General features: G+C 73.9%; 48 protein-coding genes and 1 pseudogene. 20 read left to right on the top strand and 29 right to left on the bottom strand.

What is annotated here, in order from left to right:
* Positions 1-138: 138 nt before the first annotated feature.
* Positions 139-882 (bottom strand): ANTAR domain-containing response regulator, encoded by a 744-nt coding sequence (locus tag ACZ63H_RS01880; RefSeq protein WP_469861151.1) that lies wholly within the window; start codon positions 880-882, stop codon positions 139-141.
* Positions 883-1,065: 183 nt separating this feature from the next.
* On the opposite strand from ACZ63H_RS01880, the gene ACZ63H_RS01875 reads away from it, so the two are divergent.
* Positions 1,066-1,449, top strand: a complete 384-nt coding sequence (locus ACZ63H_RS01875) for an STAS domain-containing protein (RefSeq protein ID WP_469861149.1) — start codon at positions 1,066-1,068, stop codon at positions 1,447-1,449.
* A complete protein-coding gene (locus ACZ63H_RS01870) occupies positions 1,446-2,399 on the top strand; it encodes an anti-sigma factor RsbA family regulatory protein (RefSeq protein WP_469861147.1) in 954 nt (317 codons plus the stop codon). The genes ACZ63H_RS01875 and ACZ63H_RS01870 overlap by 4 nt, the downstream gene beginning before the upstream one ends.
* Before the next feature lie 100 nt (positions 2,400-2,499).
* Here ACZ63H_RS01870 and ACZ63H_RS01865 read toward each other — a convergent pair whose 3' ends face one another.
* The 5 genes from ACZ63H_RS01865 to ACZ63H_RS01845 form a co-directional block, all read right to left on the bottom strand.
* Positions 2,500-3,537 carry a rod shape-determining protein gene (locus ACZ63H_RS01865; protein WP_469861145.1) on the bottom strand — a complete coding sequence of 346 codons (1,038 nt, stop codon included), beginning with the start codon at positions 3,535-3,537 and terminating at the stop codon, positions 2,500-2,502.
* Between the two features lie 158 nt (positions 3,538-3,695).
* Positions 3,696-8,108 (bottom strand): SAV_2336 N-terminal domain-related protein, encoded by a 4,413-nt coding sequence (locus tag ACZ63H_RS01860; protein ID WP_469861143.1) that lies wholly within the window; start codon positions 8,106-8,108, stop codon positions 3,696-3,698.
* Positions 8,098-9,132, bottom strand: coding sequence for an AAA family ATPase (locus tag ACZ63H_RS01855; protein ID WP_469861141.1), 1,035 nt, complete (start codon positions 9,130-9,132; stop codon positions 8,098-8,100). Before ACZ63H_RS01855 ends, ACZ63H_RS01860 begins: the two co-directional genes overlap by 11 nt.
* 29 nt (positions 9,133-9,161) lie before the next feature.
* Entirely contained in the window at positions 9,162-10,946 is a 1,785-nt protein-coding gene (locus ACZ63H_RS01850; protein ID WP_469861376.1) for a VMAP-C domain-containing protein, read from the bottom strand.
* The gene (locus ACZ63H_RS01845; protein ID WP_469861139.1) at positions 10,946-11,326 is read right to left on the bottom strand and encodes a CU044_2847 family protein; all 381 of its coding nucleotides are present in this window, start codon (positions 11,324-11,326) and stop codon (positions 10,946-10,948) included. Before ACZ63H_RS01845 ends, ACZ63H_RS01850 begins: the two co-directional genes overlap by 1 nt.
* A gap of 228 nt (positions 11,327-11,554) precedes the next feature.
* On the opposite strand from ACZ63H_RS01845, the gene ACZ63H_RS01840 reads away from it, so the two are divergent.
* Complete coding sequence (locus tag ACZ63H_RS01840) at positions 11,555-15,169, top strand: S8 family serine peptidase (RefSeq protein WP_469861137.1); 3,615 nt, start codon at positions 11,555-11,557, stop codon at positions 15,167-15,169.
* On the opposite strand, the gene ACZ63H_RS01835 is transcribed toward ACZ63H_RS01840, so the two are convergent.
* Complete coding sequence (locus tag ACZ63H_RS01835; RefSeq protein WP_469861374.1) at positions 15,144-16,493, bottom strand: carboxyl transferase domain-containing protein; 1,350 nt, start codon at positions 16,491-16,493, stop codon at positions 15,144-15,146. The two genes, ACZ63H_RS01840 and ACZ63H_RS01835, sit on opposite strands and share 26 nt — an antisense overlap.
* A 21-nt stretch (positions 16,494-16,514) precedes the next feature.
* The gene (locus ACZ63H_RS01830) at positions 16,515-17,984 is read right to left on the bottom strand and encodes an acyl-CoA synthetase (RefSeq protein ID WP_469861135.1); all 1,470 of its coding nucleotides are present in this window, start codon (positions 17,982-17,984) and stop codon (positions 16,515-16,517) included.
* 141 nt (positions 17,985-18,125) lie between these two features.
* On the opposite strand from ACZ63H_RS01830, the gene ACZ63H_RS01825 reads away from it, so the two are divergent.
* Together ACZ63H_RS01825 and ACZ63H_RS01820 are read left to right on the top strand one after the other, a co-directional pair.
* Positions 18,126-19,001 (top strand): ATP-grasp domain-containing protein, encoded by an 876-nt coding sequence (locus tag ACZ63H_RS01825; RefSeq protein ID WP_469861133.1) that lies wholly within the window; start codon positions 18,126-18,128, stop codon positions 18,999-19,001.
* Positions 19,002-19,104: 103 nt separating this feature from the next.
* Positions 19,105-19,935, top strand: coding sequence for an oxidoreductase (locus ACZ63H_RS01820; RefSeq protein WP_469861131.1), 831 nt, complete (start codon positions 19,105-19,107; stop codon positions 19,933-19,935).
* 97 nt (positions 19,936-20,032) lie between these two features.
* Here the strand turns inward: ACZ63H_RS01820 and ACZ63H_RS01815 are convergent, their stop codons facing one another.
* Positions 20,033-20,590: a hypothetical protein gene (locus ACZ63H_RS01815; RefSeq protein WP_469861129.1), complete on the bottom strand. Its 558-nt coding sequence runs from the start codon at positions 20,588-20,590 to the stop codon at positions 20,033-20,035.
* Between the two features lie 153 nt (positions 20,591-20,743).
* On the opposite strand from ACZ63H_RS01815, the gene ACZ63H_RS01810 reads away from it, so the two are divergent.
* Together ACZ63H_RS01810 and ACZ63H_RS01805 are read left to right on the top strand one after the other, a co-directional pair.
* The gene (locus ACZ63H_RS01810) at positions 20,744-21,517 is read left to right on the top strand and encodes an IclR family transcriptional regulator (RefSeq protein WP_469861127.1); all 774 of its coding nucleotides are present in this window, start codon (positions 20,744-20,746) and stop codon (positions 21,515-21,517) included.
* On the top strand, positions 21,514-22,359 hold the full coding sequence (locus ACZ63H_RS01805) for an SMP-30/gluconolactonase/LRE family protein (RefSeq protein WP_469861126.1): 846 nt from the start codon (positions 21,514-21,516) through the stop codon (positions 22,357-22,359). The genes ACZ63H_RS01810 and ACZ63H_RS01805 overlap by 4 nt, the downstream gene beginning before the upstream one ends.
* 67 nt (positions 22,360-22,426) lie before the next feature.
* Here the strand turns inward: ACZ63H_RS01805 and ACZ63H_RS01800 are convergent, their stop codons facing one another.
* On the bottom strand, positions 22,427-23,629 hold the full coding sequence (locus tag ACZ63H_RS01800) for an MAB_1171c family putative transporter (RefSeq protein WP_469861125.1): 1,203 nt from the start codon (positions 23,627-23,629) through the stop codon (positions 22,427-22,429).
* Complete coding sequence (locus ACZ63H_RS01795) at positions 23,626-24,288, bottom strand: toxin-antitoxin system, toxin component family protein (protein ID WP_469861123.1); 663 nt, start codon at positions 24,286-24,288, stop codon at positions 23,626-23,628. The genes ACZ63H_RS01800 and ACZ63H_RS01795 overlap by 4 nt, the downstream gene beginning before the upstream one ends.
* Positions 24,289-24,499: 211 nt before the next feature.
* On the opposite strand from ACZ63H_RS01795, the gene ACZ63H_RS01790 reads away from it, so the two are divergent.
* From ACZ63H_RS01790 to arfA, 5 genes are read left to right on the top strand one after another with little or no spacing between them, the layout of a single operon-like run.
* Positions 24,500-25,858 carry an extracellular solute-binding protein gene (locus ACZ63H_RS01790; protein ID WP_469861121.1) on the top strand — a complete coding sequence of 453 codons (1,359 nt, stop codon included), beginning with the start codon at positions 24,500-24,502 and terminating at the stop codon, positions 25,856-25,858.
* On the top strand, positions 25,855-26,802 hold the full coding sequence (locus tag ACZ63H_RS01785) for a carbohydrate ABC transporter permease (RefSeq protein ID WP_469861119.1): 948 nt from the start codon (positions 25,855-25,857) through the stop codon (positions 26,800-26,802). The genes ACZ63H_RS01790 and ACZ63H_RS01785 overlap by 4 nt, the downstream gene beginning before the upstream one ends.
* On the top strand, positions 26,799-27,638 hold the full coding sequence (locus ACZ63H_RS01780; protein ID WP_469861117.1) for a carbohydrate ABC transporter permease: 840 nt from the start codon (positions 26,799-26,801) through the stop codon (positions 27,636-27,638). Before ACZ63H_RS01785 ends, ACZ63H_RS01780 begins: the two co-directional genes overlap by 4 nt.
* A 17-nt stretch (positions 27,639-27,655) precedes the next feature.
* The gene (locus ACZ63H_RS01775; RefSeq protein ID WP_469861115.1) at positions 27,656-27,841 is read left to right on the top strand and encodes a hypothetical protein; all 186 of its coding nucleotides are present in this window, start codon (positions 27,656-27,658) and stop codon (positions 27,839-27,841) included.
* Positions 27,838-29,358, top strand: coding sequence for an arabinosylfuranosidase ArfA (gene arfA, locus ACZ63H_RS01770; protein WP_469861113.1), 1,521 nt, complete (start codon positions 27,838-27,840; stop codon positions 29,356-29,358). The genes ACZ63H_RS01775 and arfA overlap by 4 nt, the downstream gene beginning before the upstream one ends.
* On the opposite strand, the gene ACZ63H_RS01765 is transcribed toward arfA, so the two are convergent.
* Positions 29,359-32,310 (bottom strand): glycoside hydrolase family 35 protein, encoded by a 2,952-nt coding sequence (locus ACZ63H_RS01765; protein ID WP_469861111.1) that lies wholly within the window; start codon positions 32,308-32,310, stop codon positions 29,359-29,361. It abuts the gene before it with no gap.
* Positions 32,311-32,385: 75 nt separating this feature from the next.
* Here ACZ63H_RS01765 and ACZ63H_RS01760 point away from each other — a divergent pair, with 75 nt between their 5' ends.
* Together ACZ63H_RS01760 and ACZ63H_RS01755 are read left to right on the top strand one after the other, a co-directional pair.
* Complete coding sequence (locus ACZ63H_RS01760; RefSeq protein WP_469861109.1) at positions 32,386-32,844, top strand: RrF2 family transcriptional regulator; 459 nt, start codon at positions 32,386-32,388, stop codon at positions 32,842-32,844.
* 81 nt (positions 32,845-32,925) lie between these two features.
* Entirely contained in the window at positions 32,926-33,153 is a 228-nt protein-coding gene (locus ACZ63H_RS01755; protein ID WP_469861107.1) for a hypothetical protein, read from the top strand.
* A 61-nt stretch (positions 33,154-33,214) separates the two neighbouring features.
* Here ACZ63H_RS01755 and ACZ63H_RS01750 read toward each other — a convergent pair whose 3' ends face one another.
* The 11 genes from ACZ63H_RS01750 to ACZ63H_RS01700 all read right to left on the bottom strand — a co-directional run bounded on the left by ACZ63H_RS01750 (position 33,215) and on the right by ACZ63H_RS01700 (position 47,519).
* Positions 33,215-33,958 (bottom strand): intradiol ring-cleavage dioxygenase, encoded by a 744-nt coding sequence (locus ACZ63H_RS01750; protein WP_469861105.1) that lies wholly within the window; start codon positions 33,956-33,958, stop codon positions 33,215-33,217.
* A 136-nt stretch (positions 33,959-34,094) separates the two neighbouring features.
* The gene (locus ACZ63H_RS01745) at positions 34,095-37,352 is read right to left on the bottom strand and encodes an NACHT and WD40 repeat domain-containing protein (protein WP_469861103.1); all 3,258 of its coding nucleotides are present in this window, start codon (positions 37,350-37,352) and stop codon (positions 34,095-34,097) included.
* A 183-nt stretch (positions 37,353-37,535) separates the two neighbouring features.
* Positions 37,536-38,492, bottom strand: a complete 957-nt coding sequence (locus ACZ63H_RS01740) for an arabinan endo-1,5-alpha-L-arabinosidase (RefSeq protein WP_469861101.1) — start codon at positions 38,490-38,492, stop codon at positions 37,536-37,538.
* Between the two features lie 142 nt (positions 38,493-38,634).
* Positions 38,635-38,967, bottom strand: a complete 333-nt coding sequence (gene cutA / locus ACZ63H_RS01735) for a divalent-cation tolerance protein CutA (RefSeq protein WP_469861099.1) — start codon at positions 38,965-38,967, stop codon at positions 38,635-38,637.
* A 169-nt stretch (positions 38,968-39,136) separates the two neighbouring features.
* Positions 39,137-40,285, bottom strand: coding sequence for an aldose epimerase family protein (locus tag ACZ63H_RS01730; RefSeq protein WP_469861097.1), 1,149 nt, complete (start codon positions 40,283-40,285; stop codon positions 39,137-39,139).
* Positions 40,286-40,309: 24 nt separating this feature from the next.
* On the bottom strand, positions 40,310-41,551 hold the full coding sequence (gene mmsB, locus ACZ63H_RS01725) for a multiple monosaccharide ABC transporter permease (RefSeq protein ID WP_469861095.1): 1,242 nt from the start codon (positions 41,549-41,551) through the stop codon (positions 40,310-40,312).
* Positions 41,548-43,098 (bottom strand): multiple monosaccharide ABC transporter ATP-binding protein, encoded by a 1,551-nt coding sequence (mmsA, locus tag ACZ63H_RS01720; protein ID WP_469861093.1) that lies wholly within the window; start codon positions 43,096-43,098, stop codon positions 41,548-41,550. Before mmsA ends, mmsB begins: the two co-directional genes overlap by 4 nt.
* A 34-nt stretch (positions 43,099-43,132) precedes the next feature.
* Entirely contained in the window at positions 43,133-44,242 is a 1,110-nt protein-coding gene (chvE, locus tag ACZ63H_RS01715; protein WP_469861091.1) for a multiple monosaccharide ABC transporter substrate-binding protein, read from the bottom strand.
* A 5-nt stretch (positions 44,243-44,247) separates the two neighbouring features.
* Complete coding sequence (locus tag ACZ63H_RS01710; RefSeq protein ID WP_469861089.1) at positions 44,248-45,249, bottom strand: hypothetical protein; 1,002 nt, start codon at positions 45,247-45,249, stop codon at positions 44,248-44,250.
* 111 nt (positions 45,250-45,360) lie between these two features.
* On the bottom strand, positions 45,361-46,365 hold the full coding sequence (locus ACZ63H_RS01705) for a zinc-dependent alcohol dehydrogenase (protein WP_469861087.1): 1,005 nt from the start codon (positions 46,363-46,365) through the stop codon (positions 45,361-45,363).
* On the bottom strand, positions 46,362-47,519 hold the full coding sequence (locus ACZ63H_RS01700; protein WP_469861085.1) for a mandelate racemase/muconate lactonizing enzyme family protein: 1,158 nt from the start codon (positions 47,517-47,519) through the stop codon (positions 46,362-46,364). Before ACZ63H_RS01700 ends, ACZ63H_RS01705 begins: the two co-directional genes overlap by 4 nt.
* Before the next feature lie 201 nt (positions 47,520-47,720).
* On the opposite strand from ACZ63H_RS01700, the pseudogene ACZ63H_RS01695 reads away from it, so the two are divergent.
* Together ACZ63H_RS01695 and ACZ63H_RS01690 are read left to right on the top strand one after the other, a co-directional pair.
* Positions 47,721-47,909: pseudogene (locus tag ACZ63H_RS01695) on the top strand (SCO2400 family protein); the annotation flags it as partial.
* Between the two features lie 480 nt (positions 47,910-48,389).
* A complete protein-coding gene (locus ACZ63H_RS01690; protein WP_469861388.1) occupies positions 48,390-48,923 on the top strand; it encodes a hypothetical protein in 534 nt (177 codons plus the stop codon).
* A gap of 78 nt (positions 48,924-49,001) precedes the next feature.
* On the opposite strand, the gene ACZ63H_RS01685 is transcribed toward ACZ63H_RS01690, so the two are convergent.
* A complete protein-coding gene (locus tag ACZ63H_RS01685; RefSeq protein WP_030776901.1) occupies positions 49,002-49,421 on the bottom strand; it encodes an organic hydroperoxide resistance protein in 420 nt (139 codons plus the stop codon).
* 95 nt (positions 49,422-49,516) lie between these two features.
* The gene (locus tag ACZ63H_RS01680; protein ID WP_469861083.1) at positions 49,517-50,551 is read right to left on the bottom strand and encodes an NADP-dependent oxidoreductase; all 1,035 of its coding nucleotides are present in this window, start codon (positions 50,549-50,551) and stop codon (positions 49,517-49,519) included.
* A gap of 91 nt (positions 50,552-50,642) precedes the next feature.
* Between ACZ63H_RS01680 and ACZ63H_RS01675 the strand changes: the two genes are divergently transcribed.
* The 3 genes from ACZ63H_RS01675 to ACZ63H_RS01665 are packed head-to-tail and all read left to right on the top strand — an operon-like array spanning position 50,643 to position 52,536.
* On the top strand, positions 50,643-51,080 hold the full coding sequence (locus ACZ63H_RS01675) for a MarR family winged helix-turn-helix transcriptional regulator (protein WP_469861081.1): 438 nt from the start codon (positions 50,643-50,645) through the stop codon (positions 51,078-51,080).
* Positions 51,081-51,118: 38 nt separating this feature from the next.
* A complete protein-coding gene (locus ACZ63H_RS01670) occupies positions 51,119-51,925 on the top strand; it encodes an EI24 domain-containing protein (protein ID WP_469861079.1) in 807 nt (268 codons plus the stop codon).
* Entirely contained in the window at positions 51,922-52,536 is a 615-nt protein-coding gene (locus ACZ63H_RS01665; protein ID WP_469861077.1) for a LysE family translocator, read from the top strand. Before ACZ63H_RS01670 ends, ACZ63H_RS01665 begins: the two co-directional genes overlap by 4 nt.
* Positions 52,537-52,731: 195 nt before the next feature.
* On the opposite strand, the gene ACZ63H_RS01660 is transcribed toward ACZ63H_RS01665, so the two are convergent.
* Together ACZ63H_RS01660 and ACZ63H_RS01655 are read right to left on the bottom strand one after the other, a co-directional pair.
* Positions 52,732-53,712: an aldose epimerase family protein gene (locus ACZ63H_RS01660; protein ID WP_469861075.1), complete on the bottom strand. Its 981-nt coding sequence runs from the start codon at positions 53,710-53,712 to the stop codon at positions 52,732-52,734.
* A 15-nt stretch (positions 53,713-53,727) separates the two neighbouring features.
* A complete protein-coding gene (locus ACZ63H_RS01655) occupies positions 53,728-54,606 on the bottom strand; it encodes an SGNH/GDSL hydrolase family protein (protein ID WP_469861073.1) in 879 nt (292 codons plus the stop codon).
* Positions 54,607-54,860: 254 nt separating this feature from the next.
* Between ACZ63H_RS01655 and ACZ63H_RS01650 the strand changes: the two genes are divergently transcribed.
* Positions 54,861-55,355 carry a DUF3145 domain-containing protein gene (locus ACZ63H_RS01650; RefSeq protein WP_467939544.1) on the top strand — a complete coding sequence of 165 codons (495 nt, stop codon included), beginning with the start codon at positions 54,861-54,863 and terminating at the stop codon, positions 55,353-55,355.
* A gap of 80 nt (positions 55,356-55,435) precedes the next feature.
* Here the strand turns inward: ACZ63H_RS01650 and fabF are convergent, their stop codons facing one another.
* Entirely contained in the window at positions 55,436-56,698 is a 1,263-nt protein-coding gene (fabF, locus tag ACZ63H_RS01645) for a beta-ketoacyl-ACP synthase II (protein ID WP_469861071.1), read from the bottom strand.
* A gap of 107 nt (positions 56,699-56,805) precedes the next feature.
* On the bottom strand, positions 56,806-57,054 hold the full coding sequence (locus ACZ63H_RS01640; RefSeq protein WP_030808133.1) for an acyl carrier protein: 249 nt from the start codon (positions 57,052-57,054) through the stop codon (positions 56,806-56,808).
* Positions 57,055-57,091 lie beyond the last annotated feature (37 nt).

Here is a 57,091-nt window from a genome sequence, read left to right as displayed (position 1 = left end):
CGCTCGTAACGATGCCATGAAGTGTGCCCGTCCAGGCGTGAACAGGTCAGGTCCTGGGCACGGACCCTCTACCGGTGTGCCGGACCGGTCGATGCCGGCAGGAGGAGGGCGTCATGGACCGTCGCATCCGGGTACGCGTCAGCCGGCGGCCCGCCGCTCCGCGCGGGCAGGAGATCGACCGGAGGACTCCCTCGGGGCGCGTGCTGCCGTACTGAACCGGCGTACGGCGGCGGCCAGCGCGGACCCCAGCGGCTCCGGCGGCGGCGTGCCGTCCGGCGCCGCGCTCGCCGTGACCGCCGCCGCGACCTGCCGCAGCTTGGTGTTGGTCCGCTGGGACGCCTCCCGCAGGATCTCCCACGCCTGCTCCGCGGTGCAGGCGTGGGCCGCCATCAGGACGCCCCGGGCCTGGTCGATGAGCGGACGGGAGTCGATCGCGTGCCGCAGCTGCGCTATCTCCAGGCGCAGCACGTCCAGTTGCTCGGCGCGCTCCCGGGCCACCGCCGAGGCCGCGGTGCCGGGGCGGGCGGCGGGCGGGCCGCCGCTGAGCGGGTCCACGGGGTCCAGGCCCATCAGCTCCAGCACCCGGCGCGGCTGCCCGCGCCAGCCGGTGGCGGCGACCGGCACGTGGTGCCGGCGGCCGTACTCGCCCAGGGCGCGCAGGGCCGTGAGCCCCGCCGTGTCCAGGAAGACCACCTCGCCGGCGTCCAGCTCGACGCGCGAGATTCCCGGCGGCAACGAGGCCAGGGCCTCGGCGAAGGCGTCGGCGCAGCCCTGGACCAGCTCGCCGCGGGCCCGGAGCAGGGCCCGCCCGCCCTCCGCGCGGACGCCGACGGTCAGGGGTGCCGGCCGCCCGCCGTGCGGTGCGCGTGCCGCTGTGGTCATGTCTCCCCTCCCGGGCCGCGGTCCTCCGTGCTTCCCCGCCTGCCCCCCGCGCCGCGCCCTACACCCGCCGCGCGGGCCCGGCCCCGGCCCCGCGCGCGCCCGTGCGGCACGGACGGCGTGCGCCGGGCGGGGAGCGGAGGGCGCATACTGGGCAGCTGTGTATCTGTGCGACTGGGAGACGGCATGAGCGCGGCCGAGTCGGCCCGACTGCCGCAGGCCGCCGCCGTTCCCGAACAGGCGGCGCCGCGGCTCGACGTGTACCCGCTGACCGGGCGGAGCGGATTCCGTGCGGTGGGTGAGGTGATCCTGCCCACGCGTGACATATGGGAGCGCGCGCTGAAGCGGGTCGCGCGCGAGGCCGAGGACGTCGGGGGCGAGGACGTGTATTACTTGGAGCTATCCGCGGTGACCTTCGTCGACGTGGCGGGCGCCGGCGCGCTGGCGGACACCGCCCGGAGCCTGGACGGGCGGCGCCGGCTGGTGCTGGACCGGCCGCCGCACACGCTGCCGCGGATGCTGGGGCTGCTGTGGCCCGGCCTCCCCGGGATCGAGGTGTCGGCGTCATGACCACGGTGAGCGAGTCCGCGGAGCCGTTCGCGCACCCGGCGCTGTTCTACGGCGACACGGACCAGTACCTGGCCGGCACCGTCTCCTTCGTCCGCGAGGGCCTCACGTCGGGCGAGCCGGTCGCGGTCGCCGTACCGGCGGAGAACCTGCGGCTGATCCGGGACGCGCTGGGCGCCGACGGCGACGGCGTGCTGTTCCTGGACATGCGCGAGGCCGGACGCAACCCCGGCCGGATCATCCCCGGCGTGCTGCGCGCCTTCGCCGACCGGCAGCTCCCCGGCCGGCGGGTCCGGATCATCGGCGAGCCGATCTGGGCGGGCCGCAGCGCCGAGGAGTACCCGGCCTGCGCCCAGCACGAGGCGCTGATCAACGCGGCGTTCCGGGGCCGCGAGGTCACCATCCTGTGCCCGTACGACGCCTCCCGGCTGGACGAGCGGGTGCTCGCCGACGCCCACGCCACCCACCCGGTGGTCATCCCCGGCGGCTCGGCCGACGGGCTGACCAGCCCGGAGTACGACCCCGACGGCGTCGTCGCCCGCTACAACCTGCCGCTGCCGCCCGCCCCCGGCGCCGGCCCCGGGGTGCTCGCCACCGCCTTCACCGAGGACTCCCTCTCCGCGGTCCGGCACCTGGCCACCGGCCACGGCGCCCGGCTCGGCCTGGCGGGGACGGCGCTGGAGAACCTGGCGCTGATCACCGCCGAGCTGACCACGAACAGCGTGGTGCACGGCGGCGGCACGGGCACGCTGACGGTGTGGGCACAGCACGGGCACGTGCTGTGCGAGGTCCGCGACAAGGGCCGTCTCGCCGACCCGCTGGCCGGCCGCCGTCCCGCCGCCCGCGACCAGCGCGGCGGACGCGGACTGCTCCTGGTCAACCTGCTGTCCGACCTCGTTCGCGTCCACACCGGGCCGGAGGGCACCACCATCCGCTGCTACCTGGGCCGCTGAGCCCGGAAACCCGGCGCCGGCCTCAGGGGCGGCCCCGCGCGGGAGCGCGGGGCCGAGCCCGTCCCGCCGGGCCGGCGGCCGGGCGGCGGCGTGCCGTCCGTCAGGCGGCCAGCGGGTTCAGCTGGAGCGGCTCGATCCGCCCCTCCAGCATCGCGCCGAGCCCTTCGGCCACGCACACGTCCGGGCGTTCGGCGATGTGCACCGGCATCCTCGTGGCCCGGCGCAGCATCTGGTCGAAGCCGGGCAGCAGGGCCGAGCCGCCGACCATCACGATCCCGCGGTCGGCGAGGTCGGCCACCAGGTCGGGCGGGCAGTCGCGCAGCACCTTCCCGATGCCGTCCAGGACGGCCGTCAGCGGGGTCTGGATCGCGTCGCGCACGGCCGCCGTGTCCACCCGTACGCTGCGGGCGAGCCCCGTGGCCACGTCCCGGCCGTGGATCTCGGCCGACTCCGGGCCCCCGGGGGTGAGGCCGTTGCCCGACAGGGCCAGGTGCAGCGGCCGTACCGACTGGGTGGGCAGCATCAGCTCGTGCCGGTGCCGCAGGTGCTGCACGATCGCGTGGTCCACGGCCTCGCCGCCCACCGGGATCCGCTCGGCGGCGACGATGGAGCCCAGCGAGAGCACCGCCACCTGGGTCGCCGCCGCCCCGCACACCATCACCATGGCGGCCTCCGGCCGCTCCACCGGCAGCCCGCACCCCACCGCGGCGGCGATCAGCGTGTCCACCAGCTCCACCCGGCGCGCCCCCAGCCCGACCAGCGTCTCGACGGTCGCCCGCTGCGCCAGCGGGTCGGCGTCGTGCGGGGCGCAGGCCGCCGCCCGCAGCCGGGGCTTGCGGCGCAGCATGCGGCGCATCTTGTCGCCCAGCAGGTGCCGCAGCATGCGCTGGGCCATCTCGATGTCCACCACCGTGCCGCCGGAGACGGGCCGCACGACCTTGATGTAGTCGGGGGTGCGGCCCGTCATCCGCTCCGCGAACTCGCCCACGGCGATGAGCGCGCCGCTGCGGGTGTTCACGGCGGCGGCCGAGGGCTGGTCCACGACCAGACCGGCGCCCTTCACGTACACCCGGGTACGCGCCGCGCCCAGGTCGACGGCGAAGTGGCAGCGGCGCAACTGCTCCAGGCTGACGGTCACGGCGGATCCTCCCGAGTGCACGGACCTTGGGGCGCCCGGCCGACCGCCGGGTCCACTGGCATCCTGACGCGCCGCGGGGAGCGGACGCCCGCTGGGCGCCGCCGGGCGGGGCGCCGCCGAACGGGCGTAATTCCCGGCCGCACCGGTGTGTCGCCGGGTCACAGGGCGCGCGCGGCCTCCAGCAGCGGTTCCAGGGAGGAGACGGTGACCTCGCTGCCCTCCCCGCGCAGCCGCCGCCGCCCGGCCGCGGTGGGCGCGTAGCCGATGAAGCGGACGCCGAGCTGCTGGGCGGCGGTGAGTTCGGCGACCGAAGAGCTGATCAGGACCCCGCTGCGGGCGGGCGTGGAGCGGGCGTCCAGGGCGCGCAGCAGGCAGTCGGGGTGCGGGGTCAGCAGGCCGAGGTCGTCGCGGCGGCCGTGGACGCCCGCCAGCGGCAGCCGGTGGGGCCGCAGACAGCGGTGGACGGCCGCGGTCGACACGTCCGTCACCACGCTGACCCGGCGCCCGGAGCGGTACAGGGCGCGCACCAGCGACAGGGAGCGGTGCGTCAGGGGCGCGTCCGGGACGGCGGCCAGCTCCAGGTCGTCGAGGCGGGCCCGCAGCAGGGGCCCGAGCCGGTCGTGCGCGAAGGCCCGCAGCAGGTCCAGCGGATGGGTGAACGCCTCCCTCCCGGCGGCGCTCGCGACCGGCAGCGACCGGCCGGACAGCGCGTCCTGGGGATCGCGGTGGTCGGCCACCACCGACAGCAGGTCGAGCACCGCCTCCCGCGCCGAGTGCGCCGTGAACAGCCGGGCGAGCGGCCCCTCGAAGCCGATCAGCACCGTCTCGGCGTCGTCGAGCAGGGCGGCCAGCCGCCGCCGGGACGGCACGGGCGGCTCCGCCGCCGGGACCGGTGCCCACTCGGGGACCAGCTGCACGGTGTACGTCACCGCGAGCCCCGGCACCGGCCAGTCGGCCACCCCCGCGTTCACCGCCCGCTGGGCCGCGCCCGCCCGGCGCAGCGGGTGCCGGCGGGTGAGGGGGGCCGCCGCGGCGCACAGGTGGCGCAGCAGCCGCCCGGGGACGCCGGTGGCCTCCGCGCGGACGAAGGCGACCGGGTCGGCGACCCGCCAGGACAGCATCACGGCGGCCTGGAACGCGCCCTTGCCGGAGCTGGGCAGGGACACGATCCGGCGCGTCTCGTGCGGGGTGAGGTCGACCGAGTAGTACGTCTCCGGGCGCGGCGGGCGCGTGCCGTAGGGCTGGATCGGGTCGAGCAGTTGCAGCGGGCCGTCGGGGCGGGTGTGCACGACGGCCGTGCGGCCCGGGGTGGGGACGCCCAGTTCGCGCAGGTCGGGCGTGATGAACGGGCCCTGCACCAGGTCGCGTTCGCCGGGGGCGGCGGCCTTCGGCCCGAGCAGGCAGTACCAGGCGGCCGGCGGGCTGTCCGGGGCGCTGTCGGCGAACAGCGGCCTGAAGCGCTGGGCGCGCTGGGCCGCGGAGCTGGCGGCGAACTCGTCGTACAGCGCGGGCGGCACGACGACCGTGACGTCCGCGGCCGTCTTCGGCGGGGCGGCGGACGGCCGTCCGAACGTCACCGTGAGCCGTGGCGGATCGCTCAGCCGGCCGAGCGCGTGGGGGAGTTCGCGCAGGGCGGCGGCGAGGACGGGCAGCAGGTAGGCGGTGGGCCCGGTCCGCACCAGGTAGCCGTCCGGGCGGACGGTCACCTCGTACTGGCGGGGACTGACGAAGCCGCGCGCGAGGATCTCGTGCACCGCGGCCTCCAGGGCGACCCGGGCCTCCGGGCGCCCGGTCAGCTCGTCGGCCGCGAAATGGATCCCGGGGCGGTCCTCGGCCGCCTCGCCGGCCAGGACCGTGAGCGTACGGCGCAGCGCCTCCAGGTCGGCCCGGGCCGCCGCGGCGGCCGGTCCCGGGATCCCCGGCAGCGGCTCGCCCCGCCACAGTGCCAGTGCCCGCCGGGCCGCCTGCCGGCCGCGGTCCGGGTCCCCGGCGGCCCGGGCCCGTTCGGCCTCGGCGGCCAGCCGGCGGGCGCGGAGGACGTCGACGCCGTCGTCGCCGAAGCCGCCGCCCGCGCGCAGGGCGTGGCCATGGGGGGTGGCGGACAGGGCCGGGCCGAGGAGCCGGCCGAGGCGGTCGAGAGCGCGCCGCAGGAGCGCACGGCCGGACGCGGGGTCGTCGGCGAGCCCGGCGGCCAGTTCCTCCTCGGTGGCGGGCGCGCCCCCGCGCAGCGCCAGCATGCACAGCACGGCCCGGTCGTTGCGGTCCTCGATGTCGAGGGGCCGGCCGTCGCGGGTGACCCGGAACGGGCCGAGGAGGGAGAGACGGAGCGGGCCGTGGCGTTCGGCCAGGCCGAGGAGCCGCTCGACGCCGTCGCGCCGGCCCTCCGGGGTGCCGGAGCGCAGACCGACGGCGGCGGCGTCCAGCTCCGCCCGCAGCGCGTCCGAGCCGGCGTACAGGGAGCGCGCGATGTCGCCGAGCGCCCGCAGCGACCGCTCGCGGTCCCCGGGGACCAGGGGTGCGGCGTCCAGACAGGTCAGGACCGGCCCGTCCGGGCCGAGGACGACGGCCCCGGCGTCCGGCACCCCGCGGGGCCCCTCCTGCGCGTGCAGGGCGAGGACCGCCTCCGTCAGCCTCGGCAGCAGGGCGACGACCTCGTCGGCGGGCAGCCCGTCCGGAGCGTCCTCCAGGCGCCGGCGCAGCGTGGGGCCTATGACGAACTCCCGTACCAGGTAGGGGGTCCCGTCGGCGTGGCCGTGGTCGAGGACGCGCGCGATCCCCGGGTGGAGCGGTTCGCGCAGCCGTCGGCACAGGTCCGCGAACGCGGCGGGGGACGGCCCCGGCGGATACCGGTGCAGCACGACCAGGGCGTTCCCCTCCCGCGTGTCCTCGGCCAGCCAGCCCGTGCCCCTGCCCGGCCCGACCAGCCGGTACCGCCCCGCGAACGGCCCCTCGGCGCCGTCCGCCGTCAGCCGCCGCACGCTGTCCTCGCGCACCGTGGCGAACGGATCGTCCTCGACGGCCGTCCCCGCGCCCCGCGCGGACGGCACCGACGCCCGGAACTCGCCCGGCGCCCGGCCCGCCCTGCGGTCGATCAGCCCGCCGATCCGGCCGAGGAGTTCGGTGGTGCGGTGGCGCTCGGTGCGGGGCAGGCCGAGCAGCAGCAGCTCGCGGACGCCGTCCCGGAACGCGTAGGCGCCGGGCGGGGCGCCGGGCACGGCGGCGAGCATGCCGCTGAGGACGACCTCGGCCAGGTGCCGCGGCCGCGGCTCCGGCTCGACCGCGGCCTGCACCAGGCGCATGACCGGCAGATCCGGACGCCCCAGCGCGAGGTGCCCGGCCAGCCGGACCGCCTCGGGCGAGGCGGTCGCCCGGAACCGCAGCACCAGTTCCTCGGCGGTGAGCCGCCCGACGTCGGTGCGGTCCTCGGCGTCGGCCGGCAGCGGACGGCCCAGCTCGGCGACCGCGGCGGGGAACTCGGCGCCGCCCGGCGTCGCCAGCAGGGCGGCCCAGTGCGCCAGCCACCGCGGTTCCGGCTCCAGCACGGGCAGCGGCACGGCCCCGGGCGCGCGGGCCCCCTCGTCCGGCCCGGGCCCGGGGCGGCACTCGTACGGCGTGAACGTGAGCGCCGCCGAGGGCGCCGCGGGGTGCGGGGCCGACAGGGTGCCGGGGCCGGCGGGCAGGGCCGTGTCCCGCCACAGGTGCTCCGGCAGCGGCTGTACGACGGCCAGCGGCATCCGGCGCGCCCAGCGGTGCAGGGTGGCGTACCAGCGCTCCCCGGCGGGGCCCTGCCGCCACTGCGGGCCCATGCAGTCGCTGATCAGCAGCGTGACGGTGCGGCCGTCGGCGGGGGCGGGCACACCGGGGCCGCGCACCCGGCCGTCGGCGTCCGCGCGGTAGAGGCCGATCGTGCGGAACGCGCCCGACTCGCCCAGCACCGTGTGCAGTTCACGCACCAGCGGGCGCCACAGGGGCATGGTCGGCCCGGCGTCGTACACCAGGTTCAGCCGCAGCCAGCGCTCCCGGGCGGGCCGCAGCACCGGCAGCCACCACGCGGGGTCGGCGCCCAGCCGGGCGATGCGGTCGGCGGTGGCCCGCTCGTCCAGCTCCCGGCCCACGGGCGCGTCGGTCCGGCGGGTCAGCGGACGCAGCGCGCGGTGCAGGGCGAGCCGGTGGCGCAGCATCGGGGGCGCCGGGGCGAGGAGCGTGGCGTGCGGCCGGGCATCCGCCGGGGCGGGCCGCCGGGCGGGCAGGTGCAGGGGCACCCGGGCGGGCGGCGCGGGCGGCCGGGCGGGTTCCGGCGGCGGCCCGGGCGGGGGCGCCGACGGCCGGCGCGGGGACGGCGGTTGCGCGGACGGCGCGGGGGAGGGGGCCGGTGGGGTGCGCTCCCCGGCCTCCGGCCCGGCGGTGCCCGTCTCCGGCCCGGCGGTGCCGCGCGCCGGTCCCGTGTGCCGGGCCAGCCACAGCACTTCGGCCAGTTCCAGCGGCGTGGGGCGCACCCCGTGGGCCGCCCGGGCCAGCACGTCGGCCAGGCGGACCACGGGGTCCGGGGCACCGGACGGCTCAGAAGACATCGGACTGCGCGCTCTGTCCCAGATACGGCATCAGCTGTTCGGCCAGCCGGTCCAGCGACTCGGCGTCCAGGTCGGCGGAGCGGGCCAGGTAGATCGCGTTCAGCAACTGGTCGGTGGCCAGCTCGCCGGCGCCCGAGCGGGTCAGGAAGCGGTCGATCAGGGTCCGCGCGTAGGCGTCGGGCTCGCCCAGGTGGGCGCGGACGATCCCGGCGAGGTGCCGGTCGTCCGGCTGCCTGAGGTGCAGCGTGACACAGCGGCGCAGGAAGGCGGGCGGGAACTCGCGCTCGCCGTTGCTGGTGAGGACGACGAACGGGAAGGCCCGGCAGCGCACCCGGCCGCGGACCACCGGGACCCGCTCCTCGGTGCCGTCGGCCAGCACCTCGGCGACACCGTCCGGGGTCAGCCGGGAGGCGCGCACCAGCTCGGGGATCTCGTACTGGCCCTCCTCCAGCACGTTCAGCAGGTCGTTGGGCAGGTCGAGGTCGCTCTTGTCGATCTCGTCGATGAGCAGCGCGCGGGGCCGGGCGTACGGCAGCAGCGCGGTGCCCAGCGGGCCGAGCCGCAGGTGGTCCTCGATGCCCGACCCGTCGGCCGTGCCGTCCGTCCGGCCCTCCTTGGCCGCCTCCTGCCGGGCCGCGTAGAGCCGGGAGAGCGGGTCGTACTGGTAGAGGCCGTCGTGCAGGGTGCTGCGGCTGGTGATGTTCCAGCGCAGCACCGGGCCGAGCCGCAGCTCCCGGGCGACCGCGTACGCCAGCGAGGACTTGCCGGTGCCGGGCGGGCCGGTGACCAGCAGCGGGCGGCGCAGGTACAGGGCCGCGTTGACCAGCTCGACCGTCTCCTCGGTGGCCTGGTAGGTCTCGGCGCGGTGGGCGCGGTCGGGGGAGACCGCGGCGGTGTCCGCGGCGGCGTCCGGGGACGGCAGCACCGGTCCGCCGTCGAAGGCCCGCCAGGGCGGCGGCGCGGGCAGCTCGGTGATGCCGTCGTGCGGCGCGTTCGTACCGGTGTAGACGGGCCACAGGGGCATGGGTCTTCTTCTCCGTGGGGCTCGGGCGGTCAGGCGACGGGCGAGTGCAGGCTCGCGCCGGTCCCGGGGAAGCAGCGCGGGTCGTCCCAGAGCAGCTGGAGGTCTCTCGCCCAGTGCCGCTCGGGGTCGTCGGCGGCCTCCGCGGTCATCCGCAACTCCATGACGTGCCGGGGCAGTTCGGCGGGCGGGACATCGGCGACGGAGGCGGTGAGCTGGTCCAGGAACGCGGTGCCGGGGCAGGACGCGTCCGGGCCCCCGCCGCCGGGGCAGGACGCGGGCCGGCCCTCGGCGCCGGGAGGCTCCCGCCGTGCGGCCCCGGCGCGGGGCGCGTCCCCGTGCACCGCGCACGCGGCGCCGCTGCGGGGCCACAGCAGGACCGGCACGGGCACGGTGAGCCCGACCTCGAAGTGCGTCCGGGCCACCGTGGGCGGGGCGGCGAAGCCCGCCAGCCGGGCGTCGCCGTCCCACAGCCTCTTGCGCAGGCTCGGCGGGCGCTCCCGGGTGCCGCACTCCACGCGGTGCACCTCGGTCCCGCCCCCGGTGTCCAGCTTCTGCCACTTCTTGCGCAACTGGTGGCGCAGCCGTCCGCTGTGGTGCCGGGCCCGGTCGGTCACCACCAGGGGGTAGGCGCAGCCCAGGGGCGTGCTGTCGTCCGCGCCGCACTCCCAGTGCGCCACCGCCTCGTTGAGCCACTCGCGCGGCAGCACGAACGTCACCAGCTCCTCGGCGTCGGGGGCGAGATGGGCCACGGCCTCGTCGATGCGGCTCTGGACGTAGGCCCGCACTCCGGTGCGGGGCAGCCGGCGGGCGCCCACCGGCCGGCGCCGGCCGTCGCGGTACGCGGACACCTCCACGGTCACCTGGTCGGGGCCGGCGCCGCTGTGGTCGATCTCCACGACCACCGGCGACCAGGCGGGCCCGGCCGGGGCGTCCGGCGCCACCGGCGGCGGTGACACCCGCCCGCCGTCCAGCAGTTCGCCGAGCCGGTCGGTGAACCGGCGCACCGCGTCCGCGTCCGGGACCTCCCAGCGCACGTAGTCCGCCGCCGCCCGCAGGGACGCGAATCCGCCCGGGGGCAGGGGCGGGCCGAAGGGGCCCACCGCGTCCAGGTACAGCCGGTCGGGGTCGCACACCCCGCCGGGACCGGCCGCGGCCCGGCGCAGCAGGTCGTACAGGCGCGGGCGGCCGTCGTCCCCGGCTCCCGGACCGGGCACCAGCTCTCCCAGGTCGGGCCAGTACCGGGCCAGCACGTCCAGCGGCAGCATCCGGCCCTTGTGCACGTGCGGCGACGTGCCGAGGGCCGCGGTGACCATGCCGGCCACCCTGCCGTCCGGGAGCGTCGCGGCCGCCCCGCTGAACCCGTCCGCGATCGGCTGCCCGTGCCCGTGCCAGGCCACCAGCTCCAGCCACTCGCCCGCGATCAACTGCGGGGAGACGGCCCGGTATTCGGCGAGCGTTCCCTCGTCGTAGCCCTCGGGGAAGCCGTAGGCGACCAGTTTCGGGTACGGCTCGGCGCACGCGGCGTCGGGCGGGGCGAAACGGGCCGGGGCGAGCGGGATGTCGTGGTCCACCGCGAGTTCGAGCACGGCCACGTCGCCGGGGTCGGTGACCCCGCCCGCCCAGCCGCCGTGGGCGACGACCGTCGCGGGCACCTCGCCCAGCTCCCTGGCGTGCGGGAAACCGACCGTGACCGCGGCCCGGCCGCTGTCCCGGACCACATGGGCGCAGGTGAGCACCCGGCGGCCGGTCACCAGGAAGCCGGCCCCCACCGCGTTGCCGCAGGCGATCCGGGCGTGCCAGGCGGCCCCGCCCATCACCGGGCCCCGGGCTCCGGCCCCGACGCGCTCTGCCCCGGCACGGCGGGCGCCGGTGCGGCCCGGTCCGGGGACCAGCTGAGCTTCACCACCAGGTGGCCCTCCGTCGACCCCTTCGCGATGACCGCGCCGGCCTCGGCGGACAGCCGCACGCCGAACTCGATCTCCACCGCGTCGGGGCGCAGGCTGCCGTCCCGGAAGACCCGCAGCGCCGCTGCCGCCGCCGCCCGTACGCCGTCCAGGGCGCCCTCGAAGGTGCGCGCGGCCTGTGCCGGGCCGTCGCCGCGCGCGACGAGGCGGGCACCCGACCGGGCGTTCACGCCGTCCACCACGACGAGCGCGCCGTCCTCGGTTCTGAACTCGACCAGTCCGTCGTCCATGGCGCCGCCCGCTCCCCCTCGTGTCGTGCGTGATCCGTGCAGCAACCCCCATGGTACGGACGGTGCTTGGCCCGTCACACCACCGAGCGGGCCCGGCGGGGCGGCGGCCGCCCCGGCGGGAACCCGCCGGGCGCGTTTCCGTCGGCCGCGGCCGGCTCCCGCGCCCGGCCGCCCCCTCACACTCGTCCCAGCACACGACGGGCCCGACGCACACGAGATGAGGCGTGGATGAGCACACGACCAGTCAGACGCGGGACGGTACTGCCGGCGGTGGCGCTGGTGGGCGCCCTGCTGCCGGCCGGCCCGGCGGTCGCCCGGGCGGCCCCCGCCGCCGCGCCCGCCCCCGCCGCCCCCGCGACCGTCACCCTGGTCACCGGTGACCGGGTGACCGTCACCGACCTCGGACACGGCCGGCAGACCGTCACCGTACGGCGGCCCCAGGGCGCCACCGGGGCCGTCCGCACGCAGAAGAGCGACGGGCACCTGAGCGTCGTACCGGACGAGGCGCTGCCGTACCTGCGGGCCGGCACCCTGGACCGGCGGCTGTTCGACGTCGGCGACCTGATCCGGCAGGGGCTCACCGACGCCGGGGCGGACGCGCTGCCGCTGATCGTGACCTACGGCAAGGGCGTCCGGGCCGCCGCCCCGGCCGGGGCCCGGTGGACGCGGGCGCTGCCCAGCCTGCGCGGCGCCGCCGTGGCCGCCGACCGGAGCCGTACCTTCTGGCGGTCGTTCACCCGGGGCGCCGGCCTCGGCAAGGTGTGGCTGGACGGGCGGGTGAGGGCCGACCTCGCCCACAGCAACGCCCGGATCGGCACGGCGGCGGCCTGGGAGACGGGGCTGACCGGCAAGGGCGTCACCGTCGCCGTCCTGGACACCGGCGCCGACCTCGGCCACCCCGACCTGGCCGGCCGGGTCGGCCCCAGCCGCAGCTTCGTCGAGGGGGAGGAGGTCGCCGACCGCAACGGGCACGGCACCCACGTCGCCTCCACCGTCGGCGGCAGCGGCGCCGCCTCCGGCGGCACCGAGAAGGGGGTCGCGCCCGGCGCCACGCTCGCCGTCGGCAAGGTGCTCGGCGACCAGGGTTCGGGCAGCGAGTCCCAGATCATCGCCGGGATGGAGTGGGCCGCCCGGGACGTGCGGGCGCGGATCGTCTCCATGAGCCTCGGCTCCCCGGAACCGAGCGACGGCACCGACCCGATGGCCCAGGCGGTGAACACCCTCTCGAAGGAGACCGGGGCGCTGTTCGTGGTCGCCGCCGGCAACACCGGCGCCCCCTCCTCGATCGGCTCGCCCGGCGCCGCCGACGCCGCCCTCACCGTCGGCGCCGTCGACGACGCCGACCAGCCGGCCTCCTTCACCTCCGCCGGACCCCGCTCCGGCGACAACGCCCTCAAGCCGGACCTGGCCGCGCCCGGCGTCGACATCCTCGCCGCCCGCTCCCGGCTCGCCCCCGGCACCGGCGACTACACCGCCATGAGCGGCACCTCCATGGCGACCCCGCAGATCGCGGGCGTGGCCGCGCTGCTCGCCCAGCGGCATCCCGACTGGAGCGGCGCCGAGCTGAAGGACGCGCTGCTGTCCACCTCCCGGTGGCTCGACACCTCCGCCTACGTCCTGGGCGCGGGCCGGGTGAGCGTCCCCGACGCGGTGCGCGCGGGCCTCACCGCCACCGGCAGCGCCGACCTCGGCTTCCACCGCTGGCCCCCCGGCACCGACCGGCCCGTCACCCGCACCCTCACCTACCGCAACACCTCCGACACCGGCATACCGCTGAAGCTGTCCGTCCAGGGCGCCCCGGACGGCGTCGCCACCCTCGGCCGGGACACCCTCACCGTGCCCGCGCACTCCACCGCCTCCACCACCCTCACCGGGGACGCCGCCAAGGCGCCCGCCGGCGAGACCGGCGGCCGGGTCGTGGCCTCGGCCGAGGACGGCACGCCCCTCGCGCACACCGTGTTCGGGCTGGTCAAGGAGGAGGAGCGGTACACCCTCACCGTCCATGTGAAGGACCGCGACGGCGCCCCCGTGCCCGCCGACCTCACCGTGCAGCGGCTCGCGGAGGGCGAGGACGCCCGGCCCGCGCACGTCGACGGGTCCGGCACCCTGGAACTGCGCCTGGCACCGGGCGCCTACTCCCTCGCCACCTTCCTCGACGTGCGCGGCGCCCACGGCGCCGACTCGCTCGGCCTCGGCTTCCTCACGGCCCCCGAGGTCCTCCTCGACCACGACCGGGACGTCACCCTCGACGGCCGGACGCTGCGCGAGGTGAGGGCCGTCGTCGGCCGGCGCACCGAGACCCGCCAGCTGCTGATGGAGTACGACCGCCGGGCCGGCGGCGCCGACCTGTTCGGCGCCGTCCAGGTGCCCCTCGCCTACGACAGCGTCTTCGCCGCGCCCACCCGGGAGGTCACCCGGGGCACCTTCGAGTACCGCACCGTGTGGCGGCTGGCCAAGCCCCGGCTCCAGGTGAAGGGCGTCGGCGAGGCGACCGTCCAGCCGGGCGGCACCCTCGCCGAGGGCCGCACCCGGCTGCCGCTGGCCGACATCGGCGACGGCCCGCCGGCCGGGGTGTCCGGCAAGGCGGTCCTCGCCCGCCTCGCCCCCGGCGCCGACCCGGCCGCGCTCGCCCGGGCCGCCCAGGACGCGGGCGCCCGGGCCCTGTTCGTCACGGACGACACACCCGGCCGGCTGGTGGCCTGGTGGGGCACGGACGACAACGCCGACCGGCCGCTGACGGTCGCCACCGTGAACCGCGCCGACGCCGCCCGGCTGCGCGCGGCGGGCCGGGTCGACATGACCGGCACGGCCGACTCGCCGTACGTCTACGACCTGTCCGAGGGCCACCCGGGCGCGATCCCCGACCGGGACCTCGCCTACGCGCCCGGCGAGCGCCGGCTGGCCGCGGTACGGGTCGGGTTCCACTCGCCCGAGCCGGCACCCGGCGGGGAGTTCCGCTACTCCCTCACCGGCACCTTCCCCCTCGGCATCGGCTTCCAGGAGCGCGTCTTGCTGCCCGCCGAGCGCACCGACTACGTCTCCACCGGCCCCGGCCAGCTGTGGCACGAGTCCGTCACCGTCCGCGACGGCGCCCTGGAGGAACGCGGCGGGGCCGCCGAGTACACCGGCGGCACCCGCCCGGAGCTGGACTGGTTCCGCCCGGTGTGGCACCCGTGGCTGGGCACCGGGCTCGGCTGGGGACAGCAACGCGCCGGTGACCGGCTCCGGTTCAACACCCCCGGCTGGGGCGACTCCGGGCCCGACCACACCGGCTTCGGCGACGTGTGGAGCGAGGACGGCGGGCTGAGCCAGACCACCTCCGTCCACCTGGACGGCACCCTCGTGGACGAGAACACCGGCTCCACCGCCTACGTCCTCGGCGCGCCCGCCGACGAGCACACCTACAAGGTCGTCACCGACACCGCCCTGGACGCCGCCCGGTGGCGGCCCGCCACCCGCGGCCACGCCGAGTGGACCGTCCGGTCGGCGGCCGTTCCGGAGGACCGCTGGACGTATCTGCCGATGATCAACCTCGCCTTCGACCTCGACACCGACCTGGCCGGCCGGGTGCCCGCGGGCCGGCGCGTGCCGGTCGGGATCGCCGCCGGGTACGTGGCGGGCGCGACCGGCACCGGGACCCTCGGCGGCGGCCGGCTGGAGGTGTCGTACGACGACGGCGCCACCTGGCGGACGGTCCCGCTGACCGCCGGCCGGGGCGCCTCCTGGCGCGGCACGCTCACCGTGCCGCGCGGCACCGCCCACCTGTCCCTGCGCGCCTTCGCCCGCGACGACCAAGGCGGCTCGGCCGCCCAGGAGATCATCCGGGCGGCGGCCGTCGGGTAGCCCGGGGACGGGGGTGGTCCGCGGGCCCCACGATGCCCCGGACCACCCCCAGCTCCACCAGGTCCTGCGGCCGGATGCGCAACTGGCCGGCGGTCGCCTCCGCCTGCCCGGGCGGACGCTTGAGGATGGCCGCCGCGAGTTCGGGGGCGATCACCGAGAAGTAACTGTCCGGCGTGGCCCACGTGTTGCCCGGCGCGGCCAGCGCGAGGGCCCCGCCGGAGCCGCCCTCGCCGATCACCAGCGTGGTCAGGGGCACCCGCGCGGCGGCCACCGCGCCGAACACCTCGGCGATCGCGGCCCCCGCCCCCTGCCGCTCGGCGTCCGCGTCGTTGGCGGCGCCCGGGGTGTCCACCAGCGTCAGCACCGGGATGCCGAGCCGGTCCGCGAGCCGGATCAGCCGGGCGGCGGTGCGGTACCCGGCGGGCCGGGTCGCCGTCCCGGTCTGCGCCGCGAACGCCACGCTCCGGCCGTCCCGTTCGCCGAACCCGCACAGCATCCCGCCGGGATCGGTGCCGCCGCACCGGTCGCCGCCGATCAGCACCCGGCGCTCGAAGCAGTCGTCCAGATAGGCGTGCGCCCGGGGCCGCCCGGGGTCCCGGGCGCGGACGACGGCCTCCCAGCCGGTGGCGGGCAGCCCGGCCCCGCCCAGGGCCCGCGGCACGGGCGCCCCGGCGGCCGGGGCCGTCAGCAGCCGCAGCCAGGTGCCGAGCACCTCCCGCAGCCGGTCCGGCGCCACCACCGCGTCGGCCGCGCCCGCCGCCACCTGCGCCTCGGCCGTGTACGCGGCCGGGTCGGCGTCCGGCGGGCGGACCCGGGAGCCGGCGAAGCCGACCTGGGCGCCGGGCAGGGCCAGCACCACGTCCGCGCCCGCGCCGAGCGTGGCCCAGCCGCCGCCGGTCGTCGGGTCCCTGAGGACCGCGATCTGCGCCAGCCCCGCCTGCCGGGTGAGCGCGGACTCGCGGGCCACCCGCTGGAGCTGGGTGAGCGCGAGCATGCCCTCCTGCATCCGGCTGCCGCCCGTCGCGATCAGCACCACCACCGGCAGCCGGTGCGCCCGGGCATGGCCGTACGCCGCCACCAGCCGGTCCCCGGTGCGTTCGCCCAGCGAACCGCCCAGGAAGCCGAACTCGAAGGCGATCAGCACGGCCTCGGTGCCCGCGACGCGCGCGGTGCCGCAGACGACCGACTCCGCCTCGCCGGTGCGCTCGGCGGCGCGGGCGCGCGAGGCGTCGTAGCCCTGCCAGCCCAGCGGGCCGTCCGGTGCCGGACGGCCGGCGGGCGCGGGGAGTTCACGGAAGCCGTCCGGGTCCGCCAGCAGGGCCAGGACCTCCGCGCCGAGCGCCGGTCAGGCATCGGTCAGGGCCCGCTTCATGATCTTCCCCATGTCGTTGCGGGGCAGCGTGTCCCGGTAGCGGACGACCCGGGGGCGCTTGTGCGGGGCCAGCCGCCGGGCCACGTGGTCGGCCAGTTCCTCCGCGCCGGGCGGGGAGTCCGGGTCCGCCGGGACGATCCAGGCCACGATCCGCTCGCCCAGGTCGGCGTCCGGCTCCCCGGTCACCGCGGCCTCCCGCACCCCCGGGTGCTCCAGCAGCGCGTTCTCGATCTCCCCGGCCCCGATCTTGTAACCGCCGCTCTTGATCAGGTCGGTGGCCTTGCGCCCGACGATGCGGACGTAGCCGTCGGGCTCCCGCACGGCCATGTCCCCGGTGCGGAAGAAACCGTCGGCGGTGAACGCGGCGGCGGTGGCGTCGGGCCGGTTCAGGTACTCGGTGAACAGGTTCGGGCCGCGCACCTGGATCTCGCCGACGCTCTCCCCGTCCCAGGAGGTGATCTCCGTGCCGTCCTCCTCCACCAGCCGCAGGTCGACCCCCGGCAGCGGCACCCCGACCGTGCCGGCCCGGGCCTCGCCGTCGGCCCGCACGCTCGTGTTCATCAGCGTCTCGGTCATGCCGTACCGCTCGACGACCCGCCGGCCGGTGGCCGCCGCGATCCGCTCGTGGTCGTGGACCGGCAGCGCGGCCGAGCCCGAGACCAGCAGCCGGGCCCGGGCCAGCGCCCCGGCCAGCTCCGCGTCGCCGGGCAGCGCCTCGGCGATGCGGTGGTACATCGTCGGCACCCCGAACAGCATGGTCGCGCCGTCGTTCAGCTCGCGGGCCACCCCCTCGGGGGAGAACCGGCCCAGGTGCCGCACGCTCCCGCCGCGCCGCAGCGGGCCGAGGACGCCCAGCACCAGCCCGTGCACGTGGAACAGCGGCAGCCCGTGCACCAGCACGTCGTCGCCGGTCCACCCCCAGGCGTCGGCGAGCGCGTCCAGGGTGGTCGAGACGGCCCGGCGGGGCAGGACCGCGCCCTTGGGCGGGCCGGTGGTGCCGGAGGTGTACACGATCAGTGCCGGGTCGCCGTCCGCCGCCCGCTCCCCGGGGAGGGAGCCGGTGGCGAAGGCGTCCACGTCGATCCGGGGCAGGGCGCGGGCCGCGGGCGGCAGTTCGGCACCGGGGGCGGCCAGGACCAGGGACGGCGCGCTGTCGGCGAGGATGTGGGCGAGTTCCCTCTCGCCCGACTTCGGGTTGAGCGGCACCGCGGCCACCCCGGCGAGCAGCGCGCCGGTCACCGCGACGGCGGTCTCCAGCTCCGGCGTGGCCCACACCGCGACCCGGCCCGCCCCTTCGATCCGGGCGGCGAGCGCACCCGCGGCGCCCGCGAGGGAGCCGTACGTCAGGGTCCGGGGCCCGAACCGCAGGGCGGCCCTTTCCCGGACTCCGTTCTCGCTGCGGTCGCCGGGACCGTCCGCCAGGGCGGGGAAGAGAGAGGACACGCGGCGCACTCCTTACTGTCGACGCTGCCGACTGCCGGGGACGACAGCACCCTTCCTACACCAGCGGGACGGTGGGCGGCGGGCCTTGTTAGCCTCGCCACCGCACCCCTCATCGATCCCGCGTACGACAGGGAGCCAGCCGTGCCCCGCATCGCCCTCGCCACCTACGACCCCGGCTCCGGACGCAGCAAGGACACCGATCTGCCGGTGCTGGTGCGGGCGCTCGTGGACGCGGGTGCCGACGCGGAGGCCCGGTACTGGGACGACCCGGCGGCCGACTGGGCCGGCTACGACCTCGTGGTGATCCGCTCGACCTGGGACTACAGCTGGCGGGCCGCCGAGTTCGCCGCCTGGGTGGAGCGCACCGCGTCGCTGACCCGGCTGGCCAACCCGGCCCCCGTCGTGCGCTGGAACGCCGACAAGCGCTACCTCGGGGAGCTGGCGGCGGCCGGGGTGCCCACCGTCCCCACCCGCTACATCGCGCCCGGCGAGCCGGCCGGCCTGCCCGCCGGCCACGAGTTCGTCGTCAAGCCGGCCTCGGGCGCGGGCGCCCGGTTCGCCGCCCGCTACGGCCCCGCCGAACACGGCACCGCGCTGCGGCAGCTCGCCCGGATGCACGCCGAGGGCCTCACCGCGATGGTGCAGCCGTACATGCCGGGCATCGACGTGCGCGGGGAACGGGCCCTGCAGTTCTTCGGCGGACGGCTGCTGCACGCCAGCCGCAAGGCCGCCGTGCTGACCCCCGGCACCCCTTACGACGCCGACAAGGTCGCCCACCCCGGCCTGGAGCGCTGGCGGCCCACCGAGGCCGAACTCGCCGTCGCCGCACGCGCGCTGGCCGCCGTGCCCGGCGCGTCCGGGCTGCTGTACGCGCGCGTGGACCTGGTCGACGGGGACGACGGCGAACCCCGCCTGATGGAACTGGAACTGGTCGAACCGAACCTGTTCCTGGGCCTGCACCCCGACTCGCTGCCGCGGGTGGCGGAGGCGATCCTCGCTGCCGCCGAGGACGCCTGAACCGCGTCCGGCCGGCGGACGGTTCGCGGCCGCCGCTGGACGCCGGGGCGTCCCGTGACGCAGGCTGTCCCCGTCAAGATCACTGCACGATGGGGGAGTTGACGTGTCCAAGGTATGGCTGGTGACCGGGGCGAGCAGCGGATTCGGCCGGGCGATCGCCGAGGCGGCCGTCGCCGCCGGGGACCTGGTGGTCGGCGCGGCCCGCCGCCCGGAGGCGCTGGAGGACCTGGTGGCCGCCCACCCGGGCAAGGTGGAGGCGCTGCGCCTCGACGTGACGGACGGCGCCGCGGTCGAGGCGGCCGTGGCGGACGTCGTGGCCCGGCACGGCCGGATCGACGTGCTGGTCAACAACGCGGGCCGCACGCACGTCGGCGCGGTCGAGGAGACCACGGACCGGGAACTGCGGGAGCTGTTCGAGCTGCACGTGTTCGGCCCGACGGCCCTGGTGCGGGCGGTGCTGCCGCACATGCGCGAGCGGCGCACGGGCGCGATCGTGCAGATGAGCAGCATGGGCGGGCAGATGTCCTTCGCCGGCTTCGGCGCCTACAGCGGCACCAAGTTCGCCCTGGAGGGCATCTCCGAGGCGCTCGCCGACGAGGTGGCGGAGTTCGGCATCAAGGTGCTGATCGTGGAGCCGGGCGCGTTCCGGACCTCCCTGTTCGGCGCCGGGCGGGCCGGGGCCAGCCCCGACAGCGGGGTGTACGCCAAGGTGAGCGAGACCCGCGGGTTCATCTCCGGCGGCGACGGCACCCAGCCGGGCGATCCGGCCAAGGCGGCGGCCGTCATCCTGGCCGCGCTGGCGGCCGAGCGCACCCCGCTGCGCCTGCCGCTGGGCGACGACGGGGTGAGCGCGGTCCTGGGCCACCTCGACCAGGTCCGCGCGGAGGTCACCGAGTGGGAGAAGCAGACCCGGGCGACCGGCTTCGACGCCTAGGGCCTGTCTGACGATGCGCGGCGGGGTGGAGCGACGGCCGCCGGCGCCTGCCGCGCGGGGACGGCCGTCCGCCGGTGCGGTTCCGTGGGGCGGGTGCTCAGGTGACGGGCGCCGTGCGCTGGAGCAGTCCCCAGGTGAACTCGGCGACCAGCTCGTGCCGTACGCCCTGTCGGTCCGGGGCGGTCAGGGCCAGCCCCGACCGGGTGGGGGCCGAGCCCTGGAGCGGCCGGGCGGGGGCGAAGGCGCGGGCGGCCTCGTCCACCGTGCACGACCAGGGCGTCAGGTCCTCCAGGGTGACGAGGCGCGGGCCCGGCGCGTCCGGCGCCCGCACCAGCCACTCGTGCCACACCCCGCCCTCCGGCCCGAGCAGCACCTCGAACCGCAGGTCGGGCCAGAGCGGCAGGGCCCACCGCCGGGCCTCGCAGTCCAGGTCGCCGACCCGGCGCGGCGCCACGGACTCCGGGGCGCCGAGGACCGCCCGGTACCGGGCGGCGGCGCCCCGGCCGCGCGGTGAACGGGCCATCGCCTGCCACCGCTTGTTGGCCTCCCGCATGTCCGCCGCCGACGCGCCGAGCCGGCGCCGCGCCTCGTCGACGAGGTCCGGGTTGTGGTCGGCCATGCGGCGCAGCAGCACCAGCTGGAAGTCGGGTCCCATGGGGTCCATGGTGCCCGGCTCACGCCCGCCCATTGCCCGCGCAACCTTCCCTGACTAGCCTATGTTCGTCATGCCGATCGCCTGTTGATATCTCGAACACCTCGACGCGGGTATCACCGACGGGCGCCTAACACCCAAGGGAGGGGGCCGGACGTGGGACGCCTCGTGCCTGCCGTGACCCGGGCTCTCGACATTCTTGAGCTGTTCCTCGACGGGGACGGGACGCTCTCCGCCCCCGACATCGTGCGCAGGCTCCAGCTGCCGCGCACCACCGTGCACGAACTGGTCACCACGCTCGCCGCCCGGTCGTACATCGTCCAGGTGCCCGGTCAGCCCGGACGGTACCGGCTCGGCGTGCGCCCGTACCAGCTCGGCAGCCGCTACGCCGAGCAGCTCGACCTCGCCGCCGAGGGCCAGCAGGTGGCCCGCTCGGTCGCCGAGACCTGCGACGAGACGGTGCACGTGGCGATCCTGGAGGGCACCGACGTCATCTACATCGCCAAGGTCGACTCCACCCACGCCGTCCGCATGGTCTCCGCCGCCGGCCGCCGGCTGCCCGCCCACTGCACCTCGGTCGGCAAGATGCTGCTGGCCTCGCTGCCCGGCCCGGAGCTGGCCGCGCGGATCCCCGACGACGCCGAGCTGGCCGGGATGACCCCGAACAGCATCACCGACCCGGCCGCGCTGCGCGAGGCCCTGGCCGAGATCCGGCAGCGCGGGATCGCGGTGGAGAGCCGCGAGTCCAACCCCGACGTCTCCTGTGTCGCCGCGCCGGTCCGCGACCGCACCGGGCAAGTCGTCGCCGCGTTGTCCATCTCCGTCCCTATGATTCGCTGGAGCGACGAGCGCCGGGCCGAGCTGGAGCAGCTGGCCGCCAAGGGCGCGGCGGAACTGTCGGAGCGGCTGGGACACAGGAGCGCGGCATGACGGCGTACGAGGTGGCGGTGGCGGCGGAGGCGACGCTCGGGGAGGGCCCGACCTGGGACCCGGTGACCGGCCGCCTCCTCTGGCTGGACATCCTGGGCACGCGGCTGCACACCTACGACCCGCTGACCGGGCGCCGCACGGTCCGCACGACGCCCCAGCACGTCGGCGCCGCCAAGCCCCGCGCGGGCGGCGGCCTGGTGCTGAACCTGCGCGACGGCGTCGGGCTGCTGGACCCCGACGACACGTTCCGCTGGCTGCACCACGAGCCGGTCCCGGGCCGCCGCGGGAACGACGCGGCCGTGGCCCCGGACGGCTCCCTGTGGTGGGGCACGATGCGCTACGACGAGGCGACGGGCGGCGGCACGCTGTCCCGGCTGACCGGGGACGGCACCACGCGCACGGTGCTGGACGACGTCACGGTCAGCAACGGCACCGGGTGGAGCCCCGACGGCCGCCTCATGTACTACGTCGACACCCCCACGCGCCGCGTGGACGTCTTCGACCACGACGCCGACGGTGTCCGCAACCGCCGCCCGCTGGCCGAGATCGAGGAGGGCGCGGGTTACCCGGACGGCCTCACGGTCGACGCCGACGGCTGCGTGTGGGTGGCCCTGTGGGACGGTGGCGCGGTCCGCCGCTACACACCCGACGGCACCCTGGACCGCGTCATCGCCCTGCCCACCCCCCGGACGACGGCCTGCGCGTTCGGCGGCCCCACCCTGACCGACCTCTACATCACCACGGCCCGCACGGGCCTCGATTCCCCCCACCCGCTCTCGGGCTCCCTCCTGGTCGTCCCGGACGCGGGCAAGGGGCTGCCGCAGCCGGCGTTCGCGGGCTGAGCACCCCGAGGGGCGCGGCGACGCGGCGGTACGCGGCCGGGGTACGGCCGGCCGGCATCCCGCACCGTCACACCCGGGTCTCCACCCGCGCCCCCGCCATCCGGGCCCGCACCGCCTCGATGTCGGCGGACCGCCGCAGCGCGCGCGACACGGCCCCGATCTCCCGCAGCAGATCCGCCGCGTCGGCCCCGTCCCCCGGCGCGGGCCGCGCGGGCGCCCCCGTCTCGACGGCGTCCAGCACGCACACCGCCGCGGCCAGCGCCCGGGCCCGCTCGGGCGGATGGCCGAGCCCGAGCGCCGCGTCGTAGGCGCGCCCGCCCAGCCCGGTGTCGATGCGCCGCGCCAGCGGCAGCAGCACGTCCCGGATGAACGTCTCGCGCCGGGTGAGCCGCAGTTCGGGCGTGGCGCGCAGCACGAACGGCAGCCCCGCCCCGCTGACCGAGCGCAACAGCCGGTACAGCGGCCGTAGTTCACTGTGCGCGAGCCGGACCCGCCACCGGTCGCGCAGATACTGGCCGGCGTGCGGCAGGACGAACCCGGCGGCGACGAGGATCGCGGCGACGGCGGCGAAGGCCGGCGCCAGGTCGGTGCTCAGCCAGTCCGCGTCCCGTCCGGTCCAGCGCGTGCCGACGGCGGTCAGCTTGGCCACGCTGTACACCAGGTCCAGCGCGTACCCCGCGCCCAGCAGCCTGAGGCCCCGCCGCAGCCAGGCGTCCAGGCCCGCCACGCGCACCCAGGCCCGGATCAGCCGGGAGCTGACCAGGCAGGCCACGGCGTGCGCGACCAGGTAGAGCAGGATGCCCTCGCGGATGAACGGCGTGGTGGCGTAGTAGGTGTCCAGGTCCCGCAGCCGCTCCGCGGGGGCGTCGGCGAGCGGGAACAGGACCCACAGGGCGGCGATCACGCCCGAGTACGCCGAGAGCACCCAAAGCCGCGCCCGGCGGGTGCCGGCCGAGCGGCCCGAGGGGCCGTTGCGCCAGGTGATGAGCAGCAGCAGGCCGTTCGCGCACAGCGCGGTGATCAGCGAGTAGCACCAGGGCGCCGAGATGTTGGGCACCCCGGCCAGCCGGTTGACCAGGGCGACGGTGGACGGGGCGCTGAAGACGAACACCGCGCAGGCGAGCAGCAGCAGGGTGCCGACCGCGCGCAGCAGCGGGTCCCGCCACAGCCGGATGATGGTCGGCAGCTTGATCGCCAGGGCGGTGACCAGCACGGCCGCGGGGATCCAGAAGGAGACGGAGAAGTCGCAGAGGAGGCCCGGCGGTGTCACCGCGCGGCTCCCCCCTTCCCGGCGGGCCGGTCGGCCGCCGGCGCGGCGCGCCCCCCGGGGCCGCGCGCCCGTTCGCGTCCGCGGTAGCCGAGGGAGCGCTGGACGGGGTCCGGCGGGGCGGGCCGGGCCCCGTCCAGCTGGTCGCGGAAGAGGGTGGCCAGGCGGTGCCCGAAGTCGTCCGCCTCGGCCTCGTCGGTCTCCCGGGAGCCGTTGCGGGCGGCCACCGTGAGGGCCGCCTCCCGCCAGCCGGGCGCGTCGGCGAGGGCCCGGGCCGCTGCGGCGCCGGCCAGGTGGTGGTGCCGGTGGCCGGCGTGCAGGTGCCACAGTTCGTGCCCCAGGATGACCAGTTGCTGCACGTCCTGCGCCCGCTCCTCCACGATGACGAGGTCGAAGTCGGCGAACTCCACCCACAGTCCGGTCACTTCGATCTCGTCCGGGAACCGCTCGAACCGCAGCTCCACCGGCCGTCCGGCGCGCAGCGCGCTCATCTCCTCGCACAGCGCGCGGCACAGCTGCCGTATGCCGTCCGGCGGTTCGGGCCGGGCGCGGACGGCGGCGGCGAGGTCGGCGGCCAGGGTGCGCATGGCGGGGCCGGGGCGGGGGCGGCGCAGCCGTGCGGCGAGCCCGGCGGCCCGCCGGCGCGCGTCCGCGATGCCCATCCGGTTCCCCCTCCGTGCCGTGTTCCGCCCGGTCGTGGCTGGTCCGAGCGTACGCGCACGAATGTGCCCGCGTCATGCGTTCCCCCGGCCGTCGTTCAACACGAAACGATCTATGAGGTTTGTCGAACCCATTGACGCACGCGCGCGGGGAATCTACGGTCCCGTTCGAAGTTACGGGCAGCATTCGGAATACCGAACGTGGGGGCAAGGTATGGGACAACCCGGCCTGAACCGCAGGCACTTCCTCGGGGCCGCGGGCGGGTTGCTGACGGCCGCGAGCCTCGGTTTCGCGGCCCTCGGCAGCGGGGCCGACGCACTGGCCACCGGCGCCCGCACCCGGGTGCGCTACTGGAACCTCTTCCAGGGGGGCGACGGCGCCAACCAGGTCGCCATGGTCGACGCGTTCCGCAGGACGCACCCCGGCACCGCGGTGAAGGACTCCACCCTCACCTGGGGCGGCCCCTACTACACCAAGCTCGCCATGGCCGCCGCCGGCAACCGCGCCCCCGACCTCGCCGTCATGCACCAGGGCCGCATCCCCGGCTTCGCCCCCGGACGCCTGCTGGACCCCTGGGACACCGGGCTGCTGGCCAGGTACGGAGTGCGCGAGGCCGACTTCAACCCGGTGCTGTGGCAGCGCGGCATCGTCGACGGCAAGCTCTACGCCCTGCCCCTGGACATCCACGTCCAGCTCTGCTTCTACCGCAAGGACGTGTGCCGCAAGGCCGGACTGCTCGACTCCGCCGGCCGGCTGCCCGCCGCCGGCTCCACCGACGACTGGTTCGCCCTCCTCAAGGAGGCCAGGAAGCAGCTGGGGAAGGGGCAGCAGACCCTCGGCCTGCACGCCAACGACCAGAACTTCTGCTGGTGGTTCTTCGTCGCCTTCTACCGGCAGCTCGGCGGCACCTACTTCGACGCCGCCCGGACCGGCCTCACCTTCGACACCGACAAGGCCACCCGGGTCCTGGAGTTCTTCCGCAAGCACGTCACCGACGGCTACGTCACCCCGGGCGAGACCGACGCCGAAGCGTTCCTCGCCGGCTCCCCCTTCACCTGGGAGGGCAACTGGTCGGTGCCCTACTTCAACGACGAGAAGGTCGACTACGGCGCCCAGCCGCTCCCCCCGGTCTTCGGCACCCCGGCCACCCACGCCGAGTCCCACTCCTTCGTCCTGCCCCACCAGGCCGGCCGCGGCGGCGCCGCCGACGAGGGCGCGTACCGGCTCGCCGCCTACATGGTCACCCACGCCACCACCTGGGCCCGAGGCGGTCACATCCCCGCCTACCTGCCCACCTTCGAGGACCCGGGCTACCGCGGGCTGACCCCGCAGAACGAGTACTCCCGGCCCGCCATGGACCACCAGGCCAACGAGCCGCACATCTGGTTCGCGGGCTCCACCGGCATCCTCGCCCAGCGCCTCGGCCCGGTCATCGCCTCCTCCAACCTCGGCTCCACCGCTCCCGGCAAGGCGGCCCGCCGCATGAGGTCGCTGCTGGAGCGGCTGCTCGCGGCGAAGAACCCGATGACCGGGCGCACCGCCGCCCAGGAGCCGAAGGGAGCCGCCGCATGAGCAGTACGACGCTGACCACGGCCGGCCGCACGGTGCGCCCCCGCGCCGCCGCCGGCACCGACACCGCCCGGCTGCGCCGGTCCCGCCGCCTCCAGCACGGCGGCTGGTTCGTCGCCCCGTTCCTCGTCCTCTACGGCCTGTTCGTCATCCTGCCCGTCGTCCGCGGCCTGTACCTCAGCTTCACGGACGCCAACATCTCCGGCGACCACACCGGCTTCGTGGGCCTCGCCAACTACCGCGAGGCACTGCGGGACCCGCTCGTCTGGGACTCCCTGTGGCACAGCACGCGGTTCACGCTGTACGTCGTCCCGCTGATCGTCCTCGTGGCCCTGCTGATGGCCCTGATCGCCCACCACACCGTGCACTTCAAGTGGTTGTGGCGGCTGTGCTTCTTCGCGCCCTTCCTGCTGCCCTCGGCCGTCGTGGGCAACCTGTGGTGGTGGCTGTTCCAGCCCACCAACGGCATGGTCAACCACGTCCTCGGCCTGGACACGCCCTGGCTCACCCAGAAGTCCACGGCCATGCTCGCCGTCGTCGTCGCCACCCTGTGGTGGACGGTCGGCTTCTCCTTCCTCCTCTACCTGGCCGCCCTGCAGAACATCCCGCAGCACCTGTACGAGGCCGCCGGACTGGACGGGGCGAACGCCCTCCAGCGGATGCGGCACATCACCGTGCCCAACCTGCGCTCCGTCACCGGCCTGATCGTCGCCCTCCAGGTCCTCGCCTCCCTCCAGGTCTTCGACCAGGCCGTGGTCATGTACCAGTTCGGGCCCGGACCGGAGGAATCGACCCGCACCTTCGTCCAGTACACCCTCGAACAGGGCTTCACCACCTACCGCGTGGGCTACGCCTCCGCGATCTCCTTCGTCCTGTTCGTCATCATCGCGGCCGTGGCGCTCGCCCGGATGTGGCTGCTGAAGAGCCGCGAGGAGGCCACCCGATGACCACCCGCTCCGCCCGCCGCTGGCCCCCCGCCCAGATCGCGCTGACGGCCGTCGCCGCCACCCTCTCCCTGATCTGGCTCGCCCCCCTGGCCTGGGCCCTGTCCACGTCCCTGAAGTCCCCGACGGAATCGGTCACCTCGCCGCACTGGATACCCGACCACGTCACCCTGGACTCCTGGAGGAAGGTCCTGCGGGCGGGCGACATCCCCACCTGGTTCGTGAACTCCGTCGTCGTCTCCGTGTGCGTCACGGTGATCGTGCTGCTGGTCGCCTCCCTCGCCGGATACGGCTTCGCCCGCACCGAGTTCCGCGGCAAGGGCGCCCTCATGGGCCTGACCATGGCCGGACTGATGTTCTCCCCGGCGATCCTCGGCGTCCCGCTGTTCACCACGGTCCAGTCGCTCGGCATGGTCGACACCTACTGGGGCATGATCCTGCCCCAGTGCGCCCCGGCCGCCATGGTCTACATCCTCTACAAGTTCTTCCAGGGGCTGCCCAGGGAGCTGGAGGAGGCCGCGTTCATCGACGGCGCCGGCCGCTGGCGGATCTTCTTCACCATCGTGCTGCCCCTGTCCAAGCCCTCGCTGTCCGCGGTCGGGATCTTCACCTTCATCGCGTCCTGGAACAACTTCCTGTGGCCGTACATGGTGACCAACAACCCCGACCTGATGACCATGCCCAACGGCATCGCCACCGTGCAGAACGCCTTCGGCATCGTCTGGCCCCAGCTGATGGCCGGCGGCCTGGTCGCCGGGCTGCCGCTGATCATCGTCTTCGTCTTCTTCCAGAGCCAGATCGTGCGGGGCGTGGCCCACACCGGCCTGGCCGGCCAGTGACGGGAGGAGCGTCCACGATGGCATACGCCGCCTGCCGGCTGAACGGCGGCGGCCTCCTCCTGTCCGGCCGCGGCCACGGCAAGACCCGGCCGGCCCACCACCACTACGACACGACGGACGGCGGCACCCCGGAGCCGGGGCTCGACGAGCTCCGCCGGCACGCGGGCCGGCCCGCTTCCAAGCAACCCGGAAGGAACCCATGAGCAAGAACACCGCCCGCTTCACCCTCGACCCCGCCTTCACCGTCGGCGAGGTCGACCCCCGCCTCTTCGGTTCCTTCGTGGAACACCTCGGCCGCTGCGTCTACACCGGCATCTACGAGCCCGGCCACCCCGCGGCCGACGCCGAGGGCATCCGGACCGACGTCCTGGAGCTGGTCCGCGAACTCGGCGTCACCGCCATCCGCTACCCCGGCGGCAACTTCGTCTCCGGCTACAAGTGGGAGGACTCCGTCGGCCCGGTGGAGGACCGCCCCCGCCGGCTCGACCTGGCCTGGCACTCCACCGAGACCAACCGCTTCGGCCTGTCCGAGTACATCGCGTTCCTGAAGAAGGTCGGCCCCCAGGCCGAGCCCATGATGGCGGTCAACCTCGGCACCCGGGGCGTCGCCGAGGCCCTGGAACTCCAGGAGTACGCCAACCACCCCGCCGGCACCGCCCTGTCCGACCTGCGCGCCGCCCACGGCGACAAGGACCCCTTCGGCATCCGGCTGTGGTGCCTCGGCAACGAGATGGACGGCCCCTGGCAGACCGGCCACAAGACGGCCGAGGAGTACGGCAGGCTCGCCGCCGAGACCGCCCGCGCCATGCGCCAGCAGGACCCCCGGGTGGAACTGGTCGCCTGCGGCTCCTCCACCCAGGCCATGCCCACCTTCGCCGAGTGGGAGGCCACCGTCCTGAAGGAGACGTACGACCTCGTCGACTACATCTCGGTGCACGCCTACTACGAGCCCCTCGACGGCGACGTGGACTCCTTCCTCGCCTCGGCCGTCGACATGGAGTCCTTCATCGAGAACGTGGTCGCCACGGCCGACCACGTGGGCGCGCTGCTGAAGTCGAAGAAGAGGATCAACCTCTCCTTCGACGAGTGGAACGTCTGGTACCTCACCAAGTGGGTGGAGTTCTCCGAGACGCGCGACCTGTCCGACTGGCCGGAGGCGCCCCGCCTGCTGGAGGACAACTACAGCGTCACCGACGCCGTCGTCTTCGGCTCGCTGCTGATCGCCCTGCTCCGGCACGCCGACCGGGTCACCGTCGCCTGCCTCGCCCAGCTCGTCAACGTCATCGCCCCGATCATGACCGAGCCGGGCGGCCCGGCCTGGCGGCAGACGACGTTCTTCCCCTTCGCGCAGGCCTCCCGGTACGGCCGCGGCCAGGTGCTGGACGTCCGCGTGGAGTCGCCGACGTACGAGACGAGGAAGTACGGCGAGACGGACCTGCTGCACGCCACCGCCGTCCGCGCGGACGACGGCACGGTCACCGTGTTCGCGGTCAACCGGGGCCGCACCGAGCCGCTGCCCCTCGAGGTCGCCCTGAACGGCCTGGAGCTGACCGCCGTCACGGAGCACACCGCCCTCGCCGACGCCGACCCCGACGCCCGCAACACCCTGACCGACCCCGAACGCGTCGCCCCGCACCCGGTCGAGGGCACCGCCCTGGTGGACGGCACCCTCACCGCCGTACTGGAGCCGCTGTCCTGGAACGTGATCAGGCTGGTGTGATCACACCGGCCGGACCGGGATGCCGCCGGCCGCCCTGCCGAGCAGCGTCAGCCGTACCGACCCGGGGCCCGACAGCGTGGTGAACTCCGACAGGACCGCCAGCGCCAGGGTGTTGGTGCCCCGGGTGCGCAGGATGCCGTTCGGCAGCACGAACGTGTGCTGCGGGCCGACGTTGTTGATGTACTGGCCCATGTTCCAGCCGTTCAGGAAGATCTGCGCGCGGTAGGCCCGGTACGGGTCGTCGTCCAGGGTCAGGCCGATCGACGCGTCGACATCGGCCGGCACCGACAGCCGGAACGTGGTCCGGTACCAGGTCACGCCCTGGTACCGCTCCGCGCGCGGGAACTCCGCCTTCTCCCAGTCCCGGTCCCGGAAGCCGGGCAGGTGCCAGCCGTGCCGCTCGCCGTACAGGCCGCCGTTGTTCAGCGGCCCGCGCACCGGGTCGGCCGGGCCCTCGCCCTGGATGCGCCAGCGCACCCGCGGCGACGCGCCCCCGAAGGTGACCGCCGTCAGACCGCGGGCCGCCTTGTGCGTGTCGAGCGCCTTGCCGTCCTGGTCGTGCTGCATGCGCCGGACCAGCACGGACAGCACGTGCCGGCCGGGGGAGCGCAGCCGCTCGCGCACCGGGAGGACGGCGGTGTCCGTCCAACTGCCCTGGCGCACCGTGCCCTTGTCCGGCACGGGCATCCGGTGCGTGCCCAGCGGCTCGCCGTCCAGCCACGCCATCAGCAGGCCCTGGGTGCCGGTGCTGTAGGCGAGCGCGACCTCCTCGACGCCGGTGCTGTCGTCGAACGTGCCCCGGTACCAGACGTCTCCGTAGTGGAAGCCGTAGTCGTCGGCGAACAGCACCGGCTGCCCCTCGGGGACGGGCGTGGTGGAGAATGAGGAGGTCTTGTCGGCCTTCTTCCACGACGAGTCGTCGAAGCCGGGGCCCGCCTCCGGGTTCTCCCGCCGCGTCCGCCAGCCGCCCAGCCGCGGCAGCCGCACCTCGGGGGCCCCCGGCAGCGGTCCGGTGGACATCAGGCTGCCCGACAGGGTCGCCCGGGTGGGCACCCGGCGCCCGTTCCACAGCACGGTGTCGATCCCGCGCGGCGCCCACACCTCCAGGCCCGCCGACTCCCTCAGGTCACCGGTGAGGTGCACCCGCGAGCCGCGCAGCTCGGCGTGGCGCAGCAGTGCCGGGCCGTACACCAGGAGGGTCCCGGACGGGGTGTCGTACGGGAAGAGGCGCACGGCGGTGGCGTCGTCGGCGAAGAGCAGCACCAGCGGGGTGTCGCCGCCGCCCTTCCGCACCAGCACCCGGGTCAGCCCGGCCTCGCCCAGGGGCGCGTTGACGTGCAGCTCGCCCCGGTCGTAGGCCCAGCCGCCCTCCGGGTCCAGCCGCTGCACCGACGGCTCTTCGGGGCAGTCCAGCACCAGCTCGGCCATCTCGCCGCGGCGCCCGGTGAACACGGCGATGTCCTGCCGGCCCGCGGTCAGGCACAGCATGGGCGAGGCGGTGGAGTACTTCAGCTTCCGCCCGCCCAGCGCCAGCCCGGTGGTCAGCAGCTTGGCGTCCCGGCCGGGCACGGTGACGCGCAGCTTCCCGGCCTCGGTCGGCAGATCGGTGGTGACCGCCTCCGTGCCGTCGTTGCGCGCGACGTACACGTGCGTGCCGGTGTCCTGGTTGGCCAGGTGGTAGACCTTCAGCCCCTCGGCCGCGACGTCCGCCGCCCGGTCCAGCTTGGCGAAGTCGGGCACCCGCTGGAGCAGGTGCCCGAGCTGGTGCATCGGGGCGATCTTGCCGGTGACGTTCCGGGCCTCGTCGATGGCGGCGCCGTAGTCGTACGACGTGTAGACGACCGGTGCGGGCAGCCAGCCCCACGAGGTCCCGCCGAACGTCATGTACACGTTGTGCAGGGTGAGGCCGTTGGCCAGGTTGGTCAGGTAGAAGCGGCGCTCGTAGGCCGCGTCCCGGGTGCGCCGCGACTCGTCGTACCCCTTGCCGTCGAACTCCGCCCCGCCCCACGGGTCGAACCAGCCGCCGCCGAACTCGGGCACGAACCCGGGCGTGGCCGGCGAGGCGGTGGCCCCGCCCTTCGGCCCGCCGGGCCCGTAGTGCCCCCAGTCCGGCGGGGTCTTGAACGGCGAGGGGTACCCGTCGAACCCGTACAGCCAGCCGCCCTTCTCCCCGCCGGTGTCGAAGGAGCCGGGGACCCAGTAACCGTTCCTGCCCTTGTCGTTGTGGAACAGCGGGACGTCGATCCCGTCGGCCCGGACCTTCTTGTACAGGTGGGACATGTACGCCCGGCCGGTCGCGTCGGCGGGGTGGGCGTCGTACTCGTTCTCGATCTGGTACAGCAGTACCGTGCCGGTGCCCCGGGTGAACAGGTGCCGGCGGGCGATGCGGTCGACCTGGGTCAGCCACTCGTCGACGTGCGACAGGTACTCCGGGTCGTCGGTGCGGGCCGTGCCCCCGGTCGCGGTCAGCCAGCCGGGGAAGCCGCCGCCGTCGACCTCGGCGTTGATGTACGGGCCGGGCCGCAGGATGACGTACAGCCCGGTCTCGGCCGCCGTGCGCAGGAACAGGTCTAGGTCCCGGACGCCGGAGAAGTCGTACCGGCCGGGCGCGGGGGAGTGGTAGTTCCAGGCGACGTAGACGCTGACGGCGTTGTAGCCGTGCGCCCGCATCTTCTGCAGGACGTCCCGCCACAGGTCCGGGCTCGGCAGCCGGAAGGGGTGCAGCTCGCCGGACCACACCACCAGCCGCCGCCCGTCCACGAGCAGCGAGTAGCGGTCGTACCCGATGGTGTGCCGCACGCCGTCGGCGCCCGGCGGGGCCGGCGCGGGCCCGGTCGGCGCGCTGCCGCCCGCGTACGCCGAGGGCGCCCCGGGGACGCCGCTGCCGCCCAGGGCCAGCCCGAGCGCGGCGGAGCCGGCCAGGGCACTGAAGGAACGTCTGCTGAGCGCCAAGGTGGATCCTCCCGGGCGGTCCTAGGGGGCGAGGGTCCGGCCATTCTCCATGGCGGGACGCCCCACAATGGATCCATGAGGATCTCGGCGCGGGCGGATTACGCGGTACGGGCGGTACTGGAGCTGGCCGTACGGCAGGGTAACGGCCCCGTGAAGGCAGAGGAAATCGCCGCCGTGCAGGACATCCCGCACAAGTTCCTGGAGGGCATCCTGGGCGACCTCAGGCGGGCCGGGATCGTGGACAGCAGGCGTGGCGGGGGCGGCGGCTACCGGCTGGCGCGGACGGCGGCGTCCCTCACCGTGGCCGACGTCATCCGGGCGGTGGACGGCCCGATCGTGTCGGTGCGCGGCGAACGCCCGACGGGTCTCGCCTACACGGGCACGGCCCGGCCGTTGCTGCCGCTGTGGATCGCCCTGCGCGCGAACGTCCGCCGCATCCTGGAGGGCGTCACCGTGGCGGACCTCGCGGCGGACGCCCTGCCCGAGCCCGTCCGGGCGCTGGCGGCGGAGCCGGCGGCGTGGGAGAACCCGTGAGGGGCGGCACCGGCCGGGCGGACTCGGCCGACCGGGGGACCGGTGCGTTTCCCCCCGCCCGTGCCGTTCGTTAGGACGGACATGATCAAGAAGCTCACCTGTGCCTCCGTCCTGGCCACCGCGCTGCTGGCCTCCGCCGCCTCCGCCGCCTCCGCGGCCCCCGCCACCGCGTCCGCCGACGCCGTCAGCTCTCCCGTCCCCGCCGCCCCCGGCGTCGCCCTCCTGTCCGGCCTCCTCGGGTCGCTGGAGACGGGCAACCCGGTCACCTCGCTGAACACCCTGCTCCCGACGGGCGTCCCGGGCCGCTGAACGCGTGCCCCCCGGCCGGGGCGGGAGGAAGCGAGGATCCCCCTCCCGCCCCGGCCGGCCGTCAGCCCGGGACGCCGAGCGTGAGCGTGCCGGTGTAACCGGACGAGGTGGAGCCGCCGAGGGCGGTGAGGGTGAGCAGGCCGGAGACGGCGCCCCTGTCGTCGTAGACGGAGTCTTGCGCGAGGGTGGTGCGCGGGACCGTGTTGGCCGAGTACGGCGAGATCCTGGCGATGGCTGCCGTGACCGTCTCGGCGAAGAAGAGCTGACCGGTGTGGACGGTCGAGCCGCCGGTGAAGTGGCCGTCCGCCGTCACGGTCACGCCGGTGTGCACCTTCACGTGGACGTGGACGCACCGCCCCCGGTACCACCCCGGGTAGACGGTCGTGAACCTGGCGACCCCGCCGGAGTCCGTGAGGACGCCGCCGCGCAGGAAGGTGCGGTCGTCGGGCTCCTGGTGCCCGTTGGCGCCCACGAAGCCGGAGTACTCGCCGAGCGCGTCGGCGTGCCACAGCTCCACGAGGGCGCCGGCGAGCGGGGCGCAGGCGGCGTCGACGACGGTCAGGGCCAGCCTCAGCGGGATGCCGGGCTTGCCCTCGGTGATGTCGGAGCGGACGAGCGCTCCGTCGAGGTGGTAGGGGCCTTCGGTCATCTTGGTGGTGAGCGCGCAGACGGCGGCGGTGTTCCGCGCGCCGTCCGCGTCCTTCGGGGGAGCCGCGGCTCCCACGGTCAGCGCCGCGGCGGCGCCGCCGGCGGCGGCGAGCACGGTGCGGCGCCCGATCTTCCGGGCATCGGAGGTGTCTGTCATGGACACGGCACCGTAGGGGCGGTTCCTGTCGGCGAGCTGTCGGTTCGGTAAAGAGCGGAGCCGTCAAGCGGGCGGTTTGGCCGACCTGCCGGCACCGTCCGCCGTGCCGGGTACGGATCGGGCACGTCCGGCGAGGTCATCGCGGGGCGTCGTCGGTTTTCCAGATCCGGATCATCCCGTCCTCGTCCCCGGAGACCAGGAACAGGCCGTCGCGGCTGAAATCGAGGGAGCGTACGGGTGCGATGTGGCCACGCAGGGGCGGGCCCGCCTCGGTGAGACCGGTCTTCGAGTAGCGGTAGAGACGGATGTCGCTTCCGTTGGCGTCGGGGGCCGCGAGCAGCGCCTCCTTCGTCGGGTGGAAGGCTGCCGCCTGTTTGCCGGGGAAGGTGCAGTAAAAGCGATGGTGATCGTGCTCCGGGAGCCACAACTCCGACGTCTGCGAGTTGAGGAAGACGAGTTCGTCCCGGGGAGACGCGACAAGAAGATTCCCGGAGGCCGTGTACCACTCGCGATTCTTCTTCGACTTCGCTCCTTCCAGCAGGGGACGACCAGTCGTGTCGGGAAGCGAGAATCGGCGTGCGCTGTCGGAGAAGAGCACCGCCAGGCTGCCGTCGGAGAGGAAGGTCATTCCCACGACGGGACCGTAGTCGCCGGCGAACCGGACCCATTTCCCGGCGGTGGGTGCCGAGTCGCCATGGCCGTCCGAGACCTCCGACAAGACGATGCCGGGGCTCTCGTCGACGAAGGCGGCCAGGAGTCCACGGCGGGAGTCGAAGGCGATGAAGGTGGGGCTTCCGATGGGCCGGCCGAGCAATGCCGGCCCGCTGCCCGGCAGCCGTCCCAGGTTCTGGGCCGCCACACCGTCCGGGACCGGCAACACGAGGGTGTCACCGTCCGCCGAGAACTCAAGTGGCCCCGGAAAGCCCGGATCGCTCATTTCTCGGGACGGGACGTACACCGGACGCGCTTCCCGGTCGTTCGGCCGGCCGCTCCACAATCCCACCTTGCCGTCGTCGAGCAGGAAGACCACCTCCCTGTCCCTCCGGGGCCGGAAGCGGACCGCCTGCACGGGCTGCCGGTGGGGGACGGCGAAGTCGGCGATGCTCGTGGCGCGGGAGCGCCATGCCGCCACACCCACACCTGCGGCCACGGCCCCGGCGCCGACGGCCAGAACGGTTCTGCGGCGGACCGCCGTGCGCGAGCTCTCGGTCCCGTCCCTGTACAGGGGTTCTCCGGCCAGTGTCTCCTGAAGACGGATGTGGCGGAACTGGTAGGCGCCGCCGGCCTGGCGCAGGATCTCACGGCGCCGTGCGTCCGCGAGGAACGCCATCAGCCGCCAGGGGAGCTTGCCGCGGAGCGCGAGCCAGGTCCTCACGATGACGAAGCGCGGCCAGGCCCGGCTCATGAGCAGGAGCAGGGCGAGGAGGACGCCGGGCAGCAGGAAGGCGGCACCCAGTTTGATGCGCCAGTTGCCGAACGCGTTGTTCACGGAATGCCATTGGAAGGAGGCGAGTGCGCTCGTCGTGTCCGCGTGTCCGGGCCAGCCCGATCCGCCGGTCAGGAGGCGGATCGACAGGTCTCCGGACAGGAATCCGGCCCACACGGCGGGCAACCCGGCCACGGCGACGAGTGTCCCGGCCACCATGGCGCTGACGATCGACGACCGCCGGTCCTGGACGAGCGTACGGATGGGGCTCACCTGGGCCGCGCGTGACGGTGGCGCGTCGAGCCAGTTGTGGGTCGCGAGAGCCAGACCGGCCGCCACGCTGAGGGTGACGCAGATGCCGAGCCCCTCCAGGCACAGTTCCGTCTTCCGTGTCCCCCAGCCCGGTGTATACAGGTTGAGGACCTGTGCGATGGTCATCACGGCAATGATCGGTGTCACGAGGAGCGACGCCAGGCCCGTCCCGGTCGTGAATCCCCGGAACAGGCGCTCCGCCGACCCCCGCGGCTTCCAGGTGAGGCGGCCCGGCGGCCTGGAGGACGAGGCGTTCCAGACGAGGGCGTTGAGGAGCGCGAAGGCCACCCCGAGGACGAGGGGCATCATGACGGTGTTGTTGGTGTCGCTCCGGTCGGCCGCCGCTGTCACCCGGACCCACGCCATGGCGGCGGCCGCGACCACCGCTCCCAGGCCGAAACCGACCACGAGGCCCGCCCAGGACGGCAGCAGCCGTGTGCTCAACTGCCACCACGCCAGGTCGCGTTCACGATGGTCGTGCAGATGCCGGGCGAGGAACGTCAGCCAGCGCCGGGCCTGTCCGGGAGTCCAGCGTTCCCGGGGTGCCGTTCCCGGGGGCAGGGCCGGGTCCGGCGCGTAGGCGGCGTCGAGCATGCCGTGCAGGAGGTGGTCCGCGACGGCGTACTCGCTGCCGAAGCGGGTCTCGTCCAGGAGTTCGGTGGGGTCGCCGCCGCCCTTCTGGTAGACGAGGCGTGCCGAGGTGACCATCAGGGGTGTGGAGAGCGCCCTGGCCAGCGGGCTCTGCGGCTCGGTCCGCAGGCGGGCGAAGACGGGGGCCCAGTCCACTCCCGGGGGCCAGTTCACGTCCCGCAGGTACCTGATGGCGTCCTGCGGGGTGACCGGAAGGACTTCGACGACCGCCGCCTGCCGCAGGGCGGTCGCGCTCGCCCGGATCAGTTCCTCGTACTCGACCGACCGGCAGGTGACGACGAGGGGACGGTCCGGGTGTTCGTTGATCTTGCGGATGGCGCCGCGGCGGGCGGACTCGGGGATCTCGTCGAGGCCGTCGAGGACGGGGATCACCAGTCCGTGGGCCAGGAGCGTGCGGGGGATCTCCGGGCGGCCGTTGTAGTACGGCTGGGCCATGGTGCGGACGATCCAGTCGTCGAGCGGCTCCAGGACGGGGTCCCAGGAGGAGACGGGCAGCAGGACCGGTACGGGACCGCCCGCCTCGCGTGCGGCGAGGAGACCCAGGGTGACGAGTATGGCCAGGACCGTCTTGCCCGAGCCGGGTTCGCCCACGACCACCAGGCGGCGGTTCGGAACGCGCGCGAAGCCTTCGGCGAGGCGGTCGGTCACGTCCTCGAACCGTCCGTCGAGGCGGCCGTCCAGGCGCAGCCGCAGCACGGGGGAGCCGGTGGGGCCGGTCCGCAGCCCGTTGTCGGTGAGGTCGCTCGACGTCGTTCTCCAGGCGAGGGGCAGCACCCGGGGGGCTTGCAGCCGGCGGGCGCGGGCCTCGTCCAGCCACTGTGCGCGGAGCTGACGCGTGAGGTCGTCCGCGAGGGCGGCGGGGTCCGGGGGTGTCTCCGTGCCGCGGAACACGTCGACGACCGCGACCAGCAGCGAGGCCAGCGAGGCGAACAGCCCGGCGATGGTGGCCACGCTGTCGGGGTCCTGCCCGGACCTCCACATCCACAGGGTGAGCCCGAGGGTCACGGTCCCCAGAGCCGTCAGGCAGAGATTACGGACGGTCCGCGCGCTCAACCGGACCGGAGTTCTCTGTAACATGCGCCGAGTCTGCCGGTCGGCCCTGACTTCCGTCGAGACGACCGGTCCCGGGGCGGGCGGCTGCCGGCCGTGTGCCGCTCGGCGCGGACCGGAGGGCGCCGGCCGCGAGGTTCAGTAGGCCACCGGCCAGCCCGACGACCAGTTCAGCAGGTTGACGCCGAGCTTCGGGGTGCCGCCCGCGCTGCCGTCGTAGTAGTGGTAGACGATCAGGTCGCCGTCGCTGTCGTGCGTGATGGACTGCCCGCCGGGTCCGATGACGTCGCCATGGGACTCCAGGACCGGGGTGCCGCCGTTGTCGGTCATCGCCACGCCGTTCCTGTCGCGGTACGGCCCGGTGACCGAGGTCGACCGGCCGGCCTTCACCTTGTACGTCGAGCCGGTGCCCTGGCAGCACACGTCGTAGGAGGCGAAGAGGTAGTAGTAGCCGTTGCGCTTGACGATGTACGGCGCCTCGACCGCCTTGCTGCCGGTGGGCCGGGCGGCGAGGGAGTGGCGCCTGGTGTCGCCCGCGTACTGCTTGCCGGTCGCGGGGTCGATCCGGATCATCTTGATGCCGGTCCACCAACTGCCGAAGGACAGCCACCACTTGCCGTCGTCGTCCACGAACAGGTTGGGGTCGATGGCGTTGTAGTCGCTGCCGGAGGTGGAGGTGTAGACGACGCCGTAGTCCGTCCAGGAGCCGGGCAGTCCGGTCGTGGAGCCGGCCAGGCCGATCGCCGAGGTGTTCTCGCCGAACTTGGAGACGGCGTAGTACATCAGGTACTTCCCGCCGGCGTACGAGATGTCCGGCGCCCAGGCCTCGGTGGCGTACGACGACCACCAGGCCGGCTTGGCGGGGAAGGCGTCGGCGCCCGCGGTGAAGGAGACGCGGTCGGTGGAGGTCCGGTAGGCCAGCCCGCCGCCGGTGGCGTAGAGCAGGTAACGGCCGCCGGGGGTACGGATCATCGTCGGGTCGTGCACGACGGTGCTGCCGGTGACCGTGCCGGGGTTGGGGTACGCGGAGGCGGTGCCCGGCACGAGCGCGAGCAGCAGGGCGGCGGGGACGGCGAGGAGTGCGGTGCGCTTCATTGCGGCTCCCTCTTCCTGGTGCGTTCGTGATGTCGAACGGCGATCGCAGGTTCGGACGGGACCGTAGAAGCGAAGGGTTGACGAGTCAACGGTTCTGACAGGAACTCGCCTGAGGGGCCGGCCCCCGGCCGGAATCCGGCCCCTACCCGGCGGGCGCGGTCTCCTCGTCCAGCCACGCCAGGTAGGCCGCGCTGCCCGCCACGACCGGAGTCGCGATGATCTCGGGGGTGTCGTAGGTGTGCGCCCCCTTGAGGTAGGTCTCCAGGTCCTCGTAGCGCGCCGTGGTGGTCTTGAACAGGATCTGCCACTCCTGCCCGGTCTGCGTCGCCCCCGCCCAGCGGTACACGCTGGTGACGGGGGCGCTGATCTGGGCGCACGCGGCGAGCCGCGCCTCCACCGCGCCGGCCGCGAGGGCCTGCGCCTCCTCCTCGCTGTCCGTGGTCGTCAGCACGGTCAGGTGCCGGTGCTCCGTCATGGCCGGTCTTCCTTCCGGGGGCGGATCTCTACCGGACGGACGGTACCGCGCACCGGAGCGACGCCGCCGGGCAGAAGGGACCTCCGTGTCCGGGTGCGGCCCGCACGGGCCGCACCCGGACACGGAGGTGTCGCCGGGTGCGTTCGGCTCACCCGCCCGCGAGCGGGCCTCAGACCCCGAAGCGGTGGATCGTCGTGGTCCGGTACGTCCGGCCGGGGCGCAGCACCGTCGTCGGGAATGCCGGGTGGTTCGGCGAGTCCGGGAAGTGCTGGGTCTCCAGGCACAGGGCGTCGCCCTGCCGGTAGGTGCGGCCCGAGGTGCCGGTGAGCGTGCCGTCGAGGAAGTTGCCGGAGTAGAACTGGAGTCCCGGCTGGTCGGTGGCGATCTTCAGGGTGCGGCCGGAGCGCGGGTCGCGCAGGGTCGCGATGTGCTCGGGCCGTGCCGTGATCCCCTTGTCCAGCACCCAGTTGTGGTCGTACCCCTTGGCCAGCACGAGCTGCTCGTGGCCCGCCCGCAGGTCCCGGCCGATGGGCTTGGCGTGCCGGAAGTCGAACGGGGTGCCCGCGACCCGGGCCAGCTCCCCGGTGGGGATGAGGCCGGCGTCGGTCGGGGTGTAGCGGGCGGCGGCGATGGACAGCTCGTGGTCCTCGATGCCGCCGCCGCCCTCGCCGGCCAGGTTCCAGTAGACGTGGCTGGTGAGGTTGACGACGGTGGCCTTGTCGGTGGTGGCCTCGTAGTCGATGCGCCAGTCGCCGTGCCGGGTGAGGGTGTACGTCACCTCGGTGCGCAGCGTGCCCGGGTAGCCCATCTCGCCGTCGGCGCTGGTGCGGCGCAGCCGCAGGCCCACGTCCGTGCCGTCGGTGAACGGCTCCACGTCCCACACCCGCTTGTCGAAGCCCTGGGCGCCGCCGTGCAGGCTGTTGTCGCCGTCGTTCACGTCGAGCTGGTACGGCTTTCCGTCCAGCGTGAAGCGGCCCGCGGCGATGCGGTTGCCGTAGCGGCCGATCAGCGCGCCGAAGTACGGGCTCTTCGCCGCGTAGTCGGCGAGGTCGTCGAAGCCGGCGACCACGTTGGCGTAGCGGCCGTGCCGGTCGGGGAGTTCCAGGGCCTGCACGACACCGCCGTAGGACAGCACCTTCATCCGGGTGCCGCCGTTCTCCAGCGACCAGCGGTGGACCTTGGTGCCGTCGGCGAGCGTGCCGAAGAGTTCCTTCACCGGCTTCCTTCCCGGGGCCGCGTGTGCCGTGCCGCCGAGCGCGGTGGCGGCCAGGCCCGCCGCGGCTGCTCCCGCGATGACCGTGCGTCTGTTCAGTTCCATGGTGCGGCTCTCGCTTTCTGGTGCTTACGAACCGGACTTGCGCTTGTTCCACACGTCGAACCCGACCGCCACCAGCAGGGCCAGGCCCTTGATGACCTGCTGCCACTCGGTGCCGACGCCGAGGAGGTTCATGCCGTTGTTCAGCACGCCGAGGACCAGACCGCCGATGATGGCGCCGAGGACGGTGCCGACACCGCCGCTCATGGACGCGCCGCCGATGAACGCGGAGGCGATGGCCTCGAGTTCGAAGTTGACGCCCGCCTTCGGCGAGGCCGCGTCCAGCCGGGCGGCGACCACCAGACCCGCCAGGGCCGCGAGCACGCCCATGTTCAGGAAGACGTAGAAGGTGACCTTCTTGTCCTTCACGCCGGACAGCTTGGCCGCCGGCAGGTTGCCGCCGATGGCGTAGATGTGCCGGCCGAAGACCGCGTTGCGCATGACGTAGCCGTAGCCGACGACCAGCGCGCCGAGGACGATCAGCACGATCGGGGCGCCCTTGTAGCTGGCGAGCAGCAGGGTGAGGACGAGGATCGCCGCCACCATGGCGGTCAGCTTGAGCAGGAACAGCCGGACCGGTACGACGTCCAGGGAGAACTCCTGCTGGCGGCGGCGGTCCCGGAACTCCTGCCACACCACGGCCGCGATCAGCACCAGCCCGAGCAGCAGCGTGAGGTTGTGGTAGTTGGTGTTCGGGCCGGTCTCGGGCAGGAAGCCGTTGCCGAGTTTCTGCAGGCCGTGCGGGAACGGGCCGAGGGTCTGGCCCTTGAGGAGGATCTCGGTCAGGCCGCGGAAGATCAGCATCCCGGCGAGGGTGACGATGAAGGACGGGATGTTGAAGTAGGCTATGAGATAGCCCTGGATCGCGCCCGCGACGGCGCCCATCACCAGGCACAGCACCAGCGCGACGGGCCAGGACACCCCGTGCTGCACGGTCAGTACGGCCGCGAAGGCGCCGGTGAACGCGGTGAGCGAGCCGACCGACAGGTCGATGTGCCCGGCGATGATGACCAGCATCATGCCGATCGCGAGGACCAGGATGTAGCTGTTCTGGAGTACCAGGTTGGACACGTTGCGCGGCAGCAGCAGATTGCCGTCGGTCCAGATCGCGAAGACGACCACGATCAGGCCGAGCGCGATCAGCATGCCGTACTGGCGCATGTTGCGGCGCAGGCCGGTCAATACCAGGCCGAGCAGGCCCCCGTCGGTCCCCGTTCCGCCGCCCGGCGGCGCGGGGGCCGGGCTCTTGGCGGTCACATCCGTGCTCATCGCGTTACCTCTTTGTCCTTCGTCATATGGCGCATCAGCACTTCCTGCGTGGCCTCGGCCCGCGGCACCTCACCGGTCAGCCGTCCGGCGGCCATCGTGTAGATGCGGTCGCACATGCCGAGCAGCTCGGGCAGCTCGGAGGAGATGAAGACGACCGCCTTGCCCTGGGCGGCGAGCTGGTCGATGACCGTGTAGATCTCGTACTTGGCGCCCACGTCGATGCCGCGGGTCGGTTCGTCGAGGATCAGCACGTCCGGACCGGCGAAGATCCACTTGCTGAGGACGACCTTCTGCTGGTTGCCGCCGGAGAGCTTGCCCACCGGCTCGAACACCGTGGGCGCCTTGATGTTCATGGACTTCCGGAAGCCCTCGGCGACCTGCCGCTCCTCGTGCTCGTCCACCACACCCCGCTGGGCGACCTTGTCCAGCGCGGTCAGCGAGATGTTCCGGTTGATGGTGTCGATGAGGTTCAGGCCGTAGTGCTTGCGGTCCTCGGTGACGTAGGCGATGCCGTGCCCGATCGCCTCCGGCACCGTCCTGGTACGGATCTCCCGGCCGTCCTTGAGGACCGTGCCGCCCGCGTACCGGCCGTAGGCCCGCCCGAAGACGCTCATCGCGAGTTCGGTGCGGCCCGCGCCCATCAGGCCCGCGATGCCGACGATCTCCCCGCGGCGCACGGTCAGCGACACGTCGTCCACCACCTTGCGCTGCTGGTCGACCGGGTGGAACACGGTCCAGCCGCGGATCTCCAGCGCCGGCGCGACGCCCTGCTCCGGCCGGTGCGGGGTGCGCTCGGGGAAGCGGTGGTCGAGGTCGCGGCCGACCATGCCGGCGATGATCCGCTCCTCGGTGGTATCCGGCGCCTTCACATCGAGGGTCTCGATGGACCGGCCGTCCCGGATGATCGTCACCGAGTCGGCGACCTTGCGGATCTCGTTGAGCTTGTGGGAGATGATGATCGAGGTGATGCCCTGCTTCTTCAGGTCCAGGATCAGATCGAGGAGCTTGTCGCTGTCCTCGTCGTTCAGGGCCGCCGTCGGCTCGTCCAGGATCAGCAGCTTCACCTGCTTGGACAGTGCCTTGGCGATCTCCACCAACTGCTGCTTGCCCACGCCGATGTCGGCGACCCGGGTCTCCGGGTGCTCGTCCAGACCGACCCGGCGCAGCAGTTCGGTGGCGTGCCGCAGGGTCTCGCGCCAGTTGATCAGGCCGCGGGTGGCGTGCTCGTTGCCGAGGAAGAGGTTCTCGGCGATGGACAGGTGCGGCACCAGCGCCAGTTCCTGGTGGATGATGACGATGCCGTGCTGCTCGCTGGCCCGGATGTCCTTGAACCGGGAGACCTCCCCCTCGAAGAGGATGTCCCCCTCGTAACTGCCGTACGGGTGGACGCCGGAGAGCACCTTCATCAAGGTGGACTTGCCGGCGCCGTTCTCCCCGCAGATGGCGTGGACCTCGCCCCGCCGGACGGTCAGGGTGACGTCCGACAGCGCCTTGACACCGGGAAAGGTCTTGACGATCGAGCGCATTTCCAGGACGGGTCCCGCCATGGTCGTGCCTTTCACTCCGTAGGAAAAGGGCGGGTCACTTCAGCTGGGACTCGGTGTAGTAACCGCCGTCGACCAGCACCTTCCGGTAGTTCGACTTGTCGACGCTGACCGGCTGGAGCAGATAGGCCGGCACGACCTTGGCGCCGTTGTCGTACGTCTTGGTGTCGTTGACCTCGGGCTTCTTGCCCTTGAGGGACTCGTCCACCATGGTGGCGGCGACCTCGGCGAGCTTGCGCAGGTCCTTGTAGACGGTCTGCGTCTGCTGCCCGGAGATGATCGACTTCACCGAGGCCAACTCGGCGTCCTGGCCGGTGATGACCGGCAGCGGCTTGCTGCCCGAGCCGTAGCCGTCCGACTTCAGCGCGGACAGGATGCCGATGGAGATGCCGTCGTACGGCGCCAGGACCGCGTCGACCCGGCCGCTCTTGTACGACGAGGTGAGGATGTCCTCCATGCGCTTCTGCGCGGTGGTGCCGTCCCAGCGCAGGGTGACGACCTGGCTGAGCCGGGTCTGCCCGGACTTGACGACCAGCTGCTTCTTGTCGATGTACGGCTGGAGCACCTTCATCGCCCCGCCGAAGAAGTACTTCGTGTTGTTGTCGTCGTTGGACCCGGCGAACAGCTCGATGTTGAACGGGCCCTTCGCGCCCTTGTCCAGCCCGAGCTTGTTCACGATGTACGTGCCCTGGAGCCTGCCGACCTTCTCGTTGTCGAACGAGGCGTAGTAGTCGACGTCCTTGGTGCCGAGGATCAGCCGGTCGTAGGAGATGACCGGGATGTCCGCGTCCGCGGCCTGCTGGAGCACGCTGCCGAGCGACTTGTTGTCGATCGCCGCGATGATCAGGCCCTTCACGCCCTGCGTGATGAGGTTCTCGATCTGCGAGACCTGGGTCTCCGGGTCGTCCTCGCCGTAGACCAGTTTGGTCTTGTAGCCCTTGGCCTCCAGGTCCTTGACGACGTTGTTGCCGTCGTTGATCCAGCGCTCGGAGGACTTGGTCGGCATGGCGATGCCGATGGTGGCGCCCTTGGCGTCACCGGACTTCTCCTTGCTGCCGCCTTCGCTGTTCTGGCCGCAGGCGGTCAGGGCGAGCGCCAGCGAGGCGGCTCCGGCTATGGAGGCGAGTGCGGCTCTGCGGTTGCGCATGGGGATCAGTCCTTGTCGTTCTCGTCGTGGAGAGGAGCGGACGCTTCGACGGGGAAGCGGTGCAGCGTCCCCGGCAGCCGGGAGCCGAGCGGCGCCATGTCGCCGTCCGCGCCGTGCCGGGCGAGCAGGTCCAGGGCGAGCCGGCCGCGCCGCACCCGCTCCCGGGCGGTGTCCAGGGTCACGTCCCGCAGGTGCCGGCCCCACGGGTAGATGCCGGGCGCCTTGGACAGGCCGAACTTCAGGTAGAGCGGCGCGCCGCGCCGGATCAGCTCGGCGACCTCGTACATCCGGATGTAGCCGCCGAGGTCGTCCGGGGCCTCGATGTACATGTCCATCGGGGCGCCGGACACCCGGCGGATCTCCGTGAGGTGGTCCAGCGTCAGATCGCTGGGCACGTTGACGGAGTCGGCGCCGAGCCGCTCGTAGACGGCGTACGAGGCGGGGTTGACCGGGCCGATGAGTGCGGAGACCTTCAGCGTGGTGTCGGCCGGGATGATCCCCGCGCTGCGGGCCCGGTGCAGGGTCCACAGCACGCCCTCGTCGGCGACGAGCAGGCACTTGACGCCCAGTTCGGTGGCCCGGACGGCGTCCTCCACGCAGCCGGCGACCGCGTCGTGGCCCCGGGCGCGCAGCCCGGCCCCCCGCGAGTCGGAGCGTACCGAGCCGCCGATGTCCCAGGTGCCGCGCGGGCCGGTGAACAGGCACAGTTCGATGTCGCGCTCGCCGGCGGCCTCGACCATCTCGGTGATCTCGGCGTCGGTGAGCATCCACACGCCGCTGCCCTGGCTGATCCGGTGGATCGGCACGTCCAGGCGTGAGGCCTCCTTGAGGACGACCGCCAGCGCTTCGGGACCCTCGCACGAGGGGATCTCGGTGCGCCAGCGACCGCCGCCCGGGAAGGTGTGGACGGAGGCGTCGGCGGGGTCGAGGGCGGGCGCGCCCAGGCCGAGTGCGGCGAGCACCTGCTCGCCGGGCCTGCGGGCTGCCGGGGCGGAAGCGTCGGTCACAAGCTGTCCTTCGTGTTCGGTATATCGGACGAGGTTCGCGGCTCTGGGTAGCGAAAACGTGGGTGTACGCCGGTCAGGGCGACGTCAGGGCCCACCCTGACCGGCGTACGGTCAGGGGCGGAGCAGCACCTTGCCCACCGTGGGATCACCGGCCCCCACCAGCTCGATGGCGCGCGGGAACTCGGTCAGCGGCAGCTCGTGGGTGACCAGCGGCAGCGGGGTGAGCAGTCCGGCGCCGAACACCCGCACGGCGTGCGCCCAGGCGTCCGGCGGCGCCCCGAAGACGGTGTGCACCTCCAGCTGCCGCACGACCAGATCGGTCGGGTCGAGCCCGTCCGCGCCCGGCGCCGGGATCCCGGTGAGGACCAGGCGCCCGCCGCGCCGCAGCAGCGCGGCGGCGGTGCGCGCGGCGGACGCGGACCCGGCGGTCTCGATCACCACGTCGAAGCCGCCGGGCAGCTCCTGGTCCCTCAGCCGGAAGTCGCTCGCCCCGAACCGCCGGGCCAGCGCCCGACGGTCGTTCCGGGTGCCCACCACCAGCAGCTCGGCCGGCGAGACGGCCGCGAGGAACTGCACGGCGAACATCCCGAGGGTGCCGGTGCCGACCACCGCGACCCGCTCGCCCGGCAGGGCGCGGGCCTTGAGCGCGGCGGCGGCGATGCAGGCGGCCGGTTCCAGCAGCGCGGCGGCGGTGAGGTCGGCGTCGTCCGGCAGGACGTGCAGCAGCCGGGCGGGCAGGGTGAGGGTGGTCGCCATGGCGCCCGGCCGGGTGAACCCGGTCTCCTCGTACCCGGCCGTGCACAGCGTGGTCTCGCCCGCGTGACAGCGGTCGCACACCTGGCAGTTGCGGAAGCCCTCGCCGACCACCTTGCGGCCGGCCAGCGAGCCGGGCACCCCGGGGCCCACCGCCGACACGGTCCCCGACCACTCGTGCCCGGGGACCAGCGGGTACGTCACGTACCCCTCGGGCCGGTTGCCCTGGTACACCTCGCGGTCGCTGCCGCAGATGCCGACCGCGTGCACGGCCACCAGCGCCTCGCCGGGACCGGGCTCGCGCGGCGTGTGGGCCTCGATCCGGTGTGCGCCGGGCGCCTCGACGAGGACCTGGGAACTCACGCGCCGTCCTTGGGGTTGCGCTTCTCCCAGCCCTCGGCCCACAGGTCGAAGTGGGCCCGCTGCTGCGGGAACTCGGCCGCCGCGTCGACGTCCAGCTCGACGCCGAGACCGGGCGCGTCGGACAGGTGGAAGTAGCCGTCCACGACCTGCGGGGCGCCCTTGACCACCTTCTTGATCTCCGCGTCGGCGAAGTCGTTGAAGTGTTCGAGGATCTTGAAGTTCGGGGAGGTGAAGCCGACCTGGAGGGAGGCGGCGGTGAGCACGGAGCCGCCCACGTTGTGCGGGGCGACCAGCATGTAGTGGGTCTCGGCGGTGGCGGCGAGCTTGCGGGTCTCCCAGATGCCGCCGATGTGGCCGACGTCGGGCTGGATGATGTCCACGGCCTGGCTGTCGAACAGCTCGCGGAACTCGATGCGGTCGTGGATGCGCTCACCGGTGGCGACCGGGATGTCGACCTTGGCGGCGACCTTCTCCAGCGCCTTCAGGTTCTCCGGCGGCACCGGCTCCTCCAGCCAGGCCGGCTTGAACGGCGCCATCTCCTTCGCCAGCCGGACGGCGGTGGCGGGGGAGAAGCGGCCGTGCATCTCCAGCATCAGCTCCGCGTCCGGGCCGATGGCGTCCCGCACGGCCTCGATGAGCGAGACGGCGTACAGCGTCTCCCGGTGGTCCAGCTCGAAGTGGCCGGTGCCGAACGGGTCGATCTTCAGCGCCCGGTAACCGCGCTCCACGACCCCCTGGGCGGCCTTGTGGTACGCCTCCGGCGTCCGCTCGGTCGTGTACCACCCGTTGGCGTACGCCTTGACCTTGTCGGTGACCTTTCCGCCGAGCAGCTGCCACACCGGCACGCCCAGCGCCTTGCCCTTGATGTCCCAGCACGCCATCTCGACGACCGCGATGCCGGACATCACGATCTCGCCGGCGCGGCCGTAGTCGCCGTACTTCATACGGCGGACCAGGTCCTCGACGGCGAACGGATCCGACCCGAGGATGTGGTTGGCCTCGGCCTCCCGCAGATAGCCGATCAGCGCGTCGGTGTGACCGAGCATCCGGGTCTCGCCGACTCCCGTGATCCCCTCGTCGGTGTGCACCTGGACATAGGTCAGGTTGCGCCACGGCGTGCCGACCACGTGTGTGCTGATTCCGGTGATGCGCACGGCAGTTGCCCCTCAGCTGTTCGGTATTTCGTCGCACGTTCGAAATGCTGGCGTGACAGTAAGGACGGGGCGGTGGGGGTGTCAATGGGTCGAACAGGTAACGGTTTCGGCAAGGCTTTCGAGAACTGTTTCGCTCCCGCACGGAACCTTCACAGCCGCGCCTGGTACCCCGGCCCGCGCGGACTCTAGTCTTCCCGCGTCATGGACTACTGCCACCCCTGCCGGCGCCACCTGAACGGCGCCCTCGCCTGCCCCGGCTGCGGCACACCCGCCTCCGGCGAGCCGCCGCGGGCCACCGGGGGCGGGGCGGCGCCTTCGGGGCGTGGCGGTGTGCCCTCGGGAGGTGGCCCCGGCCCGGCCGGTGACGACTACGGAGCCCCCGGTGGCGACCGTGACGGCCAGGCGTCCGCCGGGACCGGGTACACGCCCGCGCGGCCCGCCCACGGCCCCGCCGACGCGGCCCGTGGACCGGCGGGGATCGACGGTGGATCGGCCGGGGCGGCCCGTGGACCGGCCGGGGCGGACCGTGGACCGGCGGGGATCGACCGTGAATCGGCCGGGGGCGGCCTTCGACCGGCCGGGGACAGCCGTCAACCGCCCGCGGAGTCCCGGCAGTTCGCCGGGGACGGTCACCTCCGACCCGCCGGCGACCACCTCATACCCGGCGCCGGCGCCCCCGCGTTCGCCGGCGACCGGTATCCGCCCGACGGGACGGGCGTTCTCCCCGATGGGGGTCTGCCCGCCGGGGAGGGGAATCCCGGCGAAGGCGGTGCCGGCGGCCGGGGTTCCGGCCGTGGGCGGGCCGCCGGCCGGGGTGGGGAGAGCCGGCGGGAGCGCAAGGCGGCCGGGCACCGGCGGCGCCGGCGGCGGGTGGCCGTGGTCGTCGCCGGGTTCCTGCTCGCGGCCGGCGGGCTCAGCCTCGCGGAGCTGGGTACGGACGCGCCCTTCTCGCCCTTCGCCGACGACCCCTCCGCCTCGGCCGGGGAGACCGAGGAGACGGACGGCGGCGCCGGTTCCGTCGCGCCGGACCGCACGGCCGAACCGGTCGGCGCGACCTCGGCCGCGCTCCCGGGCGCGGCCTCCGCCACACCGGGCGCCTCGGCCTCGGACGCCGCCGCCGGCTCCGCCTCCGCCTCGTCGTCCGCGCGGGACGAGGAGCGGGATGACGAGGACGACAAGGACGACGAGGATTCCGCTTCCGCCCCGTCGCGGGAGTCCGGCGAGCCGGGGCAGCCGGCCACTCCGGGTGCCTCGGATTCCGGTACGCCGGTCACGACCTCCGCCGCCCCGGCCCCCACCGCGCCCTCGGCCACCGCCTCCACCGCGGCCCCGACGACCTCCGCCCCCACCTCCCGGCCCTCGCCCATGAGGACCTGCAACCGCTTCCTGTGGTGGTGCGCCTGAGCACACCCGCGCCGCGAAAACGCCGCAGCCGCATCCCGGTCCCGGGATGCGGCTGCGGTCGTGGCCGGACGACGAGGGTCAGGCCAGCGTCACGGTGATGTTGCCGCGCGTCGCCTTGGAGTACGGGCACACCTGGTGCGCCTTCTCCACCAGGCTCTTCGCGGTCGCCGCGTCGACGTTCGGGATGTTCGCGGAGATCTCCACGATGATCCCGAACCCGTCGTCGTTCTTGCCGATACCGACCTTGGCGGTGACCGTCGACCCGGAGATGTCGGCGCCCTCCTCCCGGGCGACGACCCCCAGCGCCCCCTGGAAGCAGGCGCTGTACCCCGCGGCGAACAGCTGCTCCGGGTTGGTGCCGGCGCCGCTGCCGCCCATCTCCTTGGGCGGGTTGACGACCACGTCGAGCTTGCCGTCGTCGGTGGCGACCCGCCCGTCGCGGCCGTTCTCGGCGGTGGCGACGGCGGTGTACAGGACGTCGGACTGCGTGATGGGCATGCGGTTGTCTTCCTCCTCGGTCCGCGGCGACTCGCGCCCACGATCGCCACTGGATTTCGGAAAGAAGTTACCGCATAGCGAAAAAACCGGGAAGGCTAGAGCTTGACGACCATCTTGCCGATGTTGTCGCCGCGCAGCACCCCGAGGAACGCCTCCAGGGTGTTCTCGATGCCCTCGACCACGGTCTCGCGGTACTTCAGCGCGCCCGAGGCCACCCACGGGCCGACCTCCTGGACGAACTGCGGCTGGAGGTCGTAGTGGTCGCCGACGAGGAAGCCCTCGATCCGGCCGCGGGTCTGGATCAGCCGGGCCAGGTTCTTCGGGCCGGGCGCGGGCTCGGTGTTGTTGTAGACCGAGATCATGCCGCAGATCGCGATCCGGCCGCCCTGGTTGAGCGACCCGATGGCCGCCTCCAGGTGGTCCCCGCCCACGTTGTCGAAGTAGACGTCGACGCCGTCGGGCGCCGCCTCGCGCAGCTGCTCGGCGACCGGGCCGTTCTTGTAGTTGAACGCGGCGTCGAAGCCGTACTCGTCCACCAGCAGCTTGACCTTCTCGTCGGACCCGGCCGAGCCGATGACCCGGGAGGCGCCCTTCAGCCTGGCGAGCTGGCCCACCTGGCTGCCCACGGCGCCGGCCGCGCCCGACACGAACACGATGTCGCCCTCCTTGAAGGAGGCGGTGCGCAGCAGGCCGGCGTAGGCGGTCAGGCCGGTCATGCCGAGGACGCCGAGGTACGCCGACAGCGGCACGCCCTCGGTGCCGGCGTCGACCTTGACGGCGGGCACGGCCGTCGGCCCCACCTTGACGGCGTTCTTCGCGTCCACGACCGCGTACTCGCGCCAGCCGAAGAAGTGCAGCACGTGGTCGCCGGCCTCGATGCCCTCGGCCCTGGACTCGACCACCTCGCCGACCGCGCCGCCCTGCATGACCTTGCCCAGCTCGAAGGGGGCGGCGTACGACTTGGCCGCGCTCATCCTGCCGCGCATGTACGGGTCGACGGAGAGGTACTTGTTCCGCACCAGCACCTGGCCCTCACCCGGGGCCGGGACGGGCGACTCGACGAGCGCGAAGTCCTCGGGCTTCGGCCAGCCGACGGGACGGCTGAGGAGGTGCCATTCGCGATTGATCATGACGGAGCCTTTCAGGGTGGTACTTCACTACCTGAAACAACCATGCGTCTGAATATTTCATGATGTCAAGTAACCCGGTATCCTGGTGGGCATGTCCACCCCATCGCACGCCCGCCGCCCCGACCCCCTGACCATGGAGGTCGTCGAGCTGATCGGTGAGGTCGTCGCCCGTTTCTACGCGGACTACGAGGAGGCGGCGGGCGCGCACACCCTGACCGGCCCGCAGGCCCGGCTGCTCAGCCTGCTCTCCCTGGAGCCGCTGCCCATGCGCAAGCTGGCCCAGAAGCTCAAGTGCGAGCCGTCGAACGTGACCGGGATCGTGGACCGGCTGGAGTCCCGGGGGCTGGTGGAGCGCCGCCCCGACCCCGCCGACCGCCGGGTGAAGGTGGCCGCCGCCACCGAGCGGGGCCGCGAGGTGGCCCGGGACCTGCGCGAGGGCCTGCACTTCGCCCGCGAACCCCTGGCCGGCCTGTCCGAGGAGGAGCGCCGCTCCCTGCGCGACCTGCTGCACCGCATGCTCGGCGGCTGAGCCCCGCGGCCCCGGGCGGAGCCAGTAAAGTCCTCCGCATGCGCGATCTCGGGGTGGGTTTCGGTTATCTGCTGAAGGGCCAGCGGTGGGTGACCCGGCACGGGCGCCGGTACGGCTTCGGCCTGCTGCCCGGGCTGATCACACTGGTGCTGTACGCCGCAGCGCTGGTCGCGCTGGCCCTGTGGGGCGACGACGCCGTCGGCTGGGCCACTCCCTTCGCCGACGACTGGTCCAGCCCCTGGCAGGGCCTGTTCCGCGGCTTCCTGACGGCCGTCCTGTTCGCCCTCGGCCTGCTGCTGGCCGTGCTCACCTTCACCGCCGTCACCCTGCTGGTCGGCCAGCCCTTCTACGAGTCCCTCTCCGAGCAGGTCGACGCCGACCTCTCGCCCGACGGCACCGCCCCCGTCTCGGGCCGGCCGCTCTGGCGCGAGCTGTGGATCTCGGCCCGGGACAGCCTGCGCGTCCTGGTCCGGGCCGGGCTGTGGGGCGTCCTGCTCTTCGCCCTCGGGTTCCTGCCGTTCGTCGGGCAGACCGTCGTCCCGGTGATCGGCTTCTTCGTCACCGGCTTCTTCCTCACCGAGGAACTCGCGGCCGTCGCCCTGCAGCGCCGGGACGTCGACCTGCGCGCCCGGCTCGCCCTGCTGCGCTCCCGCAAGACGCTGGTCTGGGGCTTCGGCACGCCCCTGGGCCTGGCCTTCCTGGTTCCGGTCGTCGCGGTGTTCCTGATGCCGGGCGCGGTCGCGGGCGCCACGCTCCTCGCCCGTGACCTGCTGGGCGAGGAGAACGCCGGCGACGGCTCCGCCGCCCCGGACGGGCGGCCCGACACGGAGGACGTCATCTCGTGACCCAGTTACTCGCCGTCGCCGCCATCACGGTCCTCGCCGTGATCGCCCCCGGCGCCGACTTCGCGATGATCGTGCGCAACAGCTATCTGCACGGCCGCCGCACCGGCCTGCTCGCCGCCGTGGGCGTGGCGGCCGGCGTGCTGGTCCACGTCACCTACACCCTGCTGGGCGTCGGCCTGCTCATCGCCTCGTCCACCGCCGTCTTCACGGCCGTCAAGCTGATCGGCGCGGCCTACCTCGTCCACGTCGGCGTCCGCACCTTCCGCGCCCGCGGCGACGTCGAGGTGGACCTGGCGCACAAGACGGAACTGACCCCGTTCGCCGCCCTGCGCGCCGGCTTCCTCACCAACGTCCTCAACCCCAAGACGACCCTGTTCGTCGTCTCCACCTTCGCCCAGGTCGTCGGCCCCGGCACCCCGCTGTACCGGCAGGTGGGCTACGGCCTGTTCATGTCGCTGGCCCACCTCGGGTGGTTCGGCGTGGTCGCCGCGTTCTTCTCGCACGCGCGGATGCGCTCCGTGATGCTGCGCGGCCAGAGGATCCTCAACAAGGCGATCGGCACCGCCCTGGCCGGCCTCGGCGTCAGCCTCGCCCTGGCCCCCTCGCACTGACCGCCCCGCCCGCCGGCGAAGCGCGGGCGGATGTGAAGGGTTCGTACGGGATCGTCGCCGGCCGCCCGATCACCGGCCGCCGGCTCACCGCACCGATTAACGTCTGATCCGGGACACTCCCCGCACACCGCGGACAAAGTCCCCCGCGAACAGCCCCGGTCCGGGACCTGACCCCTGGACCGGGGCTCACCGCTCTCAGCCGCGCACCCCGAAGCCGTACACCGTCTCCGAGCGGTAGGTCTCGCCGGGGCGCAGGGTCGTGGTGGGGAAGTCGGGGCGGTTGGGGGAGTCCGGGAAGTGCTGGGTCTCCAGGGCCGTGCCCGCGTTCGGGGCGAACGGGCCGGACAGGTGGTCGCCGGTGTAGAGCTGGAGGCCCGGCTCGGTCGTGGCCACCGTCAGGGTGCGGCCGGAGAGGGGGTCGGACAGCTCCGCCACCTCCTCGGGCGCCTCGGTCACACCCTTGTCCAGCACGAAGTTGTGGTCGTAACCGACGCCGGCCGGGCGGGGCGCCCGGAAGTCGAAGCGGGTGCCCGACACGTCCGCCGGTGCCCCGGCGGGAATCAGGTCCGCGTCCACCGGCGTGTACCGGGACGCGGCCAGCCGCAGCTCGTGCCCGCCCGTCGCGCCCGAACCGGCACCGCCCAGGTTCCAGTACGCGTGGTGGGTCAGGTTCACCACCGTCGGCGCGTCGGTGACCGCCTCGTAGGCGATCCGCAGCGCTCCCGACGCGGTCAGCGTGTACGTCACCGTCACCGCCAGCCGCCCCGGGAAGCCCTCCTCGCCGTCCGGGCTGACCCGGCTGAGCCGCAGCCCGTGCTCCACCGGCGCCACCTCCCACACGCGCTTGTCGAAGCCCCGCTCCCCGCCGTGCAGGCAGTTGGCGCCCTCGTTGCGCGTCACCTCGTACGTCCGGCCGTCCAGCGGGAACCGGCCGCCCCCGATCCGGTTCGCGTACCGACCGATCACCGCGCCCAGATACGGCTCCGGGTGCCGCAGATAGCCGTCCAGGTCCGGGAAGCCCAGCACCACGTCGGCCGTCCGCCCCGCCCGGTCCGGGACCTCGACCGACTGCACGATCCCGCCGTACGACAGCACCCGCACCCGCACCCCGCCGCGCTCCAGCGTCCAGCGGCGCACCGGGGTGCCGTCGGAAAGTGTGCCGAAAAGTTCGTTCATGCGGGAAACCCTAGGTCACGGATTTCGCGCCGTGACCTTCCGGTACGCGATCTCCGCCAGCCGCGCCTGCCCGTCCTTGCTGGGGTGGAACCAGTCCCAGTGGCTGAGCTGGTCCGTGCCGAAGCGGTAGTCGTACACCGCGCCCCCGTCGAAGCGGCAGCGGCGGTCCTTGGCGCAGACCTCCTCCAGCACCTTGTTGTACTCCACCACCCGCCGCTGCACGGTGTCCCGGCGCAGCATCGCCGCGCTGGTCAGATCGTCCGCGTCGCCCAGCATCGACGGGCAGATGCCCAGCTTCCACACCTGCTTGCCCAGCACGTTCGACCGGCCCTCGGACCACAGCCGCTTGAGGTTCGGCACGCTCGACACGTACACCTGCGCCTTCGGCAGCGCCGAGCGCAGCGTGCGCATCGACTCCTCGAAGCCCGCGCGGAAGTCGGCCACCGACGTCATCGCCGACGCCGAGGCCCGGCAGGCGTCGTTCCCGCCGACCATCACCGTCACCAGCTCCGGACGGCGCGCCACCGCCTGCGCCATCTGCCCCGGCAGGTCGGCCATGCGGGCGCCGGTCACCGCGTAGTTCCAGCTGCGCTCCGCCGCCCCCCTCGTCCCCAGCAGCCGCACCGCGAGGCTCTCCACCCCGGCGTCGCTGCCCGTCGCCCACGACGCCTCCGGACAGTCCGACAGCACCGTGCACGCGTCGAACCCGCGGGTGATGGAATCGCCCACCGCCGCGACCGAGTCGGGGCTGCGGTCCCAGGCCGGCGGCCGGGCCGCGCGCGCCTTCGTGCCCTGGGGCGCCGGCGAACCGTCGCCCTGGCAGCCGGCGGCCCCCAGCACCACGGCCGCCACGACGGCGAGGGCGGCTTGCACACGGTGGCTTCGCTTCCGCATCCCTGCTGTTCCCCTCGCTCGACGGTCCGGCTCTCCGCTATGACAACGACTGAGGGTTCCCGGCCCGGCGCCCGGGAACGGCCGACCCCCGTACAAGCGTCCCCCTGGGTGAATGGCGGCGGTTTCCTGGCATCGGGACCGACGGTACGTCACACTCCTTGCCCCGCCGCAAGGTAGCCTCGCCATCAACGCGGCCGTCGTGCCACTGCCGCCCAGCCAGTCCGCAAGATGTCCCGCTCTGCCCGGAGGTTCCGGTGACGACACGTGGAGTTCTGTACGTGCACTCCGCGCCGCGCGCGCTGTGCCCGCACGTCGAGTGGGCCATCGCGGGGGTGCTCGGCACGCGCGTCAGCCTCGACTGGATCCGGCAGCCCGCGTCCCCCGGCACCTGGCGCTCGGAGTTCTCCTGGCAGGGCCAGGCCGGCACCGCCTCCAAACTCGCCTCCGCGCTGCGCGGCTGGCACCTGCTGCGCTTCGAGGTCACCGCCGAGCCCTGCCCGACCGCCGAGGGCGAGCGCTACAGCTGCACCCCCGACCTCGGCATCTTCCACGCCGTCACCGGCATCCACGGCGACATCCTGATCCCCGAGGACCGCCTGCGCGCCGCCCTGACCCGCTCCCAGCGCGGCGAGAGCGACCTGGAGGCCGAGATCGCCAAACTCCTGGGCAAGCCCTGGGACGACGAACTGGAGCCCTTCAGGTACGCGGGCGAGGGCGCCCCGGTCCGCTGGCTGCACCAGGTGGTGTGAACCTCCCCGGGCGGCACCGCTCCCGACGGCGAGGGCCCGGTCTCCCCACCAGGAGACCGGGCCCTTTCACGTCACGGCACTCAGACCGTGCGGAACGCCAGCACCACGTTGTGCCCGCCGAACCCGAACGAGTCGTTCAGCGCGGCGATCCGGCCCTCGGGCAGCGCCCGCGCCTCACCGCTCACGATGTCCGCGTTGACCTCGGGGTCGAGGTTGTCCAGGTTGATGGTCGGCGGAGCCGTGCGGTTCACCAGGGCCAGGATCGACGCGACGGTCTCCACACCACCGGCACCGCCGAGCAGATGACCGGTCATCGACTTGGTCGCGGAGACCGCCATGTGGTCGACGTCGTCGCCGAACACCTTGCGCAGCGCCTTGATCTCGGCCACGTCGCCCTGCGGCGTGGACGTGGCGTGCGCGTTGACGTGCACGATCTCGGCCGGCTTCAGGTCCGTGTTGTCCAGCAGGTTCTGCAGCGCGTGCGCGATCCCGTTGCCGGACGGCTCCGGCTGCGTGATGTGGTGGGCGTCGGCGGAGATGCCCTGCCCGACCGCCTCGGCGTAGATCCGGGCACCGCGCGCCTTCGCGTGCTCCTCGGACTCCAGCACGATCACACCGGCGCCCTCGCCGAGCACGAAGCCGTCGCGGCCGGCGTCGTAGGGACGCGAGGCGCCCTGCGGGTCGTCGTTGTTCTTGGACATCGCCATCATGTTGCCGAACGCGGCGATCGGCAGCGGGTGGATGGCGGCCTCGGTACCACCGGCCACGACCACGTCCGCACGCCCGGTGCGGATCATCTCGATCGCGTACCCGATGGCCTCCGCGCCCGAGGCGCAGGCCGAGACGGGGGTGTGCACACCGGCGCGGGCGCCCAGCTCGATCCCGACGTTGGCCGCCGGGGAGTTGGGCATCAGCATCGGCACGGTGTGCGGGGAGACGCGGCGTACGCCCTTCTCCTTGAGTACGTCGTACTGGTCCAGCAGGGTGGTCACGCCGCCGATGCCGGAGGCGATGACCGCACCGAGACGGTCGGGGTTCACGGACGAGTCCACCCCGGCCCTGGCGGTGAAACCGGCGTCCTTCCAGGCCTCCTGAGCGGCGATCAGCGCGAACTGCGCGGACCGGTCCAGCTTGCGGGCCTGCGGCCGGGGGATGATCTCGCCCGGCTCCACGGCGATCTGCGCGGCGATGCGGACCGGCAGCTGAGCCGCCCACTCCTGCTCCAGCGGACTGACACCGGACGTGCCGGCGACCAGGGCCTCCCAGGTCGAGGCTGCGTCGCCACCCAGCGGTGTGGTTGCGCCGATACCGGTGACGACCACGGTGCGATTGGTCGGGCTCACGGGAATTCTTTCTCCAACGGATACGGGGGAGGACTACCCCCGCCGGTGCGGGGATTACGGCGCCACCGCCGGGTGGCGGGGCCTTGCACGCGGCCTACGCGGTGGCTTTAGGCCTGGTGCTTGAGGATGTAGTCGGTCGCGTCGCCGACGGTCTTGAGGTTCTTGACGTCCTCGTCCGGGATCTTCACGTCGAAGCGCTCCTCGGCGGCGACGACGACCTCGACCATGGACAGCGAGTCGACGTCCAGGTCGTCGGTGAAGGACTTGTCCAGCTTGACGTCCTCGGTGGGGATCCCGGCGATCTCGTTCACGATCTCGGCGAGACCGGCGACGATCTCTTCCTGAGTGGCGGCCATGTCAGGCGCTCCTTCTTGATATTCCAGACGGGTTAAC

This window comes from Streptomyces sp. NPDC104831, from assembly GCF_055583025.1.
This window is presented reverse-complemented; position numbering and strand designations above follow the sequence as displayed.

Coding starts and splice junctions, on each gene's coding strand:
- ACZ63H_RS01840 (WP_469861137.1), top strand. CDS start 11,555: ATGAGCACACGACCAGTCAGACGCGGGACGGTACTGCCGGCGGTGGCG.
- ACZ63H_RS01775 (WP_469861115.1), top strand. CDS start 27,656: ATGGCATACGCCGCCTGCCGGCTGAACGGCGGCGGCCTCCTCCTGTCC.
- ACZ63H_RS01795 (WP_469861123.1), bottom strand. CDS start 24,288: ATGGGCATCGCGGACGCGCGCCGGCGGGCCGCCGGGCTCGCCGCACGG.
- ACZ63H_RS01870 (WP_469861147.1), top strand. CDS start 1,446: ATGACCACGGTGAGCGAGTCCGCGGAGCCGTTCGCGCACCCGGCGCTG.
- ACZ63H_RS01860 (WP_469861143.1), bottom strand. CDS start 8,108: ATGTCTTCTGAGCCGTCCGGTGCCCCGGACCCCGTGGTCCGCCTGGCC.
- ACZ63H_RS01740 (WP_469861101.1), bottom strand. CDS start 38,492: ATGAAGCGCACCGCACTCCTCGCCGTCCCCGCCGCCCTGCTGCTCGCG.
- ACZ63H_RS01640 (WP_030808133.1), bottom strand. CDS start 57,054: ATGGCCGCCACTCAGGAAGAGATCGTCGCCGGTCTCGCCGAGATCGTG.
- ACZ63H_RS01730 (WP_469861097.1), bottom strand. CDS start 40,285: ATGGAACTGAACAGACGCACGGTCATCGCGGGAGCAGCCGCGGCGGGC.
- ACZ63H_RS01850 (WP_469861376.1), bottom strand. CDS start 10,946: ATGGGCGGGGCCGCCTGGCACGCCCGGATCGCCTGCGGCAACGCGGTG.
- ACZ63H_RS01780 (WP_469861117.1), top strand. CDS start 26,799: ATGACCACCCGCTCCGCCCGCCGCTGGCCCCCCGCCCAGATCGCGCTG.
- ACZ63H_RS01805 (WP_469861126.1), top strand. CDS start 21,514: ATGACGGCGTACGAGGTGGCGGTGGCGGCGGAGGCGACGCTCGGGGAG.
- ACZ63H_RS01755 (WP_469861107.1), top strand. CDS start 32,926: ATGATCAAGAAGCTCACCTGTGCCTCCGTCCTGGCCACCGCGCTGCTG.
- mmsA (WP_469861093.1), bottom strand. CDS start 43,098: ATGGCGGGACCCGTCCTGGAAATGCGCTCGATCGTCAAGACCTTTCCC.
- ACZ63H_RS01675 (WP_469861081.1), top strand. CDS start 50,643: ATGTCCACCCCATCGCACGCCCGCCGCCCCGACCCCCTGACCATGGAG.
- cutA (WP_469861099.1), bottom strand. CDS start 38,967: ATGACGGAGCACCGGCACCTGACCGTGCTGACGACCACGGACAGCGAG.
- ACZ63H_RS01875 (WP_469861149.1), top strand. CDS start 1,066: ATGAGCGCGGCCGAGTCGGCCCGACTGCCGCAGGCCGCCGCCGTTCCC.
- mmsB (WP_469861095.1), bottom strand. CDS start 41,551: ATGAGCACGGATGTGACCGCCAAGAGCCCGGCCCCCGCGCCGCCGGGC.
- ACZ63H_RS01685 (WP_030776901.1), bottom strand. CDS start 49,421: ATGCCCATCACGCAGTCCGACGTCCTGTACACCGCCGTCGCCACCGCC.
- ACZ63H_RS01680 (WP_469861083.1), bottom strand. CDS start 50,551: ATGATCAATCGCGAATGGCACCTCCTCAGCCGTCCCGTCGGCTGGCCG.
- ACZ63H_RS01660 (WP_469861075.1), bottom strand. CDS start 53,712: ATGAACGAACTTTTCGGCACACTTTCCGACGGCACCCCGGTGCGCCGC.
- ACZ63H_RS01785 (WP_469861119.1), top strand. CDS start 25,855: ATGAGCAGTACGACGCTGACCACGGCCGGCCGCACGGTGCGCCCCCGC.
- ACZ63H_RS01760 (WP_469861109.1), top strand. CDS start 32,386: ATGAGGATCTCGGCGCGGGCGGATTACGCGGTACGGGCGGTACTGGAG.
- ACZ63H_RS01670 (WP_469861079.1), top strand. CDS start 51,119: ATGCGCGATCTCGGGGTGGGTTTCGGTTATCTGCTGAAGGGCCAGCGG.
- ACZ63H_RS01790 (WP_469861121.1), top strand. CDS start 24,500: ATGGGACAACCCGGCCTGAACCGCAGGCACTTCCTCGGGGCCGCGGGC.
- ACZ63H_RS01845 (WP_469861139.1), bottom strand. CDS start 11,326: ATGGACGACGGACTGGTCGAGTTCAGAACCGAGGACGGCGCGCTCGTC.
- ACZ63H_RS01750 (WP_469861105.1), bottom strand. CDS start 33,958: ATGACAGACACCTCCGATGCCCGGAAGATCGGGCGCCGCACCGTGCTC.
- arfA (WP_469861113.1), top strand. CDS start 27,838: ATGAGCAAGAACACCGCCCGCTTCACCCTCGACCCCGCCTTCACCGTC.
- chvE (WP_469861091.1), bottom strand. CDS start 44,242: ATGCGCAACCGCAGAGCCGCACTCGCCTCCATAGCCGGAGCCGCCTCG.
- ACZ63H_RS01815 (WP_469861129.1), bottom strand. CDS start 20,590: ATGGGACCCGACTTCCAGCTGGTGCTGCTGCGCCGCATGGCCGACCAC.
- ACZ63H_RS01855 (WP_469861141.1), bottom strand. CDS start 9,132: ATGCCCCTGTGGCCCGTCTACACCGGTACGAACGCGCCGCACGACGGC.
- ACZ63H_RS01880 (WP_469861151.1), bottom strand. CDS start 882: ATGACCACAGCGGCACGCGCACCGCACGGCGGGCGGCCGGCACCCCTG.
- ACZ63H_RS01655 (WP_469861073.1), bottom strand. CDS start 54,606: ATGCGGAAGCGAAGCCACCGTGTGCAAGCCGCCCTCGCCGTCGTGGCG.